Below are 41,371 nucleotides of genomic sequence, written 5' to 3'. Positions count from 1 at the left end.
CTCGTTGCCGCGGGGAACACCGCGAAAGCAACAGGCCCCTATAGCTCAGTCGGTAGAGCGTCTCCATGGTAAGGAGAAGGTCAACGGTTCGATTCCGTTTGGGGGCTCCGCAATCAAGAAGGCCCCCCGCCGTCACGGCGGGGGGCCTTCTGCGTTCGGTCAGTCCTGGTGCGGCTCGTGGACGCGCATCGCCAGGATCGCCATGTCGTCCGATGCCGGTTCCGCGGCGAAGCGTTCGACCGCCCTGAGCACCCGGGCCGCCACCGCGCCCGCCGTCAGGCCCGTGCACGCGGTGAAGACGTCGGCGAGGCCGTCGTCGCCCAGCATGCGCGTGCCCTCGCGGCGCTCGGTCACACCGTCCGTGACGCACAGCAGGACGTCGCCCGGATCCAGCGTCACGACCTGCTCGTAGAGCTCCAGGTCGTCCATCACGCCGAGCAGCGGCTGAGGGTCTGCCGCCGGCTCCACGGTGCCGTCCTGGCGCAGGCGCAGCGGCATCGGGTGGCCGGCACACACGACCTTGAGGACGGCGCTGCCGTCCTCCTGCGGCCACAACTCCCCGTACAGCAGCGTGAGGAATCGGCTGCGGGCGCCCTCGTCGAGGATGGCGGCGTTGAGCCGCTCCAGCACCGCGGGGCCGCCGAAGCCCTCACGGGCCAGCAGCCGCAGGGCGTGGCGTGCGAGGCCGGTGACGGCCGCGGCCTCCGGGCCCGTGCCGCAGACGTCGCCGATGGCGAAGCCGTAGACGCCGTCGCGGATCGGGAAGAGGTCGTAGAAGTCGCCGCCCACCTCGTTGCCCTCGCCGGCGGCGCGGTAGATGACCTCGACCTCGACGCCCGGGATCTGCGGCAGTTCGGGCGGCAGCAGACTGCGCTGCAGGGACTGGCTGATCGCCATGCGCTCGGAGTAGAGGCGTGCGTTGTCGAGCGCGAGAGCGGCCCGGCGTGAGAGGTCCTCGGCGAGTTCCAGGATCTCCTGGCGGAAGTGGTCGTCGGACGGCTTGCCGAGCGTGAGCATGCCGATGACGCGGTTCCTCGCGACGAGCGGGAGAACGACGGTCTCGCCGCCGACGGCGGCGGCCGTCGCCAGCGTCGTGCCGATGCCGGAGGAGACGGGCGGAGTGGAACCGAGGCCCAGTTCGCGCTTGGAGGCGAGCAGAGCGGCGCGCTGTGCGGTCTCGGCCGGTGCGTTCCACACGCGGGCGCCCGGTGTCGGTACGGGGTCCGGGGGATCGATCCTGGACAGGAGGGCCTTGAGACCGTCGATGCGGTCCTCGTCCTCGTGGAGCACATAGCTGAGGTACGGCTCCGACGACTGGTCGGCGATCGTGTAGACCGCACACCAGGTGGCGAGGGTGGGGACCGTCATCTGGGCCATCAGGGCCAGGGTCTGGTCGCGGTCCAGAGTGCCGGCGAGCAGGTCGGACGCCTCGACGAGGAAGGACAGGGAGCCGCGTCGCAGCCGTTCCAGTTCGCCGAGGCGGGCCGACTCGACGGCCAGGGCGATGCGGTCGGCGGCGAACTGCAGGCGCAGCGCCTCCTCGTTGGTGTAGCGGCCCGCGGATTCGGCGGCGACGCCGAGGGAGCCGGTGAGCCGGCCCTCGACCTTGAGCGGGACGGTGACGACGGAGCGCATGCCGGTGGAGTTGAGGAGAGGTACGGCGCCGGGAACGGCGGTGAGGTCCTCGTGGACGGCGGGCATGCGCGCCGAGCCGTAGCGGCCCGTGCCGGCCTCGACCGGGACGCGGGCGAAGCGCTGGCGTGCCGAAGGGAGTCCGGTGGTGGCGCGTACTTCGAGTTCGGTCTCGTCGTCGGTGGCGAGGAGCAGGAAGGCGGCGTCGCCGTCGAGCATGTCCCGGGCCCGTTCGACGGTGCGCTGGAGCAGGCCGTCGAGATCGTCCGGGGCGGGCGAGCCGATGAAGACCTCGAACGGGTCGGTCGCGCGGTTCTCGGAGCCGTGGTCGGAGCCCGGAGTGCGGTGAGGGGTCTGCAGAATGGCCCGCTCGTCGTCGCGTACGAGGAGACAGACCGTGGACGGCTCACCCTTCGTGTCGCGTACCCGCAGGTGGGAGGCGTAAACGGGAACGACGCGGCCGTCCGTTCCGCGGATGCCGTAGCTGCCTTCCCAGCGGGAGAGTTGCAGTGCTTCGGCGATGCCCGTGCCGATGCCGGGAGTGTGCGGCCAGGCGGCGAAGTCGGTGAGCGGTTTGCCGATGACCTGTTCCGACGGGTAGCCGAAGAGGCGCTCGGCGTCCTCGTTCCATACGACGATCGACCCGCTGCGGTCGATCTGGGTCACGGCCACGCGCACCCGTTCGTCGGCGACCGGGAGCACGGCCGTGGGGAGGGCGGGGCCGGCCGACCGGGTGCCCACCGGGCGCTGCGGGAGGTCGAGTTGGAACCAGACCTGTTTGTGGGTGGGCGTGTACTCGACGCCCCATCGGGAGGCGAGTGCGGCGCACAGCAGCAGGCCGCGGCCGTTCTCCCGGTCGGGGCTGCCGAAGTGACGGCCGCTGCCCTGGATCGGGATCTCGCGTTCCGGGTAGCGGTCGGCGACCTCGATCCGGACGCCGTCCTCGCTGCGCAGGCACAGGACGTCGGCCGAGGTGCCCGCGTGGACGACGGCGTTGGTGACGAGCTCACTGGTGAGGACCACGGCGTCGTCGACGACGTCCGAGTGCCCCCAGCCCTGGAGGGTGTCGCGGACAAAGGCACGGGCGGTCGCGACGGACCGCCCGACGGGGTCGAAGCTGGCGGCCGCCCGCGCGGTGATCACAGAACTCCTCGTACGCGTCTCGACGCCCGGCTCTGCCATGATCGGCTTGCCCCTCCCCGTGCCCGGTGGTCGTAGATGCACCGCACCGCCCCCGCCGGGCGGACCGGGGCGGTTGGACAGCCGGATGCCAGGTTACTTACCTTCGCTGTCCGAGCGGATGCCGGTTACGGCTGTTTCCGCCCTCCGGGGGTGGGGACGCTATGCGAAGCTGCCGAACTGTTATGGCCTGGTTCCGGCATGGTGAAACACTGGGCAGGCTTCTTGAGTAAGCCCGGGCAGTACGGTCAACCCCTGCGGGAGGGACACGGTGGAGTCTGGCGTGGCGGCGCGTGGCAAGGATGCGCGCGCGAAAGGCGGACGGTCCCGGAACAATGGGACAACCGAAGTCGACACAGCGGCTCTGAACAGGCTGATGTCGGCTCTGGTGGCGATGCGCGACGGGAACTTCCGGCGTCGCCTGACGGTGTCCGGCGACGGCGTCATGGCCGAGATCGCGGCGGTCTTCAACGAGGTCGCCGACCGTAATCTGCATCTCACCGGGGAGATCGCGCGCGTCCGCAGGATGGTCGGTCGCGAGGGAAAGCTCACAGAACGGCTGGAGACGGGGGCCTGCGAGGGCTCGTGGGCCGCCGCCATCGACGCCTCCAACGAGCTGGTGGACGACCTCGCGCGGCCCGTCTCCGAGGTCGGCCGTGTGCTGTCGGCGGTCGCCGAGGGCGATCTGGACCAGCGCATGGAGCTGCGTTCGCAGTCGACCGACGGCCAGGACGGCACGGTGCGGCCGCTGCGGGGCGAGTTCCTGAAGGTCGCTCGTACGGTGAACAGCCTGGTGGACCAGCTGTCGGCGTTCACCGACGAAGTGACGCGGGTCGCACTGGAGGTGGGTACCGAGGGCAAGCTCGGCGGCCAGGCACAAGTGCGCGGAATGTCCGGTTCGTGGAAGGACCTCACGGATTCCGTCAACACCATGGCGTACCGGCTGACCGCTCAGGTGCGGGACATCGCGCTGGTCACGACGGCCGTCGCCAAGGGTGACCTGTCGCAGAAGGTGACCGTCCATGTGGCGGGCGAGATGCTGGAGTTGAAGAACACCGTCAACACGATGGTGGACCAGCTCCAGTCCTTCTCCTCCGAGGTGACGAGGGTCGCGCGCGAGGTGGGCACGGAGGGTGAGCTGGGCGGTCAGGCGACCGTTCCGGGTGTGGCCGGTGTGTGGAAGGACCTCACCGATTCGGTGAACACGATGGCCGGCAACCTGACGTCCCAGGTGCGGGGCATCGCCGAGGTGACCACGGCGGTGGCCAACGGTGACCTGTCGCAGAAGGTCACGGTCAGCGCGCGGGGCGAGGTGGCGCAGCTCGCCGAGACGATCAACCAGATGACCGAGACGCTGCGGACGTTCGCGGACGAGGTCACGCGGGTCGCCAGCGAGGTCGGCGCGGAGGGACTGCTGGGCGGTCAGGCGCAGGTGCCGGGTGCGGCGGGCACGTGGAAGGATCTCACCGATTCGGTGAACACCGTCTTCCGCAACCTGACCACACAGGTGAGGGACATCGCGCAGGTGACGACGGCGGTGGCCAACGGTGACCTGTCGCAGAAGGTCACGGTCGACGTCGCGGGCGAGATGCTCGAGCTGAAGAACACCGTGAACACCATGGTGGACCAGCTCCAGTCGTTCGGTTCCGAGGTGACCCGGGTGGCCCGGGAGGTCGGCGTCGAGGGCCGGCTGGGCGGGCAGGCCGAGGTGCCGGGTGCGGCGGGCACGTGGAAGGACCTCACCGATTCGGTGAACACCGCGTTCCGTAACCTCACCGGGCAGGTGAGGGACATCGCGCAGGTGACGACGGCGGTGGCCAACGGTGACCTGTCGCAGAAGGTCACGGTCGACGTCGCGGGCGAGATGCTCGAGCTGAAGAACACCGTGAACACCATGGTGGACCAGCTCCAGTCGTTCGGTTCCGAGGTGACCCGGGTGGCCCGGGAGGTCGGCGTCGAGGGCCGGCTGGGCGGGCAGGCCGAGGTGCCGGGTGCGGCGGGCACGTGGAAGGACCTCACCGATTCGGTGAACACCGCGTTCCGTAACCTCACCGGGCAGGTGAGGGACATCGCGCAGGTGACGACGGCGGTGGCCAACGGTGACCTGTCGCAGAAGGTCACGGTCGACGTCGCGGGCGAGATGCTCGAGCTGAAGAACACCGTGAACACCATGGTGGCGCAGCTGTCCTCGTTCGCCGACCAGGTCACGCGGATGGCCCGGGACGTGGGCACCGAGGGCCGGCTCGGCGGGCAGGCCCGCGTGGACGGCGTCAGCGGTACGTGGAAGGAGCTGACGGACTCCGTCAACTTCATGGCCGGCAACCTGACGTCCCAGGTGCGCCAGATCGCCCAGGTGACGACGGCGGTGGCGCGCGGCGATCTGTCGCAGAAGATCGACGTGGACGCGCGCGGCGAGATCCTGGAGTTGAAGAACACCATCAACACGATGGTCGACCAGCTCTCCGCGTTCGCCGAGCAGGTGACCCGGGTGGCTCGCGAGGTGGGCACCGACGGGCGGCTGGGTGGTCAGGCGCAGGTGCCCGGCGTGGCCGGCGTGTGGCGCGATCTGACGGACTCGGTGAACGGCATGGCCGAGAACCTCACCGGCCAGGTGCGCAACATCGCCCAGGTCGCGACGGCGGTGGCGCGCGGTGATCTGTCGCAGAAGATCGACGTGGACGCGCGCGGCGAGATCCTGGAGCTGAAGAACACGCTCAACACGATGGTTGACCAGCTCTCCAACTTCGCGGAGCAGGTGACCCGGGTGGCCCGCGAGGTGGGCACCGAGGGCATCCTCGGCGGCCAGGCGGAGGTGCAGGGCGTCTCCGGCACCTGGAAGGACCTCACGCAGTCCGTCAACTTCATGGCGAACAACCTGACGAGCCAGGTGCGCAACATCGCCGAGGTCACGACGGCGGTCGCCAAGGGCGACCTGTCGAAGAAGATCACCGTCGACGCCAAGGGCGAGATCCTGGAGCTGGTGACGACGGTCAACACGATGGTCGACCAGCTGTCGGACTTCGCGGACGAGGTGACGCGGGTCGCCCGCGAGGTGGGTACGGAAGGTGTGCTGGGCGGCCAGGCGCGGGTGCGCGGCGTCACCGGCATCTGGAAGGACCTCAGCGACAACGTGAACCTGATGGCCAACAACCTGACCAACCAGGTGCGCAACATCGCGCGGGTCTCCTCGGCGGTCGCCAACGGTGACCTGACCAAGAAGGTGACGGTCGAGGCGCGCGGCGAGGTGGCCGAGCTCGCGGACACGGTCAACACGATGGTGCGGACGCTGTCGTCCTTCGCCGACGAGGTGACCCGCGTGGCCCGTGAGGTGGGCACCGACGGGCGGCTGGGCGGTCAGGCGCACGTGCCGGGCGTATCCGGCACCTGGAAGGACCTCACCGAGTCGGTGAACTCCATGGCCTCCAACCTCACCGGCCAGGTGCGGCAGATCGCCACGGTCACCACCGCCATCGCGAAGGGCGATCTCACGCGCAAGATCGACATCGATGCGCGGGGCGAGATCCTGGAGCTGAAGACGACGATCAACACGATGGTCGACCAGCTGTCGTCGTTCGCCGAGGAGGTCACGCGCGTGGCCCGTGAGGTGGGCACCGACGGGCAGCTGGGCGGCCAGGCGCGGGTGCGGGACGTCGACGGCACCTGGCGCGACCTGACCGAGTCGGTGAACGAGATGGCCGGGAACCTGACCCGGCAGGTGCGCGCCATCGCCGCCGTCGCCACGGCGGTGACCCGCGGCGATCTGAACCTGAAGATCGACGTGGACGCGGCGGGCGAGATCCAGGTCCTCCAGGACAACATCAACACGATGATCGCGAATCTGCGCGACACCACCCTCGCCAACGAGGAGCAGGACTGGCTGAAGGGCAACCTGGCGCGTATCTCCGGTCTGATGCAGGGCCGGCGCGACCTGGACGACGTGGCCTCGCTGATCATGAGCGAGCTCACCCCGGTCGTCTCGGCGCAGCACGGTGCGTTCTTCCTGGCGATGCCGACGGGCAGCGGCCAGGAGGTGCCGGACGGCGGCGAGTCGTACGAGCTGGTCATGCGTGGCAGTTACGGCTACTCGGCAGGGCTGATGCCGACGTCGTTCCGGCCGGGGGAGACCCTGATCGGTACGGCGGCGGAGGAGAAGCGGACGATCCAGGTCAATGTGCCGCCGGGTTACCTGAAGATCTCATCGGGGCTCGGTGAGGCGTCGCCGGCTTATGTGATCGTCCTTCCGGTGCTGTTCGAGGGGAAGATCCTCGGCGTCATCGAGCTGGCGTCGTTCCAGCCGTTCACGCAGATCCAGCGGGACTTCCTGAACCAGATCGCCGAGATGATCGCCACGAGCGTCAACACGATCAGCGTCAACACCAAGACCGAGGTGCTGCTGAAGCAGTCGCAGGAGCTCACGGAGCAGCTGCGCGAGCGCTCCGCCGAGCTGGAGAACCGGCAGAAGGCGCTCCAGGCGTCCAACGCCGAGCTGGAGGAGAAGGCCGAGCTGCTGGCACAGCAGAACCGCGACATCGAGGTGAAGAACACCGAGATCGAGGAGGCGCGGCAGGTGCTGGAGGAGCGGGCGGAGCAGCTCGCGGTCTCCATGCGCTACAAGTCGGAGTTCCTCGCGAACATGTCGCACGAGCTGCGGACGCCGCTCAACTCGCTGCTCATCCTCGCGAAGCTGCTCGCGGACAACGCGGACGCCAATCTCTCGCCGAAGCAGGTGGAGTTCGCGGAGACGATCCACGGCGCCGGTTCCGATCTGCTGCAGCTGATCAACGACATCCTCGACCTGTCGAAGGTCGAGGCGGGCAAGATGGACGTCAGCCCGACGCGTATCGCGCTGGTGCAGCTCGTCGACTACGTCGAGGCCACGTTCCGGCCGCTGACGGCGGAGAAGGGGCTCGACTTCTCGGTCCGGGTCTCCCCGGAGCTGCCGGCGACGCTGCACACCGACGAGCAGCGGCTGCTCCAGGTGCTGCGCAACCTCCTGTCGAACGCGGTGAAGTTCACCGACAGCGGCGCCGTGGAGCTGGTGATCCGGCCGGCCGGCGCCGATGTGCCGCAGTCGATCAGGGAGCAGTTGCTGGAGGCGGGCTCGCTGCGGGACGCGGACGCGGATCTGATCGCCTTCTCGGTGACGGACACGGGTATCGGGATCGCGGCCGGCAAGATGCGGGTGATCTTCGAGGCGTTCAAGCAGGCGGACGGCACGACCAGCCGGAAGTACGGCGGTACGGGTCTGGGGCTGTCGATCAGCCGGGAGATCGCGCGGCTGCTCGGCGGCGAGATCCACGCGGCGAGCGAGCCGGGCCGGGGCTCCACGTTCACGCTGTACCTGCCGCTGCAGCCGACCGAGTTGCCGCCGCACGGGTACCCGCAGCTCGAGCCCGGGACGGGCGGTGCGCAGGACGAGGAGATGGACGCGGAGGACGTGGGCGCACAGGCGCGGACCGCTCCCTCGCGTCCGGCCGGGCCCTCCGTGGGGCCGGCGGCGCTGCTGCGCCGGCGCCGTAAGGCTCTGAACGCGAGGAGCGGGCGTCAGGCACAGTCCGGGGAGGCGCAGGCGTGGGTCGATGCGACGGCCGGGCAGGAGGGGGCCGAGGAGCGGCGGGTGTTCGCGTTCGACGGCGAGAAGGTGCTGATCGTCGACGACGACATCCGCAACGTGTTCGCTCTGACGAGCGTGCTCGAGCAGCACGGCCTGTCCGTGCTGTACGCGGAGAACGGCCGTGAGGGCATCGAAGTCCTGGAGCAGCACGATGATGTGACAGTCGTACTGATGGACATCATGATGCCGGAGATGGACGGGTACGCGACGACGACGGCGATCCGCAGGATGCCGCAGTTCGCGGGTCTGCCGATCATCGCTCTGACCGCGAAGGCGATGAAGGGGGACCGGGAGAAGGCGATCGAGTCCGGAGCATCGGATTACGTGACGAAGCCGGTCGATCCCGACCATCTCCTCTCCGTGATGGAGCAGTGGATGAACGCCAAGTGAGCGGATCCCGTCCGAATCACAGGTTGTTGCTGATCGATCGCGTTCGAAAGCGTGTGGGGCTGAGATTTACGGGGAACTATCCGGTCTCCCCCCACGTTTTTGGTGCGTGCACAGTGACATCACGGTGACAGGGTGTGGCGACGGGCGGGGTGCGGCTACGATGACCGGCACAAGGACGGGCGACGCAAGGGAGTCGTCCCCTGGGGCGGCGCCCGGTGCGTCCTCCGGCTCTTCGAGCCGGAGAGACCCCATGCCGGGGCGAGGAGGACGGGGCATGGTGCAGAAGGCCAAGATCCTCCTGGTCGATGACCGGCCGGAGAATCTGCTCGCGCTGGAGGCCATCCTCTCCGCGCTCGATCAGACACTGGTGCGGGCATCGTCAGGGGAGGAAGCGCTCAAGGCGCTGCTGACGGACGACTTCGCGGTCATTCTGCTGGATGTTCAGATGCCGGGAATGGACGGCTTCGAGACCGCCGCGCACATCAAGCGGCGTGAGCGGACCCGTGACATCCCGATCATCTTCCTCACCGCGATCAACCACGGCCCCCACCACACCTTCCGTGGGTACGCCGCAGGTGCCGTCGACTACATCTCCAAGCCGTTCGACCCCTGGGTGCTGCGCGCCAAGGTGTCGGTGTTCGTCGAGCTCTACATGAAGAACTGCCAACTGCGCGAGCAGGCGGCACTGCTGCGGCTCCAGCTGGAAGGCGCCGGCCAGGCCGAATCCGGCGGCAGCCGCGAGCCCGCCGGCCTCCTCGCGGAACTCTCAGCGAGGCTCGCGGCAGTTGAGGAGCAGGCCGAGGCGCTGTCCAAGCAGCTCGACGACGACTCCGCCGACGCCGCGGCGGTGGCGACCGCCGCCCATCTCGAGCGCAAGCTCACCGGGCTGCGCCGCGCGCTCGACGCCCTGGAGCCCGGCACCGGCGGGGGCGCGCCGACGCTGCCGTCCCAGAGCTGATTCGTCGCGGGCGGCGCCGCAGAGGCCACCAGCCCCTGAGGGAGCGTCAGTTCACTGCCGCTCCAGGCACGACACGAACGGGTGAAGCAGTGGGCACACGTGTCCGCTGCCGTCAACACCGGTAACCTCACCACCATGGCCTCACGTACGTCCGGCAAGGGTGCCCAGGGCACGGCGGGCACCGCGAAGCCGCGGACCGGCCGTACGACCGGCGCGGCGAAGAAGGCGGCGCCCGCCAAGAAGACCGCTGCGAAGAAGTCCGCACCCGCGAAAAGGGCACCGGCGAAGAAGGCCGCGGTCCGCAAGACGGCTGCGCCCAAGCCCGCACCGTCCCCCACCGGGGGCGTGTACCGGCTCGCGCGCGCCCTCTGGCTCGGCCTCGCCCACGCGGTGGGCGCGATGTTCCGCGGGATAGGGCGTGGCGCCAAGGGACTTGACCCGGCGCACCGCAAGGACGGCCTCGCGCTGCTGCTCCTGGGCCTCGCGCTCATCGTCGCGGCCGGCACGTGGTCGAATCTGCGCGGGCCGGTCGGCGATCTCGTCGAGATGCTCGTGACGGGCGCCTTCGGACGCCTCGATCTGCTCGTCCCCCTGCTGCTCGGCGCGATCGGCGTGCGTCTGATCCTCTATCCCGAGAAGCCCGACGCCAACGGCCGGATCGTGATCGGTCTGTCCGCGCTCGTCGTCGGCGTGCTCGGCCAGGTCCACATCGCCTGCGGATCGCCCGGCCGCGGGGACGGCACCGAGGCCATGCAGGACGCCGGCGGCCTGATCGGCTGGGCCGCGTCCAAGCCGATGATCTTCATGATGGGCGAGGTGCTGGCGGTCCCGCTGCTGGTGCTGCTCACCGTCTTCGGCCTGCTCGTCGTGACCGCGACTCCCGTCAACGCCATCCCCCAGCGCCTGCGCCTGCTCGGCTCCAAGCTCGGCCTGGTCGACGCCGCGCCCGAGCCCGATGAGGGCACCCGCGACGACCAGAGCTTCGACGACCAGTGGCGCGAGTCCCTGCCCGGCCGTCAGCGTCGCTCCGCCGCGCGCCGCCCGGACGAGGACGACGCCTACGCCCCCGATCACGCCGAGCAGGAGGCGCTCCAACGGCGCAGACGACCGCGCCGGCCGTCGGTGCAGCCCGCCATGGGCCGCGAGATGGACGCCGTGGACGTCGCCGCGGCAGCGGCGGCCGCTCTCGACGGAGCCGTGCTGAACGGCATGCCGCCCTCCCCGCTCGTCGCCGACCTCACGCGCGACGTCACCGCCGAGCGCCGGCGGGCGGCCTCGCAGGTACCCACCGCGCGCGAGCCCGAGGAGGCCGGGCCGGAGCCGCAGAAGCCGGCGGCCAAGAGCTCCGTACCCGATCTGACGAAGCCGGCGCCCGAGGAGTCCCAGCCCCTGCCGGCGCGCGCCGAGCAGCTGCAGTTGTCGGGCGACATCACGTACGCGCTGCCCTCGCTGGACCTGCTGGAGCGCGGCGGCCCGGGCAAGACGCGCAGTGCCGCCAACGACGCGGTCGTCGCCTCGCTGACCAACGTCTTCATGGAGTTCAAGGTCGACGCGGCCGTCACCGGCTTCACCCGTGGCCCCACGGTCACCCGCTACGAGGTGGAGCTCGGCCCGGCCGTGAAGGTCGAGCGCATCACGGCCCTGACCAAGAACATCGCGTACGCGGTCGCGAGCCCCGACGTGCGGATCATCTCGCCGATCCCCGGCAAGTCCGCGGTCGGCATCGAGATCCCCAACACCGACCGCGAGATGGTCAACCTCGGCGACGTGCTGCGCCTCGCGGACGCTGCCGAGGACGACCACCCGATGCTCGTGGCGCTCGGCAAGGACGTCGAGGGCGGCTACGTGATGGCCAACCTCGCCAAGATGCCGCACGTCCTGGTCGCCGGCGCCACCGGCTCCGGCAAGTCGTCCTGCATCAACTGCCTGATCACCTCGGTGATGATAAGAGCGACCCCGGAGGACGTCCGGATGGTGCTCGTCGATCCCAAGCGGGTCGAGCTCACCGCGTACGAGGGCATCCCGCACCTGATCACGCCGATCATCACCAACCCCAAGCGGGCCGCCGAGGCTCTGCAGTGGGTGGTGCGCGAGATGGATCTGCGCTACGACGACCTCGCGGCCTACGGGTACCGGCACATCGACGACTTCAACCAGGCCGTGCGCAACGGCAAGGTCAAGCCGCCCGAGGGCAGCGAGCGCGAGCTCCAGCCGTACCCGTACCTGCTGGTCATCGTCGACGAACTCGCGGACCTGATGATGGTCGCCCCGAGGGACGTCGAGGACGCCATCGTGCGCATCACGCAGTTGGCGCGCGCGGCCGGCATCCATCTGGTACTGGCGACCCAGCGGCCCTCGGTCGACGTCGTCACCGGCCTCATCAAGGCGAACGTGCCCTCACGGCTCGCGTTCGCGACCTCCTCGCTCGCGGACAGCCGGGTCATCCTGGACCAGCCGGGAGCGGAGAAGCTCATCGGCAAGGGCGACGGGCTGTTCCTGCCGATGGGGGCCAACAAGCCGACGCGTATGCAGGGCGCCTTCGTCACAGAGGAAGAGGTCGCGGCCGTTGTACAGCACTGCAAGGACCAAATGGCCCCCGTCTTCCGCGACGACGTCGTGGTCGGCACGAAGCAGAAGAAGGAGATCGACGAGGACATCGGCGACGACCTCGACCTGCTGTGCCAGGCCGCTGAGCTGGTCGTTTCCACGCAGTTCGGCTCCACGTCGATGCTCCAGCGCAAGCTGCGCGTGGGCTTCGCGAAGGCCGGCCGGCTGATGGACCTCATGGAGTCGCGCAACATCGTCGGCCCCAGTGAGGGGTCCAAGGCGCGTGACGTTCTCGTGAAACCGGACGAATTGGATGGAGTGCTCGCCGTGATCCGGGGAGAGACTCACTCGTAAGGGTTTCGGGAGCAACCGTCTCCCTTGGTCGTACGTCAAGTTGGAGGGAGGGACAGAACGGTGTTCCGCCCCTGGGAACTGCGGCCATTCCGATGGCGTACAAAGTCCCGCCGCCCGGTTGCCCCACCCTTTCGTACCACCCATAGACTGAACCTCCAGCAGGTGGTTACACGCTCGAAAGGCGCCCCCGTGTCCATCGGCAACTCCCCCGAAGACAACCGGCCTTCTGTCGAAGACGCCCGGCCGTCGATCGGTCACACCCTGCAGCAGGCGCGTATCGGCGCCGGCCTGACCGTCGACGAGGTCAGCTCCTCCACCCGGGTGCGCATCCCCATCGTGCACGCGATCGAGGAGGACGACTTCTCCCGCTGCGGCGGCGACGTGTACGCGCGCGGCCATATCCGCACGCTCGCGCGCGCCGTCGGGCTCGATCCGGAACCGCTGGTCGAGCAGTACGACGCCGAGCACGGCGGGCGCCCTTCGCCGACGTCCGCCGCACCGCTGTTCGAAGCCGAACGCATCCGTCCCGAGCGACGGCGGCCCAACTGGACCGCGGCCATGGTGGCCGCCATCGTCGTCGTGGTCGGCTTCGCCGGCTTCACGCTCTTCAGCGATGGCAACGGCCAGGACACCCAGGTCGCGGAGGGTCCGGCGCCCGAGGCCAAGCCCACCCCGACGAAGGCGGGCGGGACCAAGCCGGCCGACCCCAAGCCGGACCCCTCGGACAGCGCCATCGCGGCGGTGCCCAAGGACAAGGTCACGGTGAAGCTCTCCGCCACCCACGACAAGAGCTGGATCTCCGCCAAGTCGCACAACGGCAAGCTGCTCTTCGACGGCACCCTGCTCAAGGGGGAGTCCAAGACCTTCCAGGACGACGAGCGCGTCGATCTGATCCTCGGCAACGCGGGCGCGATCGAGTTGTTCGTCAACGGCAAGAAGGTCGAGGACGACTTCGAGATGGGCGGCGTCGAGCGGCTGTCCTACACCAAGGGCGACCCCGCGGCCGGCTGACCGGCCCGGGGAGCGCCCGGCCCACGGGCACGACGGGGGGCCGACGGTACGGAGAACCCTCGGGGCAGGGGCGCGGGCCGGGACAAAGTAGTCTTGAGCCCATGCCCGAACGCCGTACCGTCGCCCTCGTCACTCTTGGCTGCGCCCGTAACGAGGTGGACTCGGAGGAGCTCGCAGGCCGCTTGGCAGCGGACGGCTGGGAGCTCGTCGAGGAAGCCTCCGACGCAGATGTCGCCGTCGTCAACACCTGCGGATTCGTCGAGGCCGCCAAGAAGGACTCCGTCGACGCCCTGCTGGAGGCCAACGATCTCAAGGATCATGGCCGTACCCAGGCCGTCGTCGCGGTCGGCTGCATGGCCGAGCGGTACGGCAAGGAACTCGCCGAGGCGCTGCCCGAGGCCGACGGCGTCCTCGGCTTCGACGACTACGCCGACATCTCCAGCCGCCTCCAGACCATCCTGAGCGGCGGCAGCGTGGAGGCCCACACCCCGCGCGACCGGCGCAAACTGCTGCCGCTGAGCCCCGTGGAGCGCCAGCAGGCCACCGAGGTGGCGCTGCCCGGCCACGGTGACGTCGCCCCGGCGCCCGAGGACCTCCCCGACGGCGTCGCGCCGGTGTCCGGCCCGCGTGCGCCGCTGCGCCGCCGCCTCGGCTCCAGCCCTGTCGCCTCCGTGAAGCTGGCCTCCGGCTGCGACCGCCGGTGCACCTTCTGCGCCATCCCGTCCTTCCGCGGCTCCTTCATCTCGCGCCGCCCGAGCGATGTGCTCGGCGAGACGCGCTGGCTGGCCGAGCAGGGCGTCAAGGAGATCATGCTGGTCTCCGAGAACAACACCTCGTACGGCAAGGACCTCGGCGACATCCGTCTCCTCGAGACGCTCCTGCCCGAGCTGGCCGCCGTCGACGGCATCGAGCGCGTCCGCGTGAGCTACCTGCAGCCCGCCGAGATGCGCCCCGGCCTGATCGACGTGCTCACCTCGACGCCCAAGGTCGCCCCGTACTTCGACCTGTCCTTCCAGCACTCCGCCCCCGGCGTGCTGCGCGCCATGCGCCGGTTCGGTGACACGGAGCGCTTCTGGGAGCTTTTGGAGACCATCCGGTCCAAGGCCCCTCAGGCAGGTGTGCGGTCCAACTTCATCGTCGGTTTCCCCGGCGAGAGCGAGGCCGACTTCGCCGAGCTGGAACGCTTCCTGGGTGCTGCCCGCCTCGACGCCATCGGCGTCTTCGGCTACAGCGACGAGGAGGGCACGGAGGCCGTCTCCTACGACAACAAGCTCGACGCCGAAGTCATCGCCGAGCGGCTCGGGCACCTGTCGAGACTCGCGGAGGAGCTCACGGCGCAGCGCGCCGAGGAGCGGATGGGTGAGACCCTCGAAGTACTCGTCGAAAGCGTGGACGACGAGGACGGCGCCGTGGGGCGTGCCGCGCACCAGGCACCGGAGACGGACGGCCAGGTGCTCTTCACCTCCCCCGACGGCCTGGCGCCCGGCCGGATGGTCGAGGCGAAGGTCCTGGGTACGGAGGGCGTCGACCTGGTCGCGCAGTGTCTCGGCGAGGAGGCGGGCAGATGACCGGAGTGCCGGCATCCGCTGCGGGCGGCCCCGGGAGGCCGGCGCCCGGCGGCAAGCTGGGCGCTGCGGCCGTCAACCAGGCCAGCCTGTGGAACATCGCCAACATCCTGACCATGGTGCGCCTGGTGCTGGTGCCGGGCTTCGTGGTGCTGATGCTCCAGGACGGCGGCTACGACCCCGCCTGGCGTGCGTGGGCCTGGGCGGCGTTCGCCGTCGCCATGATCACGGACATCTTCGACGGGCATCTGGCACGGACGTACAACCTGGTCACCGACTTCGGGAAGATCGCCGACCCCATCGCCGACAAGGCGATCATGGCGGCCGGGCTGATCTGCCTGTCGGCTCTCGGCGACCTGCCGTGGTGGGTGACCGGCGTCATCCTCTTCCGCGAGCTCGGAATCACGCTCATGCGGTTCTGGGTGATCCGGCACGGAGTCATTCCGGCCAGTCGCGGCGGCAAGATGAAGACGCTCGCGCAGGGCACCGCGGTCGGCATGTACGTGCTGGCGCTGACCGGTCCGCTGGCGACCCTGCGCTTCTGGGTGATGGCGCTCGCGGTCGTTCTGACGGTGCTCACCGGTCTCGACTACGTGCGACAGGCGATCGTCCTGAGGCGCAAGGGGCTCGCGGAGGAGCGCGCGGCCCGGGCGGCGGGGACCGGGGCCGAGGGCGCGGAACGGTGAACACGGCGGCTCGTGTGCTGGCGCTGCTTGCGGAGCGTGGCGAGACGCTGGCCGTCGCCGAGTCCCTCACGGGCGGCCTGGTGGCCGCGGAGCTGACGGAGGTGCCAGGAGCCTCCCAGTCCTTCCGGGGGTCCGTGACGGCCTACGCGACCACCCTGAAGAGGGATCTGCTGGGCGTGGACGGAACCCTTCTGGCGGAGCGCGGCGCGGTCGACGCCGAGGTGGCGGCGCAGATGGCGGCCGGTGTACGGGGCCGTCTGGACGCCGTCTGGGGCATCGCGACCACCGGTGTCGCCGGCCCCGAACCGCAGGACGGACAGCCGGTCGGTACGGTCTATGTTGCCGTTTCGGGACCTTCCGGAGCCGGGAAAGTGGCCGCATTGCGGTTGAACGGCGACCGGGAGGAAATCCGTAGAGAGAGTGTACGCAGAGTGCTTGACCTGCTCTCTGACGAACTTCACGGGAATGCGCGGACACAGGATACGGAACAGAACGGGGGGACTTGATGTTTGCAGCCCTGAGTGAACACGACATCGCTCCCCGCACGGCCGCGGCACGAGGCGGTACGGTGGGGCGAGAAGGATGCGGCTACGCGGTCCGAGGAGGGAGCCACCGATGATTCTGCTCCGTCGCCTGCTTGGTGACGTGCTGCGTCGGCAGCGCCAACGCCAGGGCCGTACTCTGCGCGAAGTCTCCTCGTCCGCCCGAGTCTCGCTCGGCTATCTTTCCGAGGTGGAGCGGGGGCAGAAGGAGGCATCCTCCGAGCTGCTCTCCGCCATCTGCGACGCGCTTGACGTACGGATGTCCGAGCTCATGCGTGAGGTGAGCGACGAGCTGTCTCTGGCCGAACTGGCCGAGTCGGCAGCCGCCACCGAGCCGGTGCCCGCACCGGTACGCCCGATGCTCAATTCCGTCTCCGTGACGTCGGTGGCAGGAGTGCCGACGGAGCGGGTGACGATCAAGGCGCCCACGGAAGCGGTCGACGTCGTCGCCGCCTGATCCGTAAGGCACTGCACGACTGGGTTTGAGGCAGGCCCCGAGTGGTACGCGAGTACCGGTCGGGGCCTTCTTCTTGCCCCCGAATGACGCTTTTGTGTAGTTGTGCGATCGTGGAGCGTAGTCGCGTACTCCAAGGGAGGACACGCATGTCTGTCGTGAAGAGCCCTCTGTCCGAGGCCGATCTCAAGACGGTCGGCGACGCGCTGAAAGGCGCGCTGGTCGATCTGGTCGATCTGGCCCTGGTGGCCAAGCAGGTCCACTGGAACGTGGTCGGTCCGCGCTTCAGGTCGGTCCACCTGCAGCTCGACGAGGTCGTCGACACGGCGCGTCAGCACTCCGACACGGTGGCCGAGCGCTCGTCGGCGATCGGTGTGACGCCGGACGGGCGGGCCTCGACGGTGGCCGCGCAGAGCGCGATCGGATCCGTGCCGGACGGCTGGATCAAGGACGTGGACGCGGTGCGGACCCTGGTCGACGCGCTGGGCGCGGTCATCGGCCGGATGCGGGAACGCATCGACGCGACGGAGAAGCCGGACCCCGTGAGCCAGGACATCCTGATCGGCCTGACGGCCGACCTGGAGAAGCACGCGTGGATGTTCCAGGCGGAGTCCGTGTAACGGGCGGCGGGGCTCGGAGAGTTCGCGATGCCGCGCCCGCGGTGCGCGCGGATGAGGGCATCGGGTGAGGGGTTTTGGCGGCTCCCGGTGCCGGTCGGCCGGGCGGACGCGGCCGTTCGAGCGCCGGGCGCCGCCACCCGTGCGCCCTCCCGGCGATCGTGCCCGCCCCGCTAGCGTGGCCCGGAGGAGGCGGCATGGCGATACGCACAGCGGTTCTCGTGCCCGTCGCGCTGCTCGGGCTCGTGGCGGGCGCGGTGTGGTGGTGGGCCGTCCTTCGGCTGGCTCTTGTACCGGAGCACGCGGGGGTCCTCGAGGGGGCGGTGGCGGCGGGTGGTTGGGGGCTCAGCCTGCTGCCCGTCCATGTCTCGGCGGCCCGAGGCGTCACCAGGGCATCGCGACGCCGCCGTTCGGACGGAATATCTGACCCGTCGTGAACGACGAGGCGTCGGACGCCAGATGCAGCACCGAGTGTGCGATGTCCTCCGGTTCGCCGACGCGGCGCAGCGGCGACATCCGGATGAGCCCCGCCTCGATCTGCTGCTGTGTCCCAGCCTCGTGACGGTTCGTCATGGGGGTGCGGACCCACCCGGGGGCCACCGCGTTGACGCGGACGGCGTGCGGCCCGAGCTCGGTCGCGAGGGTCCTGGTGAGCTGGACGACTGCCGCCTTGGCCACGCTGTAACAGAGGAGCCCCGCCTGGGCCGCGTCGACGGCTCCGGACGCCATGGTGATGATCGAGCCGCGGCTGCGGCTTTCGCCGATGTCGCGTGGCCGCGGTCCATCGTCCTGCCGGCCGGTCGAGGCGATCATGGCGCGGGCCGCCTCCTGGCAGGTGTACAGCACGCCCTTGAAGTTGACCGCCAGGACACGGTCGAGATCCTCGTCCCGGGTGTCGAGCACCGTGCTGGTGTGCATGATTCCCGCGATCGCGGCCACGATGTCGAGTCCTCCCGTGCTGGCGACAGCGGACCTGACCTGCGACCGGTCGGTGACGTCGAGGGTGTGGGTGACGGCGGTGCCGCCGGTGCCGCGGATCAGGGACGCGGTCTCGGCGAGGCCCTTCTCGTCGATGTCGGCACAGTGCACGACGGCCCCCGCCGCGGCGAGCAGGACGGCCGAGGCGCGGCCGATGCCGCCCGCGGCTCCGGTGACGAACGCGGTCCGGCCGCTGAGGTCGTACGCCGAGAGGCCCATGAGCGGACCGTACGACCGGATCTGACGGACCGTCAATCAGTTGGGCCCGCCTGACAGCGCGGACACCAGTAGGTGGGGCGCTCGCGGCTGCCGTCCCCCTGGTCGGCCTTGCGCACCGGGGCGCCACAGCGCGGACACGGCCGGCCCTCACGACCGTAGACGTACAGCCGTTGCCCAGGGCCGCGGCGGCCCGTGGTGACTCGTTCGGGACGGGACTTGTTGGCATCGAGGAGCCGCTGGGCGGTGGCCACGAGACGGGCGAGCGTGTCGGCGGGCAGCTCGCCGACGGGGAGCCAGGGCGTCACGCGGGCCAGGAAGGCCAGCTCGGACTTGTAGACATTGCCGATGCCGGCGAGATTGCGCTGGTCGAGAAGGGCTTCGCCGAGGGGGCGGGCCGGGTCGGCGAGGAGGTTGGCCACCGCTGTGTCCGGGTCCCAGTCGGGGCCGAGGAGATCGGGGCCGAGATGGCCCACGGCCTGCTCCTCGTCGGTGGTGCGGAGCAGCTCCAGGACGGGCAGGCGGTAACCGACCGCCGTATACGCCTCGTTGCCGAGGACGGCACGGATCTGGTGCGCGGGACCGCCGCGCCAGCGCTCACCGGTCCCGTAGACCTGCCAGGAACCGTCCATCCGCAGATGCGAGTGCAGTGTGAGGCCCCCCTCGATACGGGTGAGGAGGTGTTTGCCGCGCGGGGTGACGTCCAGGACGGTCCGGCCGGTGAGGTCCGCCGTGGCGAACCGGGGCACCCTCAGATCGGATCTTGTCAGCACGCGGTCGGCCAGCGCGCTGTGCAGGCGGTGGGCGGTCAGCCAGACGGTGTCTCCTTCGGGCATGGCATCCATGATGCGCGACGGCGGGGAGCGGGCCGTCGCCGCCGGGCCTGCCCGGAGGTACGCCGGTGCGTGGGTCACGGGCGGCGGTCGGGAGGGGAGGCAGGTGGGCCACGGGCGCCGGTCCGGACGTACGCCGGTGCGTGGGTCACGGGCGCAGGCGCAGCCCCCTCGGTGTGGCGTGGAATCCGGCGGTCTCCAGGACGCGGCCCAGGGATGAGGTGAGGGCCGGAGAGCCGTTGGCCCGCTCCACGGTCACCGTGCCCAGCGCGCCTTCTCGGGCCGCGGAGGCCAGGGCGGCGGCCGCCGCGTGCAGAGCCGGAGCCTCCGGGTCCGTCACCCAGGAGAGCAGCGTCTTGCCGCCGCGCTCCATGTACAGCGTCAGCTCGCCGTCCACGAGGACGACGAGGGAGCCGGCCTTGCGGCCCGGCTTGTGCCCGGCGCCCTCGGGCGGCTCGGGCCAGGGCAGCGCCGCCCCGTACGCGTTCGCCGGGTCGGCGGCGGCCAGGACGACCGCGCGGGGTGCCGCCTGACCCACTTCCCGGTCCCGGGCGGTGGAGGCGGCGCGCAGCCGGTCGACCGCGCCGTCCATCGCGAACTGGGCCGCTCCGAGGCCCTCGACGACATAGCCCCGACGGGCCTGCCCGCTGTCCTCGAAGGCCGACAGGATGCGGTACGTCGCGGAGAAGCCGCCCTCCACGCCCTCGGCGGCCACCGCGCCGCGGGTCACCACTCCATGGCGGTCGAGCAGGGTGCGGGCGAGAGCGTGCGCCCGGTGGGTCGGCTCGGGCTCGGCGGCCGGCAGCAGGGACCAGCGGCCGCTCACGGTCGGCGGGCCGGAGCGGGAGGTGGGGCGGGCCGTCGCCGTCAGGGTGCCGTAGCGGCCGCGGGGGACCGAGCGCTTGGCGCGGTGGGCCGTCGAACCTGCCGTGCGGCCCGAGCCCAGCAGGGCGCGCAGGGGCGCGAGGGTGTCGTTGGTGAGCCGCCCGGACCAGGTCAGGTCCCAGACGGCGTCGGCGAGTTGCGGATCGGTGGCGTCGGGATGCGTGGTGGCGCGGACCTGGTCGGCGATCTGGCGGAAGAACAGTCCGTACCCGCCGGACAGGGCGCCGAGCACCGACTCGTGCAGGGCCGTCAGCTCCAGCGGGTGCGGGGGCGGGAGCAGGAGCGGGGCGGCGTCCGCGAGGTAGAGGGAGACCCAGCCGTCCTTGCCGGGCAGGGCGCCGGCGCCCGCCCACACCACCTCGCCCGTGGTGGTCAGTTCGTCGAGGAGCGTGGTGCTGTAGTGGGAGACGCGGGACGGGAGGACGAGCTTCTCCAGCGCGGAGGCGGGGACGGCGGCGCCCTGCAGCTGCTCTACGGCGCGGGCCAGCCCGTCGATGCCGCGCAGCCGGTTGCTGCCCATGTGCTGCCACTGGGGGAGGAACGCGGCGAGCGCGGCGGGCGGGACCGGCTCCAGCTCGTGCCGGAGCGCGGCCAGGGAGCGGCGGCGCAGACGGCGCAGCACGGCCGCGTCGCACCATTCCTGACCGATGCCCGCGGGATGGAACTCGCCCTGGACGACGCGCCCCGACGCGGCGAGACGGGCCAGACCGCCCTCCGTGACGGCCGGCCCCATTCCGAAGCGGGCCGCCGCCTGGGCCGAGGTGAACGGCCCGTGCGTCCGCGCGAAACGGGCGAGGAGGTCGCCGAGGGGGTCCTTGACCGGCTCGGTGAAAGCCTCGGGGACACCCACGGGCAGCGCGGTGCCCAGGGCGTCGCGCAGCCGGCCCGCGTCCTCGACCGCGGCCCAGTGGTCGGCGCCCGCGATACGGACGCGGATGGCGCGGCGTGCGGCCGCCAACTCCTGCGGCCAGGCCGGGTCGCCACCGCGCTCGGCCAGCTCCGCATCGGTGAGCGGCCCGAGAACGCGCAGGAGATCGGCGACGCCCTCGGCGTCCTTGACCCGCCGGTCGTCCGTCAGCCACTGCAGCTCCCGCTCCAGCTCCGTCAGGACGTCCGCGTCGAGCAGCTCCCGGAGCTCGGCCTGCCCCAGCAGCTCGGCCAGGAGCCGGGAGTCCAGCGAAAGTGCCGCCGCGCGCCGCTCGGCGAGCGGCGAGTCGCCCTCGTAGAGGAACTGGGCCACGTAGCCGAAGAGCAGGGAGCGGGCGAACGGCGAGGGCTCGGGGGTGGTGACCTCGACCAGGCGGACCCGGCGCGACTCGATGTCGCCCATGAGCTCGGTGAGCCCGGGGACGTCGAACACGTCCTGGAGGCATTCGCGGACCGCTTCGAGGACGATCGGGAACGAGCCGAACTCGCTCGCCACCTGGAGCAGTTGAGCCGCACGCTGGCGCTGCTGCCACAGCGGCGTGCGCTTGCCGGGATTGCGCCGCGGCAGCAGCAGCGCGCGGGCCGCGCACTCCCGGAACCGCGAGGCGAACAGGGCCGAGCCGCCGACCTGGTCGGTCACGATCTGACTGATCTCGCCCTTGTCGAAGACCGTGTCCGCGGCTCCCACCGGTGCCTGCTCGCTGTCGTACGCCGTGTCCACATGGACCGGGTCCTGATCGAGCAGGTCGAGTCCCATCAGGTCGGCGTCGGGCAGCCGCAGCACGATGCCGTCGTCCGCGTGCATGACCTGTGCGTCCATGCCGTACCGCTCGGCGAGGCGGGCGCCCAGCGCCAGCGCCCAGGGCGCGTGGACCTGCGCGCCGAACGGCGAGTGGATCACCACGCGCCAGTCGCCCAGTTCGTCCCGGAAACGCTCCACGAGGATCGTGCGGTCGTCGGGGACATGGCCGCAGGCCCGGCGCTGCTCGTCGAGATACGCCAGCACATTGTCCGCCGCCCACGCGTCCAGACCCGCCGCCACCAGGCGCAGTCGGGCGTCGTCGGGCGCGAGCCCGCCGACCTCGCGCAGGAACGCGCCGACCGCGCGGCCCAGCTCCAGCGGGCGGCCGAGCTGGTCGCCCTTCCAGAAGGGCAGGCGGCCGGGGACGCCGGGGGCGGGCGAGACCAGCACCCGGTCACGGGTGATGTCCTCGATCCGCCACGAGGTGGTGCCCAGGGTGAAGACGTCACCCACTCGTGACTCGTACACCATCTCCTCGTCGAGCTCTCCCACCCTGCCGCCGCCCTTCTTGGGGTCGGCACCGGCGAGGAAGACCCCGAAGAGGCCACGGTCGGGGATGGTGCCGCCGGAGGTGACGGCGAGCCGCTGCGCGCCCGGCCGGCCGGTCACCGTGCCCGCCACGCGGTCCCACACCACGCGCGGGCGCAACTCGGCGAACGCGTCCGACGGATAGCGCCCTGCGAGCATGTCGAGGACCGCGGTGAACGCCGACTCGGGCAGCGAGGCGAACGGCGCGGCACGGCGGACCAGTGCCAGCAGGTCGTCGAACTGCCACGGGTCCATGGAGACCATGGCCACGAGCTGCTGGGCCAGCACGTCCAGCGGATTTGCCGGGACGCGCAGCGATTCGATGGAGCCCGTGCGCATCCGCTCCGTGACCACGGCCGCCTGCACCAGGTCGCCGCGGTACTTGGGGAAGACGACACCCGTGGAGACGGCGCCCACCTGGTGTCCCGCGCGGCCGACGCGCTGGAGGCCGGAGGCGACCGAGGGCGGTGACTCGACCTGGACGACCAGGTCGACCGCGCCCATGTCGATGCCCAGCTCCAGACTGGAGGTGGCGACGACGGCGGGCAGCCGCCCCGCCTTGAGGTCCTCCTCGACCAGGGCCCGCTGCTCCTTGGAGACCGAGCCGTGGTGGGCGCGGGCCAGGAGCGGCGGGGCGCCCTGGGCTGCCCCGGACTGCGCCATGATCTCTGCCGGTGGCCCGTCCTCCGGCAGGGGAGTACCCGTCGCACGCTCGTAGGCGATCTCGTTGAGCCGGTTGCACAGACGCTCCGCGAGGCGGCGGGAGTTGGCGAAGACGATCGTGGAGCGGTGGGCCTGGACGAGGTCGGCGATCCGCTCCTCGACGTGCGGCCAGATCGAGGGCCTCTCCCCGGGTCCCTCGGACGCGTCGGCCGCGGGCGATCCCCCGAGCTCGCCGAGGTCCTCGACGGGGACGACGACCGAGAGGTCGAACTCCTTGCCGGAGGGCGGCTGGACGATCTCGACCCTGCGCTGCGGCGACAGGTAACGGGCGACCTCGTCGACCGGGCGCACCGTCGCGGACAGGCCGATCCTGCGCGCGGGGCGCGGCAGCAGAGTGTCGAGACGCTCCAGGGACACGGAGAGGTGCGCGCCGCGCTTGGTGCCCGCCACGGCGTGGACCTCGTCCAGGATGACCGTCTCGACACCCGTCAAGGCCTCCCGCGCGGAGGACGTGAGCATCAGGAACAGCGACTCGGGCGTGGTGATGAGGATGTCCGGCGGCCGTGAGACCAGCGACCGGCGCTCGGCGGCCGGGGTGTCACCGGAACGGATACCGACCCGCACCTCGGGCTCCGGCAGGCCCAGCCGCACCGCCTCGTGCCGGATTCCCGTGAGCGGACTGCGCAGATTGCGCTCGACGTCGACCGCGAGCGCCTTGAGCGGAGACACGTACAGCACGCGGCAGCGCTTCTTCGTCTCCGCGGGCGGCGGTGTGGACGTGAGCCGGTCGAGGGCGGCGAGGAAGGCGGCCAGCGTCTTGCCCGAGCCGGTCGGCGCCACGACCAGGACGTCCGAGCCCTCTCCGATAGCCAGCCAGGCCCCCTCCTGCGCGGCGGTGGGCGCGCTGAACGCCCCCGTGAACCAGCCTCGGGTCGCGGGGGAGAAGGAGTCGAGCGCAGTCCTGGCCATGCCCCCCATCGTGCACCCGACCACTGACAACCGTGTCCAGGACGTGGACGGGCAGGTCAGGGGCCAGGCCGGCGGCGCAGAATTGCCGTATGGAGACCGACGCGGCACCGGACCGGAAAGGCGAGTGGGCGCGGCACTGGCAGTACCCCGGCGTACCGGGTCTGGACCTGCTGCAGGCCCGCTATGTGCGTCACTCCTTCACCCGGCACACGCACGAGGGCTTCGTCCTCGGCGCCGTTCGCCGCGGCATCGAGGACGTGCTCATGCCGGACGGCACGATCAGTGCCAGGCCGGGCACCGTGGTGATGATCAACCCTGAGGTGCCGCACTCGGCGAAGGCGGGGGTCCCCGAGGGCTGGGTGTACTCGACCCTCTACCCGTCGTCCGAGCTGGTCGCGACGATCGCCGAGGAGGTGACCAGCCTGCGCGGCACGGCAGGCTTCGCGGAGACGATCGTCGAGGACCCGGACACCGCCCGTCTGGTGCACGAGGTGCACTGCGCCGCAGAACAGGGCAACGCGCTCGCTGCCGACAGCGTGCTGCGCCTCGCGGTCGCGCGGCTGCTGCGGCGCCACGGTCGCGCGCTGCCCGCCCGTGCGCCGCTCGCCTCCGGGGCCCGCACCGCGGAGCTCGCCCGGCAGCTCCTGGAGGAGCGGATGGCCGAGCCGCCGTCCCTGGAGGAGCTCGCACAGGAACTCGGCACGAGTCCCTTCGCGCTCCTGCGCGCCTTCAAGTCCGCGTACGGGCTGCCGCCGCACACCTGGCTGACGGACGCGCGCGTGCGCTGCGCCCGCCGACTGCTGGACGCCGGGACGGCGCCGGCCGAGGCGGCCGTCGCCGTCGGCTTCACCGACCAGCCGCATCTCAACCGTCACTTCACCCGGATCGTGGGCGTGCCTCCCGGGGCCTACCGGCGCGAACGCGCAAGAACGTACAAGACGCCTCACCGGAAGCCTGCGTAACGTCCCTGACGTGGCAGAACAGACAGCTCACCCAGAGATATCCGCGACCGCGGCACCGGGATCCGGGCCGCAGGGAGTGACCAAACCGGACTCGGCCGTCGTCCGGGACGCACTCGGCGTCGGGATCGCCGTCGGCCTGTCCGGATTCGCCTTCGGCGTGACGTCGGCGGGATCCGGTCTCACTCTTCTGCAGACCTGCGCGCTCAGTCTGCTGGTGTTCACCGGCGCCTCGCAGTTCGCGCTCGTCGGCGCCATCGCCGCGGGCGGCAACCCGTTCGCCGCCGCCGCGGGAGCGTTCTTCCTCGGCGTGCGCAACGCCTTCTACGGGCTGAGGCTGTCGCAGTTGCTCGCCCTGCCGCGCTTCCTGCGGCCGCTGGCGGCCCACTGGGTCATCGACGAGACCACCGCCGTCGCCCTCGCACAGCCCACGCGGCGCAGTGTGCGCATCGGCTTCACGGTCACCGGGCTCACCCTCTACGTGCTGTGGAACCTGACCACCCTCCTCGGGGCACTGGGCGCCGAGGCCATCGGCGACACCGACGCATGGGGACTGGACGCGGCCGGGCCCGCCGTCTTCCTCGCCCTGCTCGCACCCATGCTGCGCACGGCCACCGAGCGCGCGGTGGCCGGGCTCGCGGTCGTGCTCGGACTCGGATTCCTGCCCGTCCTGCCCGCCGGAGTGCCGGTGCTGGTGGCGGCGCTGGCTGCGCCCGCCGTGCTGTGGCTCAAGGGCCGTGCGATCGGTCGGGCGGACCGGGTCGCCGGCCGTGGACGCGACGGAGGAAAGACCGACGGGACGGCGCGTACGGCCCGTGGGAAGGGAGAGGACCGTTGAGCGTCTGGATCGCGATCGCGGCGACCGCCCTCGGCTGCTACCTCGTCAAACTCGCCGGCCTGCTGGTGCCCGCCGACACCCTGGAACGTCCGCTCGTGCAGCGGCTGGCCGCGCTGCTGCCCGTAGCCCTGCTGGCCGCGCTCACCGCACAGCAGACCTTCAGCGTCGGCGACACCCTGGTGCTCGACGCACGGGCGGCCGGTCTGGGCGCCGCAGCCGTCGCCCTCGTACTGCGCGCCCCCTTCCTGGCGGTCGTCGGAGCGGCCGTGGCGGTCACGGCGGGCGTACGGGCGCTCGGGGGCTGAGCGGCCACGCGCGCGTGGCCGTCGTCGTCACCCGCGCGTGTGCGCACCGGCGCATGGACCAGCCCGCCGGGGCCTTGGTGGATCAGCCGATGGGACGGCCGTACGCCTGGAGGGTCCGCAACGCCTCGACGGTCGCCAGCGGCCGGGCCTCCAACGCCGTCCCGGGCGCCCACGCGCGGTAGGTGATCGGCCATCCGCCGTCCGGCTCCTGCTGCGCCGTCAGGTGCTCCAGGGAGAGGGCCATCTCCTCGTCCGTGAACCAGCGGCGGGCCAGGGAGGCCGGCGTGGGCGCGTAGTGGTGCGGGAAGTGGTGCTCGCCGGGCGCGTAGCCCGGCGCCACCGGCTGGTCGTCGAGCCGACGCGGATCGAGGGCGACCAGTCGCTGTTCGCGGACCATCCGGCCGAGCCGGTCGGCGGCGGCCTCGGCGCGCGAGCGGTCCGGGGCGCTGTCCAGGAAGGCGACCGCCGCCTCGATCTCGTACGGATGGGACTTGTCCAGGGCGTCGACGGCCGCCCAGCAGAAGTCCGTGGCCCGGAACAGCCAGGCGTGCCACACCTGATTGCGGTGCAGCAGGCCCACGACCGGGCCGGTCGCCAGCAGTTCGCTCGGCGGGTCGTCGACGATCGGGAGGAACGGCGCGGCCGGATATCCGCGTTGGGACGGGTGGATGGCAGGCAGCGCGCCGTCCGATGTCGACACCTGCGTGAAGTAGCGGCAGATCCGCTCCACGCGCAGACCGCCGCAGCGGCCGATGGAGTCCAGCACCCGAAGGGCGTGCGCCGTGTGCAGGGGCTGGCTGACGGGGCCGCGCAGATCGGGTTCGAGCGCGTGGCCGTAGCCGCCGTCCTCGTTGAGGTACGCGGCGAGAGCCGTCTCGACGGCGTCCGAGCCGCCGTCGAGGAAGTGGTACGCGAACCGCCGCTGTTCGAGGACACGGGCGGTCAGCCAGATGAAGTGCTCGGCGCGGGCGAGAGGAGACGTGAGAGGGGCCTCATGGGTTGCTCCGGTTCCAGCCATGTTCCGACGGTAGGGCGGAAAGGGCTTCAGGCAAGCCCGACGGGCGGGGCTGCACTCTCAGGGGCGGGATACTGGGGGCATGCGGTTGACGATTTTCTGGGAGCGGATGGCCGACCACTTCGGCGCGGCCTACGCCGACTCGTTCGCACGCGATCATGTGATGGCCGAACTCGGCGGCCGCACGGTCCATGAGGCGCTGGCCGCGGGCTGGGAGGCGAAGGATGTGTGGCGCGGGGTCTGCGCCGCGATGGACATCCCCGCCGACAAGCGCTGAGACACCGGGCGGACCACCCCCTGTCACCGGCGTACGGGACACTTGTTTGGTGGACCGGACCGACAGGAACGCCCAGAACGAGACCACCGCGGACGCGACCGAGCGGGACACCACCGCCGCCCCCACCACACCGCCGGGGACGCCCCCGCCGACCGCGGCCGGCGGGAACGGCGGTCCCGTCCGCATGCCGCGCTGGCTGCCGCGCGCCATGGTGCTGGCGCTCGCGCTCTACGCCTGCTTCCAGCTCGGCAGCTGGGCCTTCCACCAGCTCATCGGGCTGCTGATCAACATCCTGATCGCGTTCTTCCTGGCGCTCGCCGTGGAGCCGGCCGTGGGACGCATGGCCGCGCGCGGTATGCGCCGCGGGCTCGCCACATTCCTGGTCTTCATCGCGGTGCTGGTGGTGGGAGTCGGCTTCGTCGTTCTGCTCGGCTCGATGCTGGCCGGGCAGATCATCGACATGGTCGAGGACTTCCCCAAGTACCTCGACTCCGTCATCCGCTGGATCAACGGCATCTTCCACACCGAGCTGTCCCGGGTCGAGGTGCAGGACAGTCTGCTGCGCTCCGACTGGCTGCGGAAGTACGTGCAGAACAGCGCCAGCGGAGTGCTCGACGTCTCGGCGACCGTGCTGGGCGGGCTGTTCAAGCTGCTGACGATCTTCCTGTTCTCGTTCTACTTCGCGGCCGACGGACCGCGGCTGCGCCGCGCGCTGTGCTCGGTCCTGCCGCCGGCCAAGCAGGCCGAGGTGCTGCGAGCCTGGGAGATCGCGGTCGACAAGACCGGCGGATACCTCTACTCGCGCGGACTGATGGCGCTGATCTCCGGCGCCGCCCACTTCGTCCTCCTGGAGATCCTGGGGGTGCCGTACGCTCCCGCACTCGCGGTTTGGGTGGGCCTCGTCTCGCAGTTCATCCCGACCATCGGCACCTACCTCGCGGGCGCGCTGCCGATGCTGATCGCGTTCACCGAGAACCCCTGGTACGCCCTGTGGGTGCTCGGGTTCGTCGTGGTGTACCAGCAGTTCGAGAACTACGTGCTGCAGCCCAAGCTGACGGCCAAGACGGTGGACATCCATCCGGCGGTCGCCTTCGGCTCGGTGGTGGCGGGGACGGCGCTGCTGGGGGCGGTCGGCGCGCTGATCGCGATCCCTGCGATCGCGACGCTCCAGGCGTTCCTCGGTGCCTACGTGCGGCGGTACGACGTCACTGACGACCCGCGTGTGCACGGACACCACCGGCCACGCGCGAGCCGGGCGCTGGCCCAGATCCGGGGCGCAATGCGGCGCGGCCGGGGGGCACGGGACACGGATGCGTCCGGCCCGAGGAGCTCCCCGGAGGCGTGACCTGCGGCGGGGCCGTCCGACCGACTGCCCCGCCGGTACCGGCACGGACATGGTGCGGCCTCTTCCACCGGCGTCTTTGTCCACGCCGGACGACCGGAGGACCCTGGAGCTGTGCCGCCGGGCGGGGCCACGCCGGACGGTGTGGTGCGCTTGACACCAAAATCGAACATCCATTCTCATGGGGTTCCGGCCCGGATCTCGGCGGAATCCCGCGAGTTATCCACAGGCTGGGAGGGACGGCGGGGCCCATTGTCAGTGGCAGGGGTTAGCGTCTTTGACGTGAAGCGATCGACTCAAGCAAATCGGGTGGAACCCATGGCAGGAACCGACCGCGAGAAGGCGCTCGACGCCGCGCTCGCACAGATTGAACGGCAATTCGGCAAGGGCGCCGTGATGCGTCTGGGCGAGCGGCCGAACGAGCCCATCGAGGTCATCCCCACCGGGTCGACCGCGCTCGACGTCGCCCTCGGCGTCGGCGGCCTTCCCCGCGGCCGTGTGGTGGAGGTCTACGGCCCCGAGTCCTCCGGCAAGACGACTCTGACCCTCCACGCGGTGGCCAACGCCCAGAAGGCCGGCGGCACCGTGGCCTTCGTGGACGCGGAGCACGCACTCGACCCGGAGTACGCGAAGAAGCTCGGCGTCGACATCGACAACCTGATCCTGTCCCAGCCGGACAACGGCGAGCAGGCGCTGGAGATCGTCGACATGCTCGTGCGCTCCGGCGCACTCGACCTGATCGTCATCGACTCGGTGGCCGCCCTGGTGCCCCGGGCCGAGATCGAGGGCGAGATGGGCGACTCGCACGTGGGTCTGCAGGCGCGGCTGATGAGCCAGGCGCTCCGGAAGATCACCAGCGCGCTCAACCAGTCCAAGACGACGGCCATCTTCATCAACCAGCTCCGCGAGAAGATCGGCGTCATGTTCGGCTCGCCGGAGACCACGACCGGTGGCCGCGCGCTCAAGTTCTACGCGTCGGTGCGTATCGACATCCGCCGTATCGAGACGCTCAAGGACGGCACCGAGGCCGTCGGCAACCGCACCCGCTGCAAGGTCGTCAAGAACAAGGTCGCGCCGCCCTTCAAGCAGGCCGAGTTCGACATCCTCTACGGCCAGGGCATCAGCCGCGAGGGCGGCCTGATCGACATGGGCGTGGAGCACGGCTTCGTCCGCAAGGCGGGCGCCTGGTACACGTACGAGGGCGACCAGCTCGGACAGGGCAAGGAAAACGCGCGCAACTTCCTGAAGGACAACCCCGACCTCGCCAACGAGATCGAGAAGAAGATCAAGGAGAAGCTGGGCGTCGGTGTCCGCCCGGAGGCGCCGGAGGCCGAGCCCGGCGCCGACGCGGCAGGCGCCGCGGCGCCCGAGGACGCGGCGAAGTCGGTCCCCGCTCCGGCTTCCAAGGCGAAGTCGGCCAAGACGGCGGCGGCCAAGGGCTGATCCATGGCCCGGCGTACCGAATGGCCGGGCGACAGCGCCGACTCGTCGAGGGCCGAGCAGGCGCTGCCGCCCCAGGATCCGGGGGAGCGGGCGCGGGCGATCTGCCTGCGCCTGCTCACCGGGACGCCCCGCACCCGCAAGCAGCTGGCGGACGCGCTGCACAAGCGGGAGATCCCCGCGGAGGTGGCCGAGGAGGTCCTCTCGCGTTTTGAGGACGTGGGGCTGATCGACGACGCCGCCTTCGCCGGCGCCTGGGTGGAGTCGCGGCACCACGGCCGTGGCCTCGCCCGCCGGGCGCTGGCCCGTGAGCTGCGGACCAAGGGCGTCGACGCCACGCTGATCGACGAGGCGGTGGGCCGGCTCGACGCGGACCAGGAGGAGTCGACGGCACGGGAGCTGGTCGAGCGCAAACTGCGTGCCACCCGTGGCCTCGACCGCGACCGCCGCCTCCGGCGCCTCGCCGGGATGCTCGCCCGCAAGGGATATCCCGAGGGCATGGCGCTCAGGGTGGTCAAGCGCGCCCTCGAGGAGGAGGGCGAGGGCACCGAGGACCTGGACGAGGCGGGCGCCTAGTAGTGCTTTGTCAGGTGGTGTCGTAGGGCATGGCGTTGGGTGTCGGCAGGTGGGGGGAGGTGCTGGTTCCTCAGGTGTTGGAGGAGGCCCAGGGCCTGGTAGCTGGGTCGAGGTGCCCGGCTATCGACTGCATCGACCTGCGCCAGCCGTCCAGCAGCAGCCCCCCGCAGATATGATCACTCCGCAACAGCGGCGCGCCCCCTGTTAGCTTCTTCGTGGTCCCTGCAAGAGGGCCGCTGGCCTCCGGGCCCGGCATGACTGTTCCTGTCGAGCGGATGACCTGGGGGTGTCACCGGGCCCGAGGGGTGATGTCGGAGTCGCTGATCAGAGGCCCGACCACCACCGCCCGGCCGGGCGCAATGCCAGGCCACGAGTGGGCGGTAGGTCTGGATAATCTGCCAGCCGGTGCCATCCGGGCCCAGTGCAAGGTGCATGCGAGCGGCTCTGCATGATCAACGGTCAGTTCATCAAGCTCGGCAACGCGGCATGCCGGGAAGAGCGTCACCGTCGTCATCGAGGACACCAACTACCGGATCCTGCACGGGGAGGACGAGCCACAGTCAGGCCCCGCAAGAACCTCGGACCGATCACCAGGCTCTACGTCAAAGGCATGGGCACGCAGAAGGGCCGTCAACGATCTCCTGACGACAAGCCGTCAAGGAAGTCCTGAGACCTCACAACGACAGGTAGTCACACACGAGCAACGGTGCCCTCCGTCAAGGTTCCGATAATTCGCATGTCACTGGCCCCTGGACCGACGATCACTGACGCCGGGCATGGCTCGAAGCTCTCAGGAACCCGGTGACAGCGCATCCAGTCTCTGGAAGCAGCATCACCTCGGGCGGAACTATAGAACCCGCGCTCACCCGACGACAGCCGGGCCATTGGCCTGGCCAGCAACAGCCCGAACAACCGAAACGGCCCGCCGAAGAACCGACGGACCGTCACGAAGATCGAGGCTAACGAGTGGACTTTGTGATGATGCCGCCGTAAACGACAGCGGTGAGTGGCGGGCAGAAGACTATGGAGAGTCCGCTGCTCTTCCAAACCGTCGCATCTCGAATGACGAGATCTCCACCGGCGCGAGGCCGGCACGTCACCGTCGCCTTGTAGCTTCCGCCATTGCTGTTACGGCAGTGGGCCTCCCAGCCGTTCTGGTTCTGGCCGTTGGAGCAGCTGGTCGGATGGGCCATGATGGATACATCATTTGAGGCCGGTACATATTCGGCGGGGGCCGCATTGGCAGTGCCTTGGAGTCCGATAGTGAAACAGGCTGCGATCCCCATGGTGACCTGCAGTGTCGAACACAGCTTCTTCATTGCCGCTGATCCTTTCCCGATAGATCCGGCCGTTTTCTAGGCGCGGGTATCGATGCCCGCGCCGGTGGCTTTGGAGTCTCCCTGGCAGTACGCGTAGGACCATCCCCTCTTTTTCCACGGGCCTACGTACTCCCACGCCTTCCCGCTGGAGTCCTTGCATTGGACGACAGCCCGGTAGGAGCCGCCGTTGTGGCTTTCGCAACGCGCAACCCCGCCCCATTTGCCGTTGGGCACCTCGTAGTGGCAACCGCTGGGATGCGCCGTGGCGCCTACCTCGGAAGCTGATGCAGGAGCCCCGAAGCTAAGCGCGAAGGAACTGGCCAGCAGCACTCCAAGTGCCCGCTTGGTGACGGTCCGTCGAATGCGAGTGCTTTTCAGCAATTTTCTTTACCTACTCCTTCAGCGGTAAACGCTTGAGGTGTTATCAGCCAGGACAGCGGGCGGCATGGCTTGATTTGAATGCCACGCTTCCCCTCTTGCGTGCGAAGGGATTTTCCGTCTCCCGCACGGCCATGACAATTCCATGCCTGCCGGAGCCGCGCAAGCGTAAAAGCCCTCGTTTGAGGGTTACTTGAGCATCGCATCCGTGGAGGTCGATGGGAAGGGTGCAATATGCGACATGGCCGCTTTCTCGGAATAATGGAAAGGGTTGATTCCGGTAAGCGGCTGGCTGGATTCCGTAAAAATGAATTCCGGCCGCAGGGTGGCCGGAAGTCGCCAAACTTATGCCCGCGGTCACGCTCGGCCGAGGACGGACTCACCCGGACCCCCGCCCGGCCTGGCTGACGCCGGCTCGTGGGCCGTCCTTTACCGGGCTACTGGGAGACCCGACGCCTTCCAGGCCTGGAAGCCGCCGACGAGGTCGGTCGCACGACGCAGGCCGAGCTGGTGCAGTGAGGCCGCGGCGAGGGAGGACGCGTAGCCCTCGTTGCAGATCACCACGATCCGCAGGTCGTGCCCCGTCGCCTCCGGCGCGCGGTGGCTGCCCTGCGGGTCCAGCCGCCACTCCAGCTCGTTGCGTTCCACGACCAGCGCGCCGGGGATCAGACCGTCCCGCTCGCGCAGCGCCTGGTAGCGGATGTCCACGAGGAGCGCTCCGTGCTCGGCCGCCTCGTATGCCTCCCGCGGCCCTACGCGCACCAGCCCTTCCCGTATGCGCTCCAACAGCTCGTCGATGCCAGGGCGTTCACTCACTGCCAGTCCTCCGGACGCTCGACCTGCTCCAGCCGCAGCACCGCGCCCGACCGGCTGAAACGCCGCATCAGCGGGAGCGGCGGATAGTACGCGTGCACGGAGACGGCGTGGACGGTGGACGACTCGTTGAGCACTTCGTGCACGTGGTGCTGTCCGAAGGCCCGTGCCCGGCCCGCACCCAGGTGGCGCACGCGGTCCACGCCGTCGTTCAGTTCGAGGGTCTTCCAGCCGCTCGCCGGGAGCCGGACGGCCAGGGAGTGCTCCGTCAGCTGCCCCTCGGCGGTGGCGAACGCACCCAGGGACTCGGCGTGGTCGTGCCAGCCGGTACCGGTGCCGGGCGGCCAGCCGATCAACCAGGCCTCACTCCCGCGCGGACCGTCCAGCCGCAGCCAGGTGCGGCCCTCGGGGTCGCGTGGAAGGGAGGCGATCAGTTCCTTGTCGGCAGCGGCGCGCTGTACGAAGTCGAGCAGTTCGGCGGCGGTCGGCCCGCCCGGCTGGAGGGCGTCGGCCGGGCGCGGAGATGAGGTGGCAGCGGATGCGGGAGCAGGGTGGGACACGGATACCGTCCTGGAAGTTCGCTGGAGAGCGCGCGGGCACAGCAGGCCACGGCGCGGGGAAGGCGATTCAGCAGGACGGGCGACACACGCAGCCCGCGTAGCGGACGAGGTCCATATGGACCCTCCGCCACAGGCGCACATCGGTGTCGGTCACGATCCGGAGTACACCATGTGCACCCGCGAGGGTCAATTGATGTCCGCAGTGCGGCCGGCGCGAGCTGTGGACGGTGCGCCGCCGCGGACCGTGTCCGCCGCCGCGTGCAGCTCGGCGGGCCGTACACCGGCGAACGCGGCCGCCAGATGCCCGTCCGGCCGGACGAGCAGCACCGTGTGCGCCGCCGCACCCGGATAGCTCTCCGTTACCAGCAGCTCCGCCGGGACCGGAAGCCCGGCGACGGCCTCCGCCAGCCTCGGCATCACCCCGGCGCTCACCCAGTGCCGCCGGTCCCACACGCCGGTGCCCGGCGCGACGAGGACGACGAGGAGGCGCCCCTGCCCCAGCCGGTCCCACAGACGTGCGGCCGTCCCGTCAGGAGCCGTCACCCGCACGTCCTCGACGGGGGCACCCGCGTCGGTGGCGACAGCGGCCGACGGGGTCACCGGCTCGGGTGTGAGCACCGAGTGGCCGTAGACGGGGGGCGCGCCGAGCGCGCCCTGACCGAGGTGGCCGTCGGTGAGCATCGTGTCGTGGCCACGCGCTGCTCCTGGCAGGTAGGTCCGCAGACCGCTGCCGCTGCGCAGTATCGGCAGCGACTGGTCGGCGGCGCGAAGCCGTGCGGCGACGGCGGTGCGGCGCTCGTCCTGGTAGCTGTCCAACAGGGTGTCGGAGGCCCCGTGGTGCCAGGCCTGAGCCAGCTTCCAGGCCAGGTTGCCGATGTCCCGCAGCCCCTCGTCGACCCCCTGCGTGCCGAGCGCACCGAGCAGATGCGCGGCATCGCCGGCGAGGAAGGCCCGGTCGACGCGCCAGCGGCGGGCCAGTCGGTGGTGAAGGGTGTAGACGCCGGTGTCGATCAGCTCGTACGGCGGGGTGTTGCCGCACCAGCCCGCCAGGGTGTCCCGCACCCGGGCCACCAGCGCCTCCGGGGTGACCAGTTCGCCGCGCGGCGGCAGCAGCCAGTCCAGGCGCCACACGCCGTCCGGCAGGGGGCGCGCGACGACCTCGGCACCCCCCGACGGCCACGGAGGACGGCGGTGCAGCAACGCCTCGCCGGACCAGGGGAGTTCGGTGCGCAGGGCGGCCACCGCATGGCGTTCCACCGCCGTACGGCCGGGGAAGCGGATGCCGAGGAGCTTGCGGACCGTCGACCTGGCGCCGTCGCAGCCGACGAGATGACTGCCCCGCCACCAGGTGCCCGAGGGCCCGCGGCTGTGCGCGGTGATGCCGCTGCCGTCCTGCTCCAGCGAGTCGAGGCGGCTGTCGGTGACGAGCCGTACGAGGCGCTGCTCGGTGACCGCGTCCCGCAGGCCGCGGGTGAGCGCGTGCTGCGAGATGTGCAGCGGAGCGGGTGTGAGGCCATCGCCGAGAGGCAGGTGCCGCACCTCCTGCCTGCGCCGCATCGACCGCCACCCCGTCCAGCGGACGCCCTCGTCACGCAGGGTGCCGCAGCCGAGCCGTTCCACCAGGGCGGCCGTGTCCGCGCGCAGGACGACGGTGCGGGCGGGCCGCGGCTCGTTTTTTCCGTTGCTCTCGTCGAGCACGACGGAGGGGACGCCCTGGGACGCGAGGGCCAGGGACAGGGCCAGGCCGACCGGGCCCGCCCCGACCACGATCACCGGGTCCACGAGGTGACTCCTCGGGCGCGAAGGGTCATGCGAAGAGGTGCGGAGGGAGCCCGGTGCGCGATCACAGAACGTATGCAACTCACTGCCGCTGCCTGCGTCAAGCGACACCGGGGTGCGGCGAGGGGCGGCGGCCATATGGCCACCGCCCCTCAGCGGTCGGACATCCGATGAACCGTCAGACAGCCCGCCCGTTGTCGGTCTTGGCGACTCCGGGCTCCCCGACGGGCTCCTCCGCGCCGCCGGGTGCGGTCAGGACCGCGCCCGTGCTCTTCTTGCCCCGTCGCAGCCTGCCCTCCAGCCAGGAGGCGAAGGTCGTGAGCAGGAGGTTGAGGAGGATGAAGATCACCGCGACGACGATGAAGCTCGGGATGGTGTTCGCGTAGTTCGCGGCCAGCGTGCTCTGAGCGCTGAGCAGCTCGGTGAAGGCCAGCAGCGCGCCGCCGAGCGCGGTGTCCTTGACGATCACGACAAGCTGGGAGACCAGTGCGGGCAGCATCGCGGTCACGGACTGGGGGAGCAGGACGCTCGTCATCGTCTGGCCCTTGCGCAGGCCGATCGCCTTGGCGGCCTCCGTCTGGCCCTTGGGCAGCGACAGGATGCCTGCGCGGACGACCTCTGCGAGGACCGACGCGTTGTACAGCACGAGGCCGGTGACCACGGCGTACAGCGGGCGGATGTCGCTGCTGATGGCGTCGGAGTTCGCGTAGAGCTGGTTCGCGAACAGCATCAGGAGGAGGACCGGGATGGCGCGGAAGAATTCCACGACGACCCCGGCGGGGACGCGGACCCAGCGGTGGTCGGAGAGCCGGGCGATGCCGAAGACCGCACCCAGCGGAAGCGCGATGACCATGGCGAGGGCTGCTGCCTTCAGCGTGTTGCCGAGGCCGGGCAGGAGATAGGTCGTCCAGGCCTGAGCCTCGGTGAACGGCTTCCACAGGGACGACTCGAGCTGCCCGTTGTCGCCCAGGACGCTCAGGACCCACCAGATGCCCAGCACGAGCACGGCGAGGAAGGCGACCGTGTAGACGATGTTGCGGCGCTTGGCCCGGGGGCCCGGAGCGTCGTAGAGGACGGACGTCATCGCTTCACCGCCATGCGCTTGCCGACCCAGCCGAGGATGAGTCCGGTGGGAAGGGTGAGAACCACGAAGCCGAAGGCGAAGACCGCCGAGATGAGGACCAGCTGTGCCTCGTTCTCGATCATCTCCTTCATCAGGAGAGCCGCCTCCGCGACGCCGATGGCCGCAGCGACGGTGGTGTTCTTGGTGAGCGCGATCAGCACGTTCGTGAGTGGACCAATGACCGAGCGGAAGGCCTGCGGGAGCACGATGGTCGTCAGGACCTGCGTGAAGCTCAGACCGAGAGCGCGTGCCGCCTCCGCCTGTCCGACCGGCACGGTGTTGATGCCGGACCGCACGGCTTCGCAGACGAAGGCCGCGGTGTAGACCGAGAGCCCGAGGACAGCCAGCCGGAACGGCAGAGCCTCGAAGTCGTCGGGAACCCCCAGGGTCATTCCGAGGGTGTCGGCGAGACCGACCGAGGAGAAGACGATGATCACCGTCAGGGGGATGTTCCGGACCACGTTCACATAGACCGTGCCGAACGCGCGCATCAGAGGCACCGGGCTCACTCGCATCGCGGCGAGGACGGTGCCGAGCACCAGGGAGCCGATTCCGGAGAGGACGGTGAGTTTCACCGTCATCCAGAACGCCCCGAGCAAGTCGTAACCTTCAAGAAAGTCGAACACGATCTCCCGCGCTTCCGCGTGTGGGAGGGCCCGGCGCGCCGCCGTCAGCGGCGGCGCGCCTCGTCAGCCCTGCTTCACTTGACGATGTTGCCGATCTTCGGGGCGGGCTCGTTCTGGTAGTTGGCCGGGCCGAAGTTGGCCTTCACGGCCGCGTCCCAGGACTTGTCCTGGACCATCTTCTCGAGGGCGGCGTTGATCTTCTTGACCATCTCGGCGTCGCCCTTCTTGACGCCGATGCCGTAGTTCTCGTTGCTCAGCTTGAGGCCGGCGATCTTGAACTTGCCCTTGTACTGGTCCTGGGAGGCGTAGCCGGCGAGGATCGAGTCGTCGGTGGTGAGCGCGTCGACGGCGCCGCTCTGGAGGGCGCCGAGGCACTGGGAGTAGGTGCCGTACTGCTTCAGCTGGGCCTTCGGCGCGAAGTCCTTCTTCACGTTCTGCGCGGACGTGGAACCGGTGACCGAGCAGAGCTTCTTGCCGTTGAGGTCGTCACCCTTGCTGATGTTGTCGTCGGCGCGGATCAGCAGGTCCTGGTGGGCGAGCAGGTACGGGCCGGCGAAGTCGACCTTCTGCTTGCGCTCGTCGGTGATCGAGTACGTGGCGGCGATGAAGTCCACGTCGCCGCGGGCCAGCGCGGTCTCGCGGTCGGCGCTCTTCGTCTCCTTGAACTCGATGTCGCCCTCGGCGTAACCAAGCTCCTTGGCGACGTACTTGGCGACGTCGACGTCGAAACCGGTGAACTTGCCGTCCGGCGTCTTCAGGCCGAGGCCGGGCTGGTCGTACTTGATGCCGACGGTGATCTTCTTGTCGCCGCCGTCGCCCGAGCCGGTGTCCTTGCCGCCGTCGGAGCCGCAGGCCGTGGCCGACAGGGCGAGCGCGAGGACGGTGGCCGAAGCGGCGGTGACCTTACGAAGCTTCATGATGTGACTTCCCTATGTTGACGCGAAGTGGTGGATCAGCTGATCCAGGACTCAGTGGTGAAGGATCTTCGACAGGAAGTCCTTGGCCCGGTCGCTGCGCGGGTTGCTGAAGAACTCCTCGGGCGTTGCCTCTTCGACGATCTTGCCGTCCGCCATGAACACGACCCGGTTCGCGGCGGATCGGGCGAAGCCCATCTCGTGGGTGACGACCACCATTGTCATCCCGTCACGCGCCAGCTGCTGCATGACCTCGAGAACCTCGTTGATCATCTCGGGGTCGAGAGCCGACGTCGGCTCGTCGAAGAGCATGACCTTCGGATCCATCGCCAGCGCCCGTGCGATCGCGACGCGCTGCTGCTGACCGCCGGAGAGCTGGGCGGGGTACTTGTCGGCCTGAGCGCCGACCCCCACCCGGTCGAGCAGCGCCCGCGCCTTCTCGACGGCGGCCTTCTTGTCCGTCTTGCGCACCTTGACCTGGCCGAGCGTCACGTTCTCCAGCACGGTCTTGTGCGCGAACAGGTTGAACGACTGGAACACCATGCCCACGTCGGCGCGGAGCCGTGCGAGCTCCTTGCCTTCCTGGGGCAGCGGCTTGCCATCGATCATGATGGTGCCGGAGTCGGTCGTCTCCAGGCGGTTGATCGTGCGGCACAGCGTGGACTTTCCGGACCCGGACGGTCCGATCACCACGACAACTTCGCCGCGCGTGATCGTCAGGTCGATGTCCTGGAGCACATGCAGCGCGCCGAAGTGCTTGTTCACGTCGCTCAGTACGACCAGGTCGCCCGCAGCGGGTACGGCTTCGTCGCCCTTGGTCACTGACACTCCGCTCATCGGCTTCTTGCTCCGTCCTCCTCGGTTGCAGAGGACCCTAAGCACGCAGTGCGACGACAGTCATTACATCTGAGGGGAAATTGAGCATAACGATCCGGTCGCAATCGGACACTCTGCGTGAACAGGGCGGTGATCAGGGTACCGGGTGGGTAACGGAAACCCCTGTGTAACAGGATGCCCCTTGACTCGGTGCGGGGACATCGGCGTTCATGCCCTGTTAGGTGCCGGGCCAATGCCCTGTCACGCTCACGTCCACAAGATCCCGCGTCGCCGACCGTACGACCATGACGCATGAACGTAGGGGGCCCATGAGGCTGCTGCTCGTCGAGGACGACGACCACGTCGCTGCTGCCCTGTCCGCGGTGCTCGCGCGGCACGGGTTCCAGGTCGTCCACGCCCGCAACGGCGAGGAGGCGCTGCGGGCCGTGCTCCCCGACAGCCACCCCGACAAGCCGCCGTTCGGCGTCGTGCTCCTCGATCTCGGCCTGCCCGACCAGGACGGCTACCAGGTCTGCGGCAAGCTGCGGAAGCTCACCTCCACGCCCGTGATCATGGTGACCGCGCGTTCGGACGTCCGGTCCCGCATCCACGGGCTCAACCTCGGCGCCGACGACTACGTGGTCAAGCCGTACGACACCGGTGAGCTGCTGGCCCGTATCCATGCCGTCAGCCGGCGCACCACAGCGGGCGATGACGCCCCGCAGGGATCGACCGACGACGCCCTGCGGCTCGGCGCGGTCGTCATCGAACTGCCCACCCGGCGCGTCAGCGTCGACGGCTCCGATGTCCAGCTCACGCGCAAGGAGTTCGACCTGCTGGCGCTGCTCGCGCAGCGGCCCGGAGTCGTCTTCCGTCGCGAGCAGATCATCAGCGAGGTGTGGCGCACCAGCTGGGAAGGGACCGGCCGCACGCTGGAGGTGCACGTCGCGTCCCTGCGCTCCAAGCTGCGCATGCCGGCGCTGATCGAGACCGTGCGCGGCGTCGGCTACCGGCTCGTCGCGCCCGCCGGGGCGTAAGGCCGGCCGTTCCCGGTGCGTACCCGACTGCTTCCGCTGCTCATCGTGCTCATGGCCGGTGTGCTGCTCGCGCTCGGCTTCCCGCTGGCCGTGAGCATCGCGGCCGCCCAGCAGCAGCGCGTCGTCGTCGACCGGATCGACGACACCGTGCGCTTCGCGGCGCTGGCCCAGTTCGTCACGGAGGGGCCGTCGGTGACGGACGAGCGCCGCTCCACCCTCCAGGAGCAGCTCGACCGCTATTACGACACGTACGGCATACGCGCGGGCGTCTTCTACCGCGAGATGGACTCCATGGCGCGCGCGCCGCAGACCTGGACGCTGCCGGGGGAGGGCGAGGGGCACGAGGCCTTCGAGCAGGCGCTCACCGGCCGGCGCAGCCAGGACCCGCCGCAGGTCTGGCCATGGCAGCGGGGCGAGCGGCTGGTCGTCGCCTCACCGGTCGTCCGGGACGGGGACGTCGTCGCGGTCGTGTTCACCGACTCGCCGACCGGCCAGCTGCGTTCACGCGTGCTGCAGGGCTGGCTGCTCATCGCGGCCGGTGAGTGCGCGGCGATGCTGCTCGCCGTGGGCGCCGCGTTCCGGCTCACCGGCTGGGTGCTGCGGCCCGTACGCGTCCTGGACGCGGCCACGCACGACATCGCCACGGGCCGGATGAACTCGCGGGTCGCCGCCGCGGGCGGTCCGCCCGAACTCAGGCGGCTGGCGCGCTCCTTCAACGAGATGGCCGACAACGTCGAGGAAGTCCTCGAACAGCAGAGGGCCTTCGTCGCCGACGCCTCCCATCAGCTGCGCAACCCCCTGGCCGCCCTCCTGCTGCGCATCGAGCTGCTGGCGCTGGAGCTGCCCGAGGGCAACGAGGAGATCGCCTCGGTACGCACCGAGGGGAAGCGTCTCGCCCAGGTGC

Annotated in this window: 33 protein-coding genes and 1 tRNA gene (1 of these 34 running past the window's edge); 20 read left to right on the top strand and 14 right to left on the bottom strand. The window is 70.3% G+C overall.

Annotated features, from left to right (window positions below):
• Window positions 1–34 precede the first annotated feature (34 nt).
• Window positions 35–107 (top strand) — tRNA-Thr (locus HW130_RS23830).
• Window positions 108–159: 52 nt separating this feature from the next.
• On the opposite strand, the gene HW130_RS23825 is transcribed toward HW130_RS23830, so the two are convergent.
• On the bottom strand, window positions 160–2,814 hold the full coding sequence (locus tag HW130_RS23825; RefSeq protein WP_177151716.1) for a SpoIIE family protein phosphatase: 2,655 nt from the start codon (window positions 2,812–2,814) through the stop codon (window positions 160–162).
• A gap of 523 nt (window positions 2,815–3,337) precedes the next feature.
• Here HW130_RS23825 and HW130_RS23820 point away from each other — a divergent pair.
• The 10 genes from HW130_RS23820 to HW130_RS36150 all read left to right on the top strand — a co-directional run bounded on the left by HW130_RS23820 (window position 3,338) and on the right by HW130_RS36150 (window position 17,986).
• Window positions 3,338–8,815 carry a HAMP domain-containing protein gene (locus tag HW130_RS23820; protein WP_375256577.1) on the top strand — a complete coding sequence of 1,826 codons (5,478 nt, stop codon included), beginning with the start codon at window positions 3,338–3,340 and terminating at the stop codon, window positions 8,813–8,815.
• 274 nt (window positions 8,816–9,089) lie between these two features.
• Window positions 9,090–9,773, top strand: coding sequence for a two-component system response regulator (locus tag HW130_RS23815; protein ID WP_177151715.1), 684 nt, complete (start codon window positions 9,090–9,092; stop codon window positions 9,771–9,773).
• A 135-nt stretch (window positions 9,774–9,908) separates the two neighbouring features.
• The gene (locus HW130_RS23810) at window positions 9,909–12,674 is read left to right on the top strand and encodes a DNA translocase FtsK (protein WP_218183897.1); all 2,766 of its coding nucleotides are present in this window, start codon (window positions 9,909–9,911) and stop codon (window positions 12,672–12,674) included.
• Between the two features lie 189 nt (window positions 12,675–12,863).
• On the top strand, window positions 12,864–13,685 hold the full coding sequence (locus HW130_RS23805) for a helix-turn-helix domain-containing protein (protein WP_177151713.1): 822 nt from the start codon (window positions 12,864–12,866) through the stop codon (window positions 13,683–13,685).
• A 101-nt stretch (window positions 13,686–13,786) separates the two neighbouring features.
• Window positions 13,787–15,253: a 30S ribosomal protein S12 methylthiotransferase RimO gene (gene rimO / locus HW130_RS23800; RefSeq protein ID WP_177151712.1), complete on the top strand. Its 1,467-nt coding sequence runs from the start codon at window positions 13,787–13,789 to the stop codon at window positions 15,251–15,253.
• Window positions 15,250–15,936, top strand: a complete 687-nt coding sequence (pgsA, locus tag HW130_RS23795; protein WP_177151711.1) for a CDP-diacylglycerol--glycerol-3-phosphate 3-phosphatidyltransferase — start codon at window positions 15,250–15,252, stop codon at window positions 15,934–15,936. Before rimO ends, pgsA begins: the two co-directional genes overlap by 4 nt.
• Entirely contained in the window at window positions 15,933–16,442 is a 510-nt protein-coding gene (locus tag HW130_RS23790; protein WP_177151710.1) for a CinA family protein, read from the top strand. Before pgsA ends, HW130_RS23790 begins: the two co-directional genes overlap by 4 nt.
• Before the next feature lie 109 nt (window positions 16,443–16,551).
• On the top strand, window positions 16,552–16,935 hold the full coding sequence (locus tag HW130_RS23785) for a helix-turn-helix domain-containing protein (protein WP_177151709.1): 384 nt from the start codon (window positions 16,552–16,554) through the stop codon (window positions 16,933–16,935).
• A gap of 146 nt (window positions 16,936–17,081) precedes the next feature.
• A complete protein-coding gene (locus tag HW130_RS23780) occupies window positions 17,082–17,552 on the top strand; it encodes a Dps family protein (protein ID WP_177151708.1) in 471 nt (156 codons plus the stop codon).
• 194 nt (window positions 17,553–17,746) lie between these two features.
• Window positions 17,747–17,986, top strand: coding sequence for a hypothetical protein (locus HW130_RS36150; RefSeq protein WP_256356283.1), 240 nt, complete (start codon window positions 17,747–17,749; stop codon window positions 17,984–17,986).
• Here HW130_RS36150 and HW130_RS23775 read toward each other — a convergent pair.
• From HW130_RS23775 to HW130_RS23765, 3 genes are all read right to left on the bottom strand, one after another.
• The gene (locus tag HW130_RS23775; protein WP_305737807.1) at window positions 17,934–18,746 is read right to left on the bottom strand and encodes an SDR family NAD(P)-dependent oxidoreductase; all 813 of its coding nucleotides are present in this window, start codon (window positions 18,744–18,746) and stop codon (window positions 17,934–17,936) included. The genes HW130_RS36150 and HW130_RS23775 overlap by 53 nt on opposite strands.
• A gap of 32 nt (window positions 18,747–18,778) precedes the next feature.
• Window positions 18,779–19,579, bottom strand: coding sequence for an Fpg/Nei family DNA glycosylase (locus tag HW130_RS23770; protein ID WP_177151706.1), 801 nt, complete (start codon window positions 19,577–19,579; stop codon window positions 18,779–18,781).
• A 145-nt stretch (window positions 19,580–19,724) separates the two neighbouring features.
• Window positions 19,725–24,350, bottom strand: a complete 4,626-nt coding sequence (locus tag HW130_RS23765) for an ATP-dependent helicase (protein WP_177151705.1) — start codon at window positions 24,348–24,350, stop codon at window positions 19,725–19,727.
• Between the two features lie 89 nt (window positions 24,351–24,439).
• Between HW130_RS23765 and HW130_RS23760 the strand changes: the two genes are divergently transcribed.
• From HW130_RS23760 to HW130_RS23750, 3 genes are read left to right on the top strand one after another with little or no spacing between them, the layout of a single operon-like run.
• A complete protein-coding gene (locus tag HW130_RS23760; RefSeq protein ID WP_177151704.1) occupies window positions 24,440–25,312 on the top strand; it encodes an AraC family transcriptional regulator in 873 nt (290 codons plus the stop codon).
• Window positions 25,313–25,322: 10 nt separating this feature from the next.
• On the top strand, window positions 25,323–26,147 hold the full coding sequence (locus tag HW130_RS23755) for an AzlC family ABC transporter permease (protein WP_309140543.1): 825 nt from the start codon (window positions 25,323–25,325) through the stop codon (window positions 26,145–26,147).
• Complete coding sequence (locus HW130_RS23750) at window positions 26,144–26,452, top strand: AzlD domain-containing protein (RefSeq protein ID WP_177151703.1); 309 nt, start codon at window positions 26,144–26,146, stop codon at window positions 26,450–26,452. Before HW130_RS23755 ends, HW130_RS23750 begins: the two co-directional genes overlap by 4 nt.
• 82 nt (window positions 26,453–26,534) lie before the next feature.
• Here HW130_RS23750 and HW130_RS23745 read toward each other — a convergent pair whose 3' ends face one another.
• A complete protein-coding gene (locus HW130_RS23745; RefSeq protein ID WP_177151702.1) occupies window positions 26,535–27,470 on the bottom strand; it encodes a hypothetical protein in 936 nt (311 codons plus the stop codon).
• A 79-nt stretch (window positions 27,471–27,549) separates the two neighbouring features.
• On the opposite strand from HW130_RS23745, the gene HW130_RS23740 reads away from it, so the two are divergent.
• The 4 genes from HW130_RS23740 (at window position 27,550) to recX (ending at window position 31,102) form a co-directional block, all read left to right on the top strand.
• Window positions 27,550–27,744 carry a DUF3046 domain-containing protein gene (locus HW130_RS23740; protein ID WP_177151701.1) on the top strand — a complete coding sequence of 65 codons (195 nt, stop codon included), beginning with the start codon at window positions 27,550–27,552 and terminating at the stop codon, window positions 27,742–27,744.
• 184 nt (window positions 27,745–27,928) lie between these two features.
• Window positions 27,929–29,089, top strand: coding sequence for an AI-2E family transporter (locus HW130_RS23735; protein ID WP_218183912.1), 1,161 nt, complete (start codon window positions 27,929–27,931; stop codon window positions 29,087–29,089).
• Between the two features lie 315 nt (window positions 29,090–29,404).
• Window positions 29,405–30,529, top strand: a complete 1,125-nt coding sequence (recA, locus tag HW130_RS23730; RefSeq protein WP_177151699.1) for a recombinase RecA — start codon at window positions 29,405–29,407, stop codon at window positions 30,527–30,529.
• Between the two features lie 3 nt (window positions 30,530–30,532).
• Window positions 30,533–31,102 carry a recombination regulator RecX gene (recX, locus tag HW130_RS23725; RefSeq protein WP_177151698.1) on the top strand — a complete coding sequence of 190 codons (570 nt, stop codon included), beginning with the start codon at window positions 30,533–30,535 and terminating at the stop codon, window positions 31,100–31,102.
• Between the two features lie 959 nt (window positions 31,103–32,061).
• Here recX and HW130_RS23720 read toward each other — a convergent pair.
• The 9 genes from HW130_RS23720 to HW130_RS23685 form a co-directional block, all read right to left on the bottom strand.
• A complete protein-coding gene (locus tag HW130_RS23720; RefSeq protein ID WP_177151697.1) occupies window positions 32,062–32,421 on the bottom strand; it encodes a hypothetical protein in 360 nt (119 codons plus the stop codon).
• An 807-nt stretch (window positions 32,422–33,228) separates the two neighbouring features.
• Window positions 33,229–33,615, bottom strand: a complete 387-nt coding sequence (locus HW130_RS23715) for a rhodanese-like domain-containing protein (RefSeq protein WP_177151696.1) — start codon at window positions 33,613–33,615, stop codon at window positions 33,229–33,231.
• Window positions 33,612–34,172 (bottom strand): cysteine dioxygenase, encoded by a 561-nt coding sequence (locus tag HW130_RS23710; RefSeq protein WP_177151695.1) that lies wholly within the window; start codon window positions 34,170–34,172, stop codon window positions 33,612–33,614. Before HW130_RS23710 ends, HW130_RS23715 begins: the two co-directional genes overlap by 4 nt.
• 67 nt (window positions 34,173–34,239) lie before the next feature.
• Window positions 34,240–34,311: a putative leader peptide gene (locus HW130_RS37035; protein ID WP_309544753.1), complete on the bottom strand. Its 72-nt coding sequence runs from the start codon at window positions 34,309–34,311 to the stop codon at window positions 34,240–34,242.
• A 47-nt stretch (window positions 34,312–34,358) separates the two neighbouring features.
• Entirely contained in the window at window positions 34,359–35,954 is a 1,596-nt protein-coding gene (locus HW130_RS23705) for an FAD-dependent monooxygenase (RefSeq protein ID WP_177151694.1), read from the bottom strand.
• A gap of 175 nt (window positions 35,955–36,129) precedes the next feature.
• Complete coding sequence (locus tag HW130_RS23700) at window positions 36,130–37,035, bottom strand: amino acid ABC transporter permease (RefSeq protein ID WP_177151693.1); 906 nt, start codon at window positions 37,033–37,035, stop codon at window positions 36,130–36,132.
• A complete protein-coding gene (locus HW130_RS23695) occupies window positions 37,032–37,700 on the bottom strand; it encodes an amino acid ABC transporter permease (protein WP_177151692.1) in 669 nt (222 codons plus the stop codon). The genes HW130_RS23700 and HW130_RS23695 overlap by 4 nt, the downstream gene beginning before the upstream one ends.
• A 74-nt stretch (window positions 37,701–37,774) precedes the next feature.
• Window positions 37,775–38,617 carry a glutamate ABC transporter substrate-binding protein gene (locus tag HW130_RS23690; protein WP_177151691.1) on the bottom strand — a complete coding sequence of 281 codons (843 nt, stop codon included), beginning with the start codon at window positions 38,615–38,617 and terminating at the stop codon, window positions 37,775–37,777.
• A 51-nt stretch (window positions 38,618–38,668) separates the two neighbouring features.
• On the bottom strand, window positions 38,669–39,451 hold the full coding sequence (locus tag HW130_RS23685) for an amino acid ABC transporter ATP-binding protein (protein ID WP_177151690.1): 783 nt from the start codon (window positions 39,449–39,451) through the stop codon (window positions 38,669–38,671).
• Window positions 39,452–39,759: 308 nt separating this feature from the next.
• Between HW130_RS23685 and HW130_RS23680 the strand changes: the two genes are divergently transcribed.
• Both HW130_RS23680 and HW130_RS23675 read left to right on the top strand, forming a co-directional pair.
• Window positions 39,760–40,467: a response regulator transcription factor gene (locus HW130_RS23680; protein WP_177151723.1), complete on the top strand. Its 708-nt coding sequence runs from the start codon at window positions 39,760–39,762 to the stop codon at window positions 40,465–40,467.
• 15 nt (window positions 40,468–40,482) lie between these two features.
• On the top strand, window positions 40,483–41,371 hold the 5' portion of the coding sequence (locus tag HW130_RS23675; protein WP_177151689.1) for a HAMP domain-containing sensor histidine kinase. It continues 506 nt past the right edge of the window; 889 of the gene's 1,395 nt are visible here — the first part of the coding sequence; the start codon lies at window positions 40,483–40,485; the stop codon falls past the right edge of the window.

The sequence above is a fragment of the Streptomyces sp. PKU-EA00015 genome, assembly GCF_013387495.1.
Taxonomy (GTDB): domain Bacteria; phylum Actinomycetota; class Actinomycetes; order Streptomycetales; family Streptomycetaceae; genus Streptomyces.
This window is presented reverse-complemented; position numbering and strand designations above follow the sequence as displayed.

Coding starts and splice junctions, on each gene's coding strand:
- HW130_RS23780 (WP_177151708.1), top strand. CDS start 17,082: ATGTCTGTCGTGAAGAGCCCTCTGTCCGAGGCCGATCTCAAGACGGTC.
- HW130_RS23720 (WP_177151697.1), bottom strand. CDS start 32,421: ATGAAGAAGCTGTGTTCGACACTGCAGGTCACCATGGGGATCGCAGCC.
- pgsA (WP_177151711.1), top strand. CDS start 15,250: ATGACCGGAGTGCCGGCATCCGCTGCGGGCGGCCCCGGGAGGCCGGCG.
- HW130_RS23680 (WP_177151723.1), top strand. CDS start 39,760: ATGAGGCTGCTGCTCGTCGAGGACGACGACCACGTCGCTGCTGCCCTG.
- recA (WP_177151699.1), top strand. CDS start 29,405: ATGGCAGGAACCGACCGCGAGAAGGCGCTCGACGCCGCGCTCGCACAG.
- HW130_RS23785 (WP_177151709.1), top strand. CDS start 16,552: ATGATTCTGCTCCGTCGCCTGCTTGGTGACGTGCTGCGTCGGCAGCGC.
- HW130_RS23815 (WP_177151715.1), top strand. CDS start 9,090: ATGGTGCAGAAGGCCAAGATCCTCCTGGTCGATGACCGGCCGGAGAAT.
- HW130_RS23810 (WP_218183897.1), top strand. CDS start 9,909: ATGGCCTCACGTACGTCCGGCAAGGGTGCCCAGGGCACGGCGGGCACC.
- HW130_RS23820 (WP_375256577.1), top strand. CDS start 3,338: ATGGTCGGTCGCGAGGGAAAGCTCACAGAACGGCTGGAGACGGGGGCC.
- HW130_RS23775 (WP_305737807.1), bottom strand. CDS start 18,746: ATGGGCCTCTCGGCGTACGACCTCAGCGGCCGGACCGCGTTCGTCACC.
- HW130_RS23760 (WP_177151704.1), top strand. CDS start 24,440: ATGGAGACCGACGCGGCACCGGACCGGAAAGGCGAGTGGGCGCGGCAC.
- recX (WP_177151698.1), top strand. CDS start 30,533: ATGGCCCGGCGTACCGAATGGCCGGGCGACAGCGCCGACTCGTCGAGG.
- HW130_RS23745 (WP_177151702.1), bottom strand. CDS start 27,470: ATGGCTGGAACCGGAGCAACCCATGAGGCCCCTCTCACGTCTCCTCTC.
- HW130_RS23700 (WP_177151693.1), bottom strand. CDS start 37,035: ATGACGTCCGTCCTCTACGACGCTCCGGGCCCCCGGGCCAAGCGCCGC.
- HW130_RS23690 (WP_177151691.1), bottom strand. CDS start 38,617: ATGAAGCTTCGTAAGGTCACCGCCGCTTCGGCCACCGTCCTCGCGCTC.
- HW130_RS23765 (WP_177151705.1), bottom strand. CDS start 24,350: ATGGCCAGGACTGCGCTCGACTCCTTCTCCCCCGCGACCCGAGGCTGG.
- HW130_RS23735 (WP_218183912.1), top strand. CDS start 27,929: ATGCCGCGCTGGCTGCCGCGCGCCATGGTGCTGGCGCTCGCGCTCTAC.
- rimO (WP_177151712.1), top strand. CDS start 13,787: ATGCCCGAACGCCGTACCGTCGCCCTCGTCACTCTTGGCTGCGCCCGT.
- HW130_RS23825 (WP_177151716.1), bottom strand. CDS start 2,814: ATGGCAGAGCCGGGCGTCGAGACGCGTACGAGGAGTTCTGTGATCACC.
- HW130_RS23740 (WP_177151701.1), top strand. CDS start 27,550: ATGCGGTTGACGATTTTCTGGGAGCGGATGGCCGACCACTTCGGCGCG.
- HW130_RS36150 (WP_256356283.1), top strand. CDS start 17,747: ATGGCGATACGCACAGCGGTTCTCGTGCCCGTCGCGCTGCTCGGGCTC.
- HW130_RS23770 (WP_177151706.1), bottom strand. CDS start 19,579: ATGCCCGAAGGAGACACCGTCTGGCTGACCGCCCACCGCCTGCACAGC.
- HW130_RS23685 (WP_177151690.1), bottom strand. CDS start 39,451: ATGAGCGGAGTGTCAGTGACCAAGGGCGACGAAGCCGTACCCGCTGCG.